This is a genomic window from Chroococcidiopsis sp. CCALA 051 (genome assembly GCF_003015105.1).
Classification (GTDB): Bacteria; Cyanobacteriota; Cyanobacteriia; order Cyanobacteriales; family Chroococcidiopsidaceae; genus Chroococcidiopsis; species Chroococcidiopsis thermalis.
In genome coordinates this window covers 1-40449 of sequence record NZ_PYCI01000054.1, presented here as the reverse complement: position 1 = coordinate 40449, position 40449 = coordinate 1, and the positions used below count along the sequence as shown (strand labels likewise).

Sequence of the window (40449 nt, the reverse complement as noted above, 5' to 3'; positions counted from 1 at the left end):
ATCTTTGCTTACTGCTATACCGATCCTCTCCTCGATCCGACACCCGATCTCGGTCAGTGGCAGGGTATGGATCGAGTTTATCAAGACTTAGGGCAGCGATCGCAGTTGCAGCAGTTGTTGAGTGACTGTCAGACAGCACCACCAAACTGTTTGTATATTCGTCGCTTGGACGATCTAGGCGATAGTATGGCAGAAATTGGCGATCGCTTGGTTCAATTACAGGCTCTGGGTGTAAAGGTAGCGATCGGTGAATCGTCTTTAGCAACCGATTTGGGGAGTGAATTAACGCTACAGACAGATTTAATTCAACTTCTACACACCATAGGACAACAGCAGCGCAGCCGTCGTCTGCGTCAAGGACACGCTCGCACTCGTCTCAATGCCTTGCCTCCTCCTGGTAAAGCTCCCTATGGTTATCGGCGTGGTAAAGAAAAATACGCGATCGACCGCACGACTGCTCCAGTTGTGAAAGATTTTTTTGAAAACTTTCTCCTGTTCGGTTCTTTGCGCGGAGCAGTACGGCATTTAGCACAAAAATATGGCAAAAAGATTTCCGTGACTACAGGACGACGTTGGCTGACGAATCCTGTTTATCGAGGCGATACGGCTTATCAAAACGGTGAGACGATCGCCAATACTCACGCACCAATTATTTCTCGGGAAGAGGCGGCTCAGATCGATCGGCTGTTGCGGCGTAACCGCCAGCTCCCGCCGAGAACTGCTAGCGCTCCTCGTTCCCTCGTCGGATTAGCGAATTGTAGCGAGTGCCAAGCGCCAATGACGGTTGTGAGCGTTACTGCTCGTCGTCAAAAGCGAGAATATCTCTACTTGCGCGCCTTACAATGTCCTCATCGCCCTAAATGTGGTGCTATTGCCTACGAACAGGTATTAGAACAAACAATTGCTGCTATTTGCCGCGATTTACCTAATGCAGTGGCTCAAATGAATTTTCCTCAATTGGATGCAGCAAAGCAGTCTTTACTCAACGCGATCGCCAATCGGGAAGAGATCCTAGCTCAACTTTCTCAGCTTACTAGTACAGGTATTTTGGATGAAGAGACTGCTAGTTTACGCGCCTACAAACTGCGCGCGGAAATTTCCCAGTTACAAGCTAAATTTGCGACTTTACCACCAGTTAATTTACGTTCCGTAGCTCAGGCTGTATCCATTCCTCAATTTTGGTTCGATTTATCTGAATCGGAGCGTCGCTTCTACTTTCGCGAATTCATCGACCAAATTCAGATTCTGCGGCAAGATACGACTTGGCAGGTGCGCTTAGTTTTTGTTTTTTAATATTAGGCTTCACTGCAATATTAGGTTTCGCTTCTCAGGCGCATTGCTAGTTCTGCAAACAAAGCCGATAATGTAATTCGATTAGCTTTGTCGCTCCGAATTTCCTGAGTTTCTCGCTCAACTGTTGCTAGAATTTCCGCATATTTCTTGCCTATATCCTCGTTCATATTTTTAGATTGGTCTAAAATCTGCTGGCGTAAATCTCGGGCAATTTTATTTGTTTGCTCGTCCAAATCAAAAAGCTTTCTCTCTAGATTTTCAACTTGGTTTTTATGTTCTTGGGTCAGTTCTTTTAAAGTTTCATCTCGACTGACTTGCTGTTTTTTAACGACTTCTGTGAGAGATTCAATCTCTTGTCTGATGTAGGCTTCCAAGCCATCCATGCGCTTTCTTGTATCTTCCCGCAGTTCTGTAAACTCTTTCAGCAGTCGTTCTTCAATCCGGTTAAATCTTTTATTATTTTCTCGAACTTGCGTCCCGAAGAGAATCTCTCGGATTTTATCTAAACTTCCACTACTCAAATTTTCTACTTGAGAATATTGAGAACCATTTGCTCCAGTTGAAATCGGTTCATTTTTTGGAGGTTCTCCATCCATATATTTAATCTCGTCCTCTGCCGATGCACTCATAATTGACTCCTTCTCTTTTCCTGAAAATGATTTATTTACATTTTCATTCTGGCGCGATCGTTGGCGATCGCAGTCCAAACTTGACTCAACTTTTCTAGTTTAGACGAGATTGTCTCTAAAATCTTTTCCTGAACCTTTTATGCTTTAGTGCTGGTGTATATACTTATAATTTACTAAAATTAATCGTAGCGCGAGTGCTTGAGGTTAATTAAAGTTTTTGGGAAAATTTAAACTTCTTTATACAACAAAATCTCGAAAAACCAAGAGAATATTAAAATCTTTTTACATCGATCGCCTTTGTCACAAAGAACTGTAACAAGATAGATCTTACTGAGTTTCATCGTTTCCAGTTTGGAGCCGCGTCACAACGTAACTATCGTGAGAAAATGTTAATTGCCTGCGATCGCAACTAACATGAGCAATACAATATTAAAATTCATAGTATAGATGTCTCGCCGATAAAGAGCGTGGGTATATTTACAGGAAATAGACCAAATAACTTGGGCGTGCGCGATGGTAAGCTAGCCCCATGTCCGAATACGCCTAACTGCGTCTCTAGTCAAAGTACAGATGCTAGCCATAAAGTGGAGCCGCTAAACTATACATCTGCTCCCGAGGTGGCGTTGACCCAACTCAAACAAGTTATCTCCAGTTTACCGAAAACAAATATTGTGACGGAAACTGACAGCTATATCTATGCTGAATTCACGAGTGCGATGATGGGTTTTGTCGATGATGTCGAGTTTTATTTAGATCGCGACGCACAAGTCTTCCACGTCCGTTCGGCTTCTCGATTGGGGAAATCCGATCTGGGCGTAAATCGCAAAAGAATCGAGACGATTCGAGCGCAGTTTCAAGAACTACAAGCACAAAATTCCGCTTAGTACAAGAAGAAAAGAAATAAAACTGATAACTGGTCACTGGTCACTGGTCACTGGTCACTGACAAAAAAATACCCTCCTACTGTGGCTTGAGGAGGGTTTGAATCTTTGCATGAGGAAGCAGACTGTTTGGTCTACTGAAAGATAGAATAGAAGGCTAATGTGACATAAATGTGACACAATTTTCAATTCGATCGCCTTCTCTGTCAATTGCTATATGTTTTTATGGGCGTACCTCTGTGCGCCCTTACTAATTTGTCTATCTCGCGAATTAATCTACAAAGTCTGAAGGCATCTCAGGTTGTGCCTTGTCATTTGAAGAGATTGGACGCTGACCATCCACATTCAACGTCTTGTCAACTTTAAAATCATTCGCAGCGATAGGGCGTTGACCGTCAATATTTACTGTCTCTTTAATGTCTAGATTGCTGGGATCGACTGGACGGCTGCCGTCTACATTCAATGTCTCTTGAGTTTGCAGATTACTAGCAGTAATGGGACGCTGACCATCCACATTCAGGGTATCGCGCACTTCATTGCGATCGGCAACAATCGGGCGTTGACCGTCAATATTTACCGTCTCTTTGACTTCTAGATCGCTAGGATCGACGGGACGATTACCATCTACATTAATCGATTTTCGGGTTTGCTTCTTGCGACTCATGTTTCTTTCCTATATCGATTCTTATGGGTGAATCATTGGGTGGGGGCGGGTTAATTAAGTTCCTGGTGTAGAAACAAATATTTTTGCTAAAGCCACTCCTACAGACTTAATACTTTTGCGCTCTTCAGTATTGCGCTTCTCTTCGCGCCTTTGCGTCTAACGCTACGCTTCACCTACGGCTGATGCGCGACACAAAATCTTTTCTTGACTTCTTCAACCACGATCCAAAATTTATCTTTTAACCACATCAAAAACATCTACTAAAAGTCCAATCATCAAAAATTAAAAATCCCCCACCCGTAGGTGAGGGATTTTCTCATTTAACTACACAACTAGGTAGAGGCATTAGCCAAACTTACCAGCCGTGGAGGCAATGAGGAACGCAGCATACGTGAGGATGTATCCAGCAGCGAAGTGACCCAAGCCAACAATCCGAGCTTGAACGATGGATAGAGCAACGGGCTTGTCTTTCCAGCGAATCAGGTTCGCTAGAGGAGTCCGCTCGTGCGCCCAGACCAAAGTTTCGATCAATTCTTGCCAGTAACCGCGCCAAGAGATCAGGAACATGAAACCAGTTGCCCAGATCAAGTGTCCGAGGAGGAACATCCAAGCCCAGACAGACAGGTTGTTCATGCCATATGGGTTATAGCCGTTGATTAGCTGAGCTGAATACAGCCACAGGTAATCGCGCAGCCAGCCCATCAAGTATGTCGAAGACTCGTTAAATTGAGCTACGTTGCCTTGCCAAATACCTAAGTGCTTCCAGTGCCAGTAGAACGTAACCCAACCAGCAGTGTTTAGTACCCAGAAAGCAGCCAGGTAGAAGGAGTCCCAAGCGGAGATGTCGCAAGTACCGCCACGACCAGGACCGTCGCAAGGGAAGGCATAACCGAAGTCTTTCTTATCGGGCATCAGTTTGGAACCACGGGCATCCAACGCGCCTTTAACCAGTACCAACACGGTTGTGTGGATCGCCAAAGCAAAAGCGTGGTGTACCAAGAAGTCGCCAGGACCGATGGTCAAGAATAGAGAGTTCGTGCCGTTATTGATTGCATCCAACCAGTTAGGCAGCCATGCAGCGCCAGCGGTGGAAGCAACGCTATCGGGATTCGATAGCAGGGTATCGAAGCCGTACAGTACTTTACCGTGAGCGCCCTGAATGAACTGCGCGAAAACTGGTTCGATCAGGATTTGCTTTTCAGGAGTACCGAAGGCTACTACAACGTCGTTGTGGACGTATAGACCCAAGGTGTGGAAGCCCAAGAAGAGAGACACCCAAGACAAGTGGGAGATAATCGCTTCTTTGTGCTTCAAGACGCGATCGAGAACGTTGCCTTTGTTTTGCTCTGGGTCGTAGTCGCGTACCCAGAAGATTGCAGCGTGGGCAAACGCACCCAACATCAACGCACAAGCAATGTACTGGTGATGGGTATACAGCGCTGCTTGTGTCGTGAAGTCCTGCCCGATGAATGCATAGGGAGGCATCGCGTACATGTGCTGCGCGACCAAGGATGTAATCGTTCCCAGTGCAGCCAGTGCCAAAGACAGCTGGAAGTGCAGGGAGTTGTTGATCGTGTCGTACAAGCCTTGGTGAGGCAGGTTGAACTGACCTTCAGTGCTAGCGCCGAAGAATTTCTTGGCGTTGAGCATTTCTTTGATGCTGTGACCGATACCGAAGTTGGTACGGTACATGTGTCCGGCGACGATGAATAATACAGCGATCGCCAGGTGGTGGTGTGCCATGTCCGTCAGCCACAAGGACTGGGTTTGGGGATGGAAACCACCTAAGAAAGTTAGAATTGCGGTTCCTGCGCCTTGACTCGTGCCAAATACGTGATTGGCAGTGTCAGGGTTAGCAGCATACGCGCCCCAGTTACCAGAGAAGAAGGGTTGTAGCCCATCTGGATGAGGTGGGGTGGTGAGGAAGTTACTCCAACCAACGTGCTGTCCGCGAGATTCGGGGATCGCAACGTGAACTAGGTGTCCAGTCCAAGCTAAGGAGCTAACGCCAAACAGACCAGCTAAGTGGTGGTTGAGGCGTGGCTCGGCGCTCTTGAACCAGGAAAGACTGGGGCGGAACTTGGGTTGCAGGTGCAGCCAGCCAGCGAACAGGAAGAGAGACGCTAGCAGCAGCAGGAAGACAGAACCCATGTAGAGGTCGTTATTTGTCCGCATCCCAATGGTGTACCACCAGTGGTAAACACCAGAGTAAGCAATGTTAACGGGATAGCTTGCACCACCTTGGGTGAAAGCATCAACTGCGGCTTTGCCGAATTGCGGGTCCCAAATTGCATGGGCAATGGGACGGACGTGTAGTGGGTCTTTAATCCACTGCTCGAAGTTGCCTTGCCAAGCGACGTGGAACAGCAGGCTAGATGCCCACAGGAAGATGATTGCCAAGTGACCGAAGTGAGTGGCGAAGAGTTTCTGATACAGATTCTCTTCAGTCATCCCGTCGTGGCTTTCAAAGTCGTGAGCGGTTGCGATGCCGTACCAAATCCGACGCGTTGTCGGGTCCTGGGCTAGGTCTTGGCTAAATTTAGGGAATTTTGTTGCCATAGGTTACGTGAATCCTCTGACCTATTGCCATCAGCAATCCATAAGAATTGCTGATGACTGAATGCTAACCTACTGAAAGTATTCGCGCCTCGAAGAACGCCCAGATCGTGACGATCGCACCCAAGAGGTAGTGGGCTACTCCCACAGCTCGACCTTGAATGATGCTCAAAGCGCGAGGCTGTACGGTGGGAGCAACTTTTAACTTGTTGTGCGCCCAAACGATCGATTCGATCAGTTCTTGCCAGTAGCCGCGACCGCTGAACAAGAACATTAAGCTAAATGCCCAGACAAAGTGAGCGCCTAAGAACAGCAGTCCGTAAGCGGACAGTGCCGAACCGTAGGACTGAATTACCTGAGCGGCTTGCGCCCACTGGAAGTCACGCAACCAACCGTTGATGGTAGTGGCGCTCAACGCCCAGTTGCCTGCCGTAATGTGATTGATCGTACCGTCTGGGTCTACCGTGCCCCACACATCCGATTGCATCTTCCAGCTGAAGTGGTAGACGGCGATCGAAATCGTGTTGAACATCCAGAACAACCCTAAGAATACGTGATCCCAACCAGAAACTTGGCAAGTACCACCGCGTCCTGGACCGTCGCAAGGGAAGCGGAAGCCCAAGTTAGCTTTGTCTGGGATCAAGCGAGAGTTACGGGCAAACAAGAAGCCCTTAAGCAGGATTAGTACAGTAACGTGGATTTGGAAAGCGTGGATGTGGTGGATCATGAAATCCGCCGTACCCAACGCGATCGGCATCATGGCGACTTTTCCACCTACAGCCAGCACGCCGCCACCGAAAGCATAGCTGACGGGTTCGAGGGCGTTAGGAGCGGTAGAACCAGGAGCCAAGGTGTGTAGGTTTTGTACCCACTGCGCGAATACGGGCTGAAGTTGAATCGCCGTATCCGAGAACATATCCTGGGGACGACCGAGCGCTTGCATCGTGTCGTTATGGATGTACAAGCCGAAGCTATGGAAGCCCAAGAACATGCACACCCAGTTGAGGTGAGAAATGATAGCGTCGCGGTGACGAAGGACTCGATCCAGAACGTTGTTCATGTTCGTGGCTGGATCGTAATCCCGCACCATGAAAATGGTGGCGTGAGCCGCACCACCGACGATACAGAAAGCGCCAATCCACATGTGGTGCGTGAAAATGGACAGCTGGGTGGCGTAGTCGGTTGCCAAGTACGGATACGGAGGCATCGCGTACATGTGATGCGCCACGATAATCGTCAGCGAACCCAGCATGGCTAAGTTGGTTCCCAACTGAGCGTGCCAGGAAGTGGTCATGTTTTCAAACAGACCTCTATGACCGTCTCCGGTGAAGGGTCCTTTGTGATTTTCCAGAATTTCCTTCAAGCTGTGACCGATGCCCCAGTTCGTCCGGTACATGTGTCCGGCAATGATGAACAATACGGCGATCGCCAAGTGGTGATGCGCTTGGTCTGTCAACCACAGTCCACCAGTAACGGGATTAAGCCCGCCCTTGAAGGTGAGGAAGTCAGCATACGCACCCCAGTTCAACGTCCAGAAGGGCGTTAAGCCTTGAGCAAAACTGGGATACAACTCAGTCATCAAATTGGAGTTGAGGATAAATTCTTGCGGTAAAGGAATATCCTTTGGCGCTACCCCAGCATCCAACAGCTTGTTAATTGGCAAAGATACGTGGATCTGGTGTCCCGCCCATGCCAAGCTACCTAGACCTAACAATCCTGCTAGGTGGTGGTTCAGCATTGACTCGACATTCTGGAACCATTCCAACTTAGGAGCGCGTTTGTGGTAGTGGAACCAACCAGCAAACAGCATTAGCGCCGCCATGACTAAACCGCCAATGGCAGTGCAATAGAGTTGGAACGTGTTCGTGATGCCAGCACCACGCCAAATTTGGAAAAACCCAGATGTAATCTGAATGCCGTGGAAGCCACCACCGACATCAGCATTTAAAATGTCTTGACCAACAACAGACCAGACGACCTGAGCGCTAGGCTTCACGCCCAGCGGATCGGCTAGCCAAGCTTCATAGTTTGAAAAACGAGCGCCATGAAAATACATCCCGCTCAACCAGATGAAGATCACCGCTAAGTGACCGAAGTGAGCGGCGAAGATTTTACGGGAAATATCTTCTAGGTCGCTGGTATGCGTATCGAAATCGTGTGCGAGGGCGTGCAGGTTCCAAATCCAGGTTGTGGTTTTGGGACCTCTAGACAAGGTGCGATCGAAGTGTCCTGGTTTTGACCACAACTCAAATGAAGTTGGAACCGGATCGTTATCGACGACAACTCTTGCTTTCTTTTCCTCTCGCTCCGGAGGACTGATCGTCATTTAGACTCTCCTCTCTTGACAAGGAAACAGGAGTGGTTTAATTCACAAATCGATTTTCTTTGAAGAAGCCAACCATTTTGTCTGCTTTATGACATCCATCAGGTAGACAAGAAGACCGATCGTGAAACTGCTTTCTGATGAATTATAAAATCTCGGTTGTCTTCATCTTAGGCGTTTGTTAACAATAATTCAAAATTGCTCAACATTAAGCAGGTTCAGGTGTCTAACTTTCCACGACTGTGAAAAAAGTCAAGGGGTTATTTATATAATTTACAAAGCTAAATAATTTGCAACACTTATGAAGAAAGGAGCCGGAAGTCAGGAGTCAGGAGCTAGGAGTTATATCTTGAGACAGAAGTTTCTGAGTAACTATAGTTGTAAAGAATGTATAAGTCACATGTGACCGTTAATACCCTCGGATCGCTAAAAATTAGCCATGATAAGGAAACAATAAGAAATTCTGATTTCTGACTCAGCAACTCCTGTACGGGCGGGTTCACCCGAAATACTTGTCGGAGTCAGAGAGATCTGGTGAACCCGCCCCTACGACTTCTGGCTCCTGACTCCTTCTCGGTCATCTGGCACAATCTGTAAATCATTTCAGGCGATCGACCCCAAACCCTTAAAATTTAGATTGAGGGTGATAGTAAATTTCGAGTATGAGGAGCATTCGGGGTGGTGGCGATCGCAAAACTACGAAAAATGGCTAAGGCTGCGATCGCAGTTCTAGTCGCAGCATGTTTGAGCTTAGGTTTGGTAAGTTGTGGCAGTTCGGATACTTTACGTGCCGCTACTCCCCCAAACGCCCGTAGCCCCGTCCAACTTGCAGGTAACATTACCGAAGTCGCCCCGCCGGAAGCTATTCTGCAACTGCGTCAAGCCTTGGAAGTTCGCCAGCCGCAAGTGAAAATCTTGTCTCCCCAGCCCGATGAGGTGCTGCAAGACGATACGGTATCAGCCCGCTTTCAAGTTCAAGACCTACCCATTTTTCAAAATTCAGATTTAGGCTTAGGACCCCATCTTCACGTTATTCTCGATAACCAGCCCTACGAAGCCGTCTACGACGTGCAAAAACCTTTTGTTCTATCCAACCTATCCCCAGGGACTCACACCCTGCGCGTCTTCGCTTCTCGCCCTTGGCACGAAAGTTTTAAGAACGAGGGTGCATACGCCCAAACTACATTTCACGTTTTTACCAAAACCGACGATAACAACCCTAACTCTAGCCAGCCATTATTAACCTACAGTCGTCCTAAAGGTAGCTACGGGGCAGAACCAATCCTACTCGACTTTTACCTTACCAATGCCCCTCTACACCTCGCTGCCCAAGCCGATCCTCAAGACGAAGTTCCCGACTGGCGTATCCGTTGTACGATTAACGGCAAGAGTTTTATCATCGATCGCTGGGAACCGATTTATCTTTCGGGTTTTAACAAGGGTAAGAACTGGGTACAACTCGAATTTCTCGACGAACAAGGCAACCCAGTCAAAAATGTTTTTAATAACACCGTCCGCGTCATTTCTTACGATCCGCAAGGTAAAGATACTCTCTCGAAGTTGGTAAGGGGCGAATTATCTGCCGCCGCCGCCCGTGGTATTGTCGATCCTGACTATAAGGGTGAAGTAGAAGCAGCGCCTGCACCCTTACCACCAGCGATAGAAGAGACTACTCCACCGCAACCAGAAGAAGAAATACCAACCGAAACGAAAGAAAAGCCTGCCGAAACAAAGATTGAAACTCCAGAAACTGAAACTAAAGAACCAACCCCGATACCTCCAGCCAAGGCAGAAGAACCAAAGGGATTTTTCAATCGCTTCCGCCGTCCTGCTGCTACACCATCCCCAACTGTACCGGAAGTCAAAGAATCTCCTGCACCGGAGTTAACTCCACCTGCTGTAGAACCACAGCCAGAAATTTCGCCGGAAGTAGAACCTGCTGTAGAACCAGAAGAGAAACCCGAAGCAGCACCAAAAAAACTAGAGGAAGAACAACCGAAAGGATTTTTCAACCGCTTCCGCCGTTCTCCAGTTGTCGCACCATCTCCAACACCAGAAGTAGAAGCACCTGCACCAGAATTAACGACTCCTGAAGCAACGGAACCATTACCAGAAATTGCCCCAGAAGTACCAGCAGTAGAAATTACGCCACCAGTCGCACCGACTCCAGCGACTCCCGACTCCCCAGTACGGGCGCACAGCAGTGCGCCCCTACCGACTCCCGACTCTCAACGTTTTGGTGGTTATTTCAATCGTTTTCGTCGTCCACCAACTGCTACACCATCGCCTACTTTACCCAAAGTCGAAGAATCTCCCACACAAAAATTAAATCCTCCTGAAGAGGAAACAACTACTCAAGAAACTGCACCAGAAATCACAAAACCAGTAGAACCAATACCAATTACACCAGAACCAACAACACCAGAAACACCAAATACACAAATTCCAATTGGTAAAAAATTTGAGGGATATTTCAATCGTTTTCGCCGTCCTCAAGTCATGCCATCTCCTAGCGTGTCACCTGCTTTACCGGAGATTACAGAACCAAGCGAACAACCAATTCCCGAATCAGAAAATTCAGGCGATGCGGAGTTGGTTCCGTCTGTTGGTGTACCTGAAAGTATGGGCGATCGCAATTAGCAATAGAATGAAAATTTCTCAAAGCTACATTATTGAAACACAAAGATGTAGGCTCAGATGTGTTTCTCTAGAAGATATTCCACACACATTTTCTGCTACTCAATATCAGGGTTTCAATGATGGTATGTTGTGGGAACCACCTACAAAGGAAGAAGAATTAATTGAGCCATATCAACGCAGCATTATATCTTGGGAAAATGGCGAAGCATACACCTTTACTATAGAGTCTAAAGATAGCAAAAATTTTAGATCTCTTGAGGGCGCACGGCTGTGCGCCCCTACTATTAATATCTCTTTTTTGGTTTAGCTAGTAAACGAGCCGCGATCGCACCCCCAATAAATCCAAATAAATGCCCTTGCCAGGAAATACCGTACTGTATCGGTAAGACTCCCCAAATCATCCCGCCGTAAAGGAAGCCCACAACAAGAGAAAATAAGATCGCTGCAAAACTCCGTTCAAAATAGCCTCGTAGGAGTAAAAACCCAAAATAACCAAAAATAACTCCACTCGCGCCAACGTGAATTGAATAAGGCGAACCAGTCAGCCATACACCCAATCCGCTGACGAACATGGTAATGATGCTGACGACAAAAAAATCGCTGGTTTCCCGCAACATCACTAACCAGCCTAGAGTTAGAAAGGGAATTGTATTCGCAATCAAATGCCCCAATCCACCGTGTAAAAAAGGGGCTAAGAAAATGCCCCGCAAGCCGATAAAACTGTGGGGACGAATACCAAAAGCGTCTAATCTACCTCTAAAAAAGAAGATATCTATAAATTCGGTAATCCACATCAGGGCGGCGAGTCCACCCAATACTAAAATTTGGGTTTGAATTTCCCGCGCGATCGCTCCAGATTCTTGTTTACTCATAGTTCATAGTTACGAAGTTGGTAGCAGCCTACCCCACACTCAAAACTTCTTAGCTCAAGCATAATTTGCACTGACTCAGACAGCGAATACAACAATATCTGTGGCTGTGCTTGTATTTTAAAATGAGTTCAGAAAGTTTAGGTACGATTGCGCGAAGAAAACTCTGTTTTCTCGAATCGTTGCCGCAGTTCATAAATCCCCAGCAGTACGATCGCCACAATCAAAGGTAAAAAGTAGTAAATACCTCGATATGCTAATAACGCCCCAAATAGTTCGGCTGATGGAATTTGCGCTGATAGCGACAGCAAGAGTACCGTTTCAAACACGCCTAATCCACCCGGGACATTGCTAATAACTCCTGCCAACTGTCCTAAGATGTAGATCCCGAAAAAACTTGGATACGATAGGGGAGCGTTAGCTAATAGCAAAACGTAAAGAACGCCCCCTGCAATTGCCCAGTCGAGGATCGCGATCGCTGTTTGAAATAGTGAAAGCTTACCAGGAAGGCGCGGAATTCCCCACTTGCCGAGTTTCATCGGCTTGTGACTCCAAGTATTCCACAATAAATATCCTGCAACTAAAAATAAAAATATCGTACCAAGCGGAAATAAAGAGTTTGAGGGAATGCGGAGTAAAGAGGGGACAGATACAGGTTCGCCGATCAACACCAAGCCAGCTACCGCAAAAAAACCCAACCAAAAGCTAACGTGACAGAAAGTAATCACTTTCGCAATTTCTAGAGTCGATAGCCCCCAAGCCGAATAAAATCGGTAGCGGATCGCGCTGCCAGTTAAGAGTTCTAATCCGGCAGTATTGGTAATTGCCTGACTAATAATCGCCGTCAGTGCCACTTTCCGAAAAGGTATGGAACGGCGAATGTATCGCATTGCTAAAGCATCATACCCCGTCAGCATCAAGTAGTTCAGCGCAGTGCAAATCAGTGCAAGGACTATGTAACTTTTGGGAATTTCTGCCAAGCTGCGAAAAATATCTCGATAGTCGAACTCTCGCAATTGAGTTGCGATCGCCCACAACGATACTCCAAATAAGAGTAAACCTAAAATCGGAGAGCCAAACTGAGATAAGCGTTTGAGGTTCATTTAGCAATCTTAATAAATTTTACGAAAAAGCTAAATTTGTATTATCTTCCCGTAATACGTTGCCAGAAGTCATGAATCTAACGTAGTAGATGTGCTGTCAATTATTAATTCTGAGTTAATTGTTATTAAATATACAAAAAAAATAAATACTACTGACTCGCAAGCGGTAACAATCAAAACTGTCACAGCAACAATAGGTAGAAGCCGCAAATTAGACATCACCTCACGTCCCAATTTTGCTTAGCTGCCTAAAAAGGGTCAGGAGTTATGCACAAGAAAGTCTGAGATCTCGATCCCCCCTGGTTCCCCCCTTAAAAAGGGGGGACTTTAAGCCCCCTTTTTAAGGGGGTTTGGGGGATCGACTGCGTAAGTCCTGAAGGGTGTTGGAGGATCTCCAAACGAAGCCGATCTGTCAAGCCAAATTTTTGATGAAATTTTGGGAATACTAGAGTCCAGGCATTGCCATGAATCGATAGAGGAGTGTTTTTATGACCCTGTTCGTTAATAACTTACCGCACCAAGTAGCACAAACAGATATTTTAGACCTCTTTGGCAATTATGGTTCTATCAAACATATTTTTTATCCGACTCACTGGAGTACAGGTGAAGGGTTAGGATTTGCCTTCGTTCAAATGACTGCAAAACCTCAAGAAGAAATAGCAAAATTTCAGCTTCACGGTGCTGAGTGGATGGGTAATGCTTTGCAAATTCGAGAAGTGAGTTCGGATTAAGTTTGACTGACAATCTGACATAACTCTTATTAAAAGATCGGTTCTAGAGCAAGAGGTTATAGAGAAATTTTTGTCTGCTTGGATTCAGAGCTGTATATCGAATATTTAATTAAAAAATCGGGATAGTTTAGCTAATTTCCTATCCCGATTTATTCTAGATATTATACTTTAGCTACGCTTTTACTAACAATTTATACAGCGCTACGACGGTTGATTGCATTCCAAATAAATATAGCAATAATTGCACCAAGAACTGCTAAAGCTATACCAGGAATACTAAAAGTTGTGGCTGCCAACTGTAAAGTTCCCGTACTGAGGAAAGTTCCCAAAGTACCACCTATAAATGCACCAATAATACCTAGTAAGAGCGTACCTAAGATACCACCGCCTTGGCGACCGGGATAGATAGCTTTGGCGATCGCACCAGCAATTAAACCTAAGACTATCCAAGCTAGAATATTCACTGCTCAAACTCCTTTGAATAATTTATTTCAATACTTTTATGGTATTGATATATACTAAAAAGTCGATCTATCGCACGGAAGAAATTTGAGAATCGCAAGATATATTCGGTTTATACGACAATGAAGGTGAAAACTATTTAAGTAAAAAATTAAACCAGACTGTGGATCTCAAACAACGCTTGCAGAATCACTTAACGGAAATAGTCCGCGATCGCGATCCTTTCCTATCAACAGCAGGACATTTCTTCGTCCGCCAATATATTCATGCAGAACTCAGTCAATGGGGCAAGGTAGACATTCATGAATTTCAAATTAGAGGACAAACTTTTCAAAACTTAATTCTCAATCTTCCTGGCTTGCAACAAAGTAGTCAGAGAAAATCTCCACCAATTTTAATTGGCGCGCATTACGACACCGTTCCCGGTACGCCTGGGGCAGACGATAATGCTACAGGTGTATCGGTACTACTAGAATTGGCAAAATCTTTGGCTACCCAACCAGCCAAACATCCCATTCAACTCGTAGCATTTGATTTAGAAGAATACGGATTTACCGGAAAAGACGGTATCGCTGTAGGTTCGGGTGCGTCTGCATATGCCGATTTATTACGCCAGCAGCAGCAACCGCTACGCCTAATGATTTCCCTTGAAATGTTGGGTTATAGCGATGCTACACCTGGATCGCAACGATACCCAAGTCCATTAGAGCGTTTTTACCCTAATCGCGGTGATTTCATTGCTTTAATCGGTAATTTATCGATTGTTCCTGACTTAATTCATCTCAGCCGAAATATACGCCAAGTAGGAGTTCCTAGCGAGTGGCTACCAGTTCCCAACCGAGGTAGGATTGTTCCCCAAACGCGATTAAGCGATCATGCGCCCTTTTGGGATCGAGGATATCGAGCGATGATGGTTACAGATACAGCGATGTTACGCAACCCTCACTATCACAAACCGAGCGATCGCATTGAAACCTTAAATTTAGATTTTCTCACGGGTGTTTGTCAGGGATTGATTCAGGGCATCAGGCAACTTTAATTTAGTTGCTGAATATGCACGTTATTGCTTCTAATGCAACTATTTTTAGATTAATTATTTGAGCTATACCTCGCATTTGGCAACTACAAGTCACAGCTACGCTGATAAAACCAAACGAGCGCAGGTTCTAAAACATTGGATTTTCTAGGGTTTGCACAAGCGAAATTAGATTTCGTAGCCGCTTCTATTCGCTCAGGCTTGGTGCTTAACTAACAATTTAAGAAAAAATTAAAAAAGCTAAAAAATAGTTGTGTTTTTACTAAGTTTAGCTTAAGGTTACATTAAGTTTATGTATTAAATAGTACATCATTATCGATGTAGAACACTATGCAGCTAGCAAGACAACTTGAAGCAGCTAGTTAGTTTTGCCAGGTAGCAAGCAGTGCCAGCAATACAGTCAGTCACAAATTTATTGGGGCTACTATGGCATATATACTGCTTGTTTTTGAATTTATTAATTCTATTAAAAATATTAACTTTATCAAGGTTTTCCCCTAACGTTAAGTAGCAAAAAGCAGAGGTAATTTAGTGAAATTAAATATTCATCACTGGTCAATAAAGCTAGTCTGTTTATTATTTGCAACAGATATATTATTTATTGTAATTCATCTAATTTTTGCTTACTTTGATATTTCAAATCCCGATCTTTCTATCGAGAAAGATCGTGGATATGCAGAAATATTTCAATATATAAAAGAATATTGGATTGCTCTTATATTAGCATTCTTAGCCTTACGATGGCGTTCATTTCTCTACCTGAGTTGGTCTTTACTCTTCTTGTACTTATTGATTGACGACTCTTTTCAAGCTCATGAAACGTTATCAAAATATATTTGCATAGAAGGTACGCACTTAGGATACTTTAGCTGCTCTATGCCTAGCCTACTAGAACCAATAGTCTCTGCTATTGTGGGGATATTTTTTCTTATTTGTATTTCAATTTCTTATTATTATAGCAATCGGGTGTCTAGAAAAATATCTAAAACTCTCATCGTGATGTTATTTAGTCTTGCTTTTTTTGGAGTTCTTTTAGATATTATTCATGGATTGGTCAGAATTCATTTATTACATTTTTTACTTGCTTGTCTAGAAGATGGTGGTGAAATGATCGTTATGAGTTCAATTGCTAGTTTTGTCTTTCTACTACCCGAACGTCTAGAGTTAGAAAATAGATCGCTAGAAGTTACAGCTAAAAATCATCGTAGAGTACTAAGTAAAAAACTCATTGATTGAAAATTCATAAAATTTATTTCAAGAGAAAGGCGATCGCGCCATGCATCTGTACCCTAGCTACTGCTAACTTACAAATAGCCCTTGCATTGAGGAATGAGTGATGACGGTAGCCGATCGCGCGATAGGACGTTGGCAATTTTGGATCGATCGCGGTGGTACGTTTACCGATATCGTGGCGCAGCATCCTGACGGACGAACGATCGTTCACAAACTCCTGTCGGAAAATCCAGAACGCTATACCGATGCAGCAATCCAAGGTATACGGGAAATTCTGGGCGTTCCTGCCAACGCACCCCTACCAGCAGCAAAAATTGGCGTGGTGAAGATGGGAACTACTGTCGCGACAAATGCACTGTTAGAACGTAAAGGCGATCGCACTGTCTTAGTCGTGACAAAAGGCTTTCGAGATGCCTTACGCATCGGCTATCAAAATCGCCCCAACATCTTTGCACGGCAAATCGTTTTACCAGAAATGCTGTACGAACGAGTCGTTGAAGTAGAAGAACGCTACAGCGCCCAAGGCGAAGAACTCATTTCTGTTAATCCAGCCTATACTTTAGAACTGCAAGCAGCTTACGATGCCGGAATTCGTTCCTGCGCGATCGTCTTCATGCACGGCTACCGCTATCCTCACCACGAACAACAAGTTGCAGCCGTAGCCCGAAAAATCGGTTTCACTCAGATTTCAGTCTCCCACGAAGTCAGCCCCTTGATGAAACTCGTCAGTCGAGGTGACACTACCGTAGTTGATGCCTATTTATCTCCCATTTTGCGTAGATACGTGGATCGGGTGGCGAGTCAGTTGGGAGGGAGCAGAGGAAAGAGAGCTGAGGAGGCTGAGGAGGCTGAGGGAGTTGAGGGAGCAAAAAACAATTATCAACCAACTACCAACTACCAATTACCAATTACCAATTACCAATTACCAATTACCGACTCACCCAAATTAATGTTCATGCAATCCAATGGTGGGTTAGCAGATGCCCAAAGGTTTCAGGGGAAAGATAGCATTCTCTCGGGACCAGCGGGAGGGATTGTCGGGGCAGTACAGACAAGTTTGATGGCAGGGTTTAATAAGATTATCAGCTTCGATATGGGTGGAACTTCTACAGATGTTGCCCACTACGCAGGCGAATACGAACGGGCGTTAGAAACAGAAGTGGCAGGAGTGCGACTGCGAACGCCGATGATGGCAATACATACGGTGGCGGCGGGTGGCGGTTCGATCGCCCAATTTGACGGGGCGCGCTATCGTGTGGGACCCGAATCAGCTGGGGCAACCCCAGGACCCGCTTGTTATCGTCAAGGAGGACCGCTGACGGTAACGGACTGCAACATCATGGTAGGCAAGTTGCAGCCAGACTTGTTTCCCAAGGTATTTGGATCGCGTGGAGATTTGCCCTTAGATGCAGAAGTCGTGCAACGCAAGTTTAGCCAACTAGCGGCAGACATTGGGGATGGGCGATCGCCCGAACGAGTCGCAACGGGATTTTTAGCGATCGCTGTGGAAAAAATGGCGAATGCAATTAAGAAAATCTCTCTTCAGCGCGGTTATGACGTGTCGGAATACACTCTCTGCTGTTTTGGCGGCGCAGGCGGACAACATGCTTGTTTAATTGCCGATGCTTTAGGAATGCAGCAGATTTTGATCCATCCCTATGCTGGGGTGCTGTCGGCTTACGGTATGGGTTTAGCAGACGAACGGGCGTTGCGGGAACGTGCCGTGGAGAGGGTTTTAGATGTAGGGTTAGTAGCTGAATTAGAGGAGATTTTAACCCAGTTAGAGTTAGAAACAAAAGCAGAACTAGATCTTACAGATAGGGATCTCCGCGTTACCAATAGGGTTGAGGTGATGCGGCGAGTACATTTGCGCTACGAGGGGACAGATTCGCCTTTGGTAGTCCGATATGAAGATATAGCAGGAATGCGACAGCAGTTTGAGGTAGCGCACCGTCAACTGTACGGGTTTATTGCTGCCGATCGGCAATTAATTGTCGAGGCTGTAGCTGTGGAGGCGATCTTAAAAACAGAGGTGGCTACAGAACCAATTATGACCCGGCGCACCGACGCACCTCCCGTGCCAGTGAAGACAGTACAAATGTATACAGCCGATGCGTGGCACGACACACCTGTATACAGAAGAGAAGACTTACAACCAGGAGATTGTATTTTCAGTCCGGCGATTGTGGCGGAAGCCACGGGGACGAATATCGTCGAACCTGGCTGGCAAGCCGAAGTGACACAGAGAAATCATTTGGTGTTGAGAAGGGAGCAGGGAGTCAGAGACAAAATTCAAAATTCAAAATTCAAAATTCAAAATTGGGACAAGGGAGACAAGGAGGACAAGGGAGCAACTACCAACTACCAATTACCAATTACCAATTACCAACTACCAGATCCCGTCATGTTGGAAATTTTCAATAATTTATTTCGGGCGATCGCGGAACAGATGGGTATAACGTTACAAAATACGAGTTCTTCGGTCAATATCAAAGAAAGGTTGGATTTTTCCTGCGCCATTTTCGATTCTCGCGGACAGTTGGTGGCAAACGCGCCTCATATCCCAGTTCACTTGGGTTCCATGAGTGAAAGCGTGACGGCGTTGATTGCCCAGAAAGGTAGTAGCTTGCAACCTGATGATGTTTACGTATCGAATAATCCTTACAATGGTGGGACTCACCTGCCCGATATTACCGTAATTACTCCCGTCTGGGCGGGTTTTGAACCAGGATTGACAGTTGAGGCTGACAATTTATCTGCTAAACCCGCCCCTACACCCATCTTCTACGTCGCTTCCAGGGGACACCATGCCGATATTGGCGGGATTACTCCTGGTTCGATGCCACCCAATAGCACGACTGTGGAACAGGAAGGGGTATTAATTGATAATTTTCTGCTGGTATCTCAAGGAGAGTTTCGCGAACCGGAGTTAATGCAACTCCTGTGTGATGGCGCGTATCCCGTCCGCAACCCGATGCAAAATCTTGCCGATCTCAAAGCCCAAATTGCTGCAAACGAACGCGGCGTGCAAGAACTCCACAAAATGGTAGAACACTACAGCCTGGAAACAGTCCAAGCCTACATGGGTTTTGTCCAAAATAATGCTGCCGAGTCGGTGCGAAAAGTTATAGAAGGACTCAAAAGTGGAGAGTTCGCTTACCAACTCGACAATGGTAGTGTCATTCAAGTGGCGATCGCGATCGATAAATCTACCCGTAGCGCTCGAATCGATTTTACTGGCACTTCTCCCCAACTAGAAACCAATTTTAATGCTCCGGCTGCGGTGTGCCAAGCTGCGGTGCTGTATGTCTTCCGCACTTTGGTAGATGACGATATTCCTCTGAATGCTGGGTGTCTCGAACCTTTGGAAACGATCGTTCCTGAAGGTTGTATGTTGAATCCTCGCTATCCGGCGGCGGTGGTGGCGGGAAATGTCGAGACTTCCCAAGCGATTACCGATGCTTTATATGGTGCTTTAGGTGTGATGGCAGCGGCACAAAGTACGATGAATAATTTTACTTTTGGTAGCGATCGCCATCAATATTACGAGACGATCTGCGGTGGTTCGGGTGCGGGTGCAGATTTTGACGGTACGGATGCGGTGCATACTCACATGACAAATTCCCGCCTTACCGATCCTGAAGTCTTAGAATGGCGATTTCCAGTCTTGTTAGATAGTTTTAGCATTCGTCCTCACAGTGGTGGTGAAGGCTTGCATCGCGGTGGTAATGGTGTCATTCGTTGTCTTCAGTTTCGCGAACCAATGACTGCTGCTATTCTCTCTGGACGTAGGGTTGTACCTCCCTTTGGCTTGCAGGGTGGTAAGCCTGGGAAAGTAGGGAGAAATTATATTCAACGCCAAGATGGTACGGTGGAGGAATTAGGTAGTACGGCGATCGCGCAGATGCAGCCTGGAGATATTTTTGTCATTGAAACCCCAGGTGGTGGTGGCTTTGGTGTTTCTGATAGCAGTTTTCAATTGAGGAAAACACACGTTCTGTAGGGGCGCACAGCTGTGCGCCCCTACAAATGTCACCCATGCGAGCGAGAATTCTATGAGAGTCTTTTGGCGATCGCAAAAATCCCCTAAATACCCCCACCACGCTATCTAAATCTCAACCACTGACAAAAGTAAGATTTAAAGTCAAATTTACATAATTCGTAATCTGTAAATAGATTGATGGCTGCTTGCTTAATCGTCAAGATAATTAAACATTAATAGGTAAAAAAATTAAGTAGTTACAATCTTTTACTCATGTCTGAAGAATTTAAGCAAGGCGATAAAGTCGAGTGGAAAACCTCTCAAGGTAAAACCACTGGTGAAGTAGAAAAGAAACTTACTTCTCCTACAGAAATTAAAGGACATCACGTTGCTGCATCGAAAGACAATCCTGAGTATCTGGTAAAAAGCGAAAAAACAGGGAAAGAAGCAGCTCACAAACCAGATGCTTTGGACAAAGTAGAGGAGTAGAATTAAGTTATGAGTCAAGATGTCAATTCTGCGATCGCCGAATTTCAGCAAGTCGTCAATATGACTCCTAAAGAGCTTGAAGCTTGGTTAGAAACTGAGGAGTCACAAGCGGTAGGACAAAAAAAGGATGATGACGAGTCAACCGGACATAAATCTGGACGACGAATCGTTGAGTTATTGCAAAAAAAAGAGGATGAATATACTGAAGACGAGATTTCTCATATGAAGAAAGTCATCAGTTACGTCCACCGTCATAGCGCCCAAAAGCCATCGCACGATATTGAGAATTCGCGCTGGTATTATTCCCTAAAAAACTGGGGTCACGATCCGCTGAAGAAGTAAATCATTCGGTAGGGTGCGTTAACAATAACACACCCTATTGTTAATCGATCCAGAAGTGCTATATATAGCTCGACAATTAAAAAATTATTTAAGCATTTGCAGACAAGAAAGGAATATTTTCAGCCAAAGCATCCTTCACGATTGTTCCTTGTTTGCTTGCCCAATATTGACTCAAAAAATGAATTTGTCTCAAACCGACAACTAAATTCAAGCCAGGTACAAATATCCACCAAACAGTTAGCGGTTCTTTCATTCCTGCTTCTCGATACAGCGCATTCACAGTTTTATACAGCTTGAACTGCACGATATAAATCCAAACCACCCCCAGCAGTGAAAACCAGCCGAACCAACCTGGTACGTCAGGATCGTAAATCCGTAACAATTGGGGAACGACAACCCCTAGTACAAAAGGTGCTAAGCACAGTGTCCCAGACCAGCCATAACCGTTGTAGCGGCGTAATTCTTCTTGGATAATCCATTTATACCAGCCGTAATACAGCATCAGACTAGCAACAGACAGTAAAATGACACGCCAAAGAGGACGGGGTTTACCTATGAATCGGTCAGACATATGAAAGGAGAAGCTTTTCTTTACATTACTTCATAATAAATCGAATGAAGCTATCTCGCACTCTACGAAGCACGACGCACGAAAGGTAAAAGGTCTGATAAGATGTCTTCGGCAAAATGCTCTTGAGGATAATGCCCCGCTTTTTCAAGTTTGACAATCTCTGCTTGGGATAGGTTGCTGGCAAATTTCTGGGCGATTTCGACAGGAAGCCAAGGATCGTTGACACCCCAGACAATTAAAAGTGGTTTCTTCCAGTCTTGAAAACCATCAGCAATTTCTGTCATAGACGGGGACATTTTCAGATTGCGTACCGTCGTCATCAGCGATCGCCCCGCTTTTGAACTTTTCAAAAAAGGCTTGCGAAATATGTCTAAATCTGCATCCGAAATCTGGTAACGGCTACCACCTTCGAGGGTACGATCCACCAATAAAGGATCTTGCGTCGCCATGTCTCCCGCAAAAGGTAGTCCCCACTGTTGCATCTGCCAAGGTAGTTTAGCAGCCGTAGTCAAGGGAGTATTGAGAATAGCAATATTTTCGACGCGATCGCTATGGCGTAAGGCATACTGCAAGCCTATCGAACCCAAAAATCCTTGCACGACCAAACAAAAGCGATCGATCTCCAAAGCTTGAATAAAGTCATCTAATGCCTTGACAAAAGCATCGGGAGTGTAATTAAAATCCCGCCCTTGGGGTTTTGCTGACGAACCAAAGCCAATCAAATCGGGAGCGATCGCCCTTGTTCCCTGACTCCCCAAAGCAGGCATCACGTGTCGCCAACCGTAGCTATGGGAAGGTAGACCATGTAACAGCACCACTGGCAGCAGATCGCTCATTCCAATCGGAGCAACCTCGCGGTAAAACCATTCTAGGGAACCAACATTAATTTGATGTTCTGTAATAGACACGATACTTTATTGGTAATGGGTAATGGGTAATGGGTAATGGTTGATAGCAACCAACAACCAACAACCAACAACCAACAACCACTCTTAACCAGAAGATAATATCATTTTGCGGATCGCTTGTGCGGTAGCGGGTGCGAGTAAAACACCGTTGCGATAGTGTCCTGTCGCTAAGAGGATATTGCTAAATCCTGACAGGTAGTCAATTATGGGGGCGGAACGACCTTCAGGACGGGGACGCAAACCAGACCAGGTTGTGATAATATTGGCTGTCGCCAGAGCGGGACAAAAAGCGATCGCCTGTTGCATGACTGCCTCTAACAAGGCTGGTGCTGCCTCGATTTCTCGTCCAATAGTAGGAAATTCTACCGTTGCTCCTACCCAATATTCTGTTGCTTGTTGACCCCCATTTAAGGGAACGATATGCACGTCGTTACCCGTGATGACGGGTTGAAAATCTGTGTTACCCAGAGGGCGATCGAGCTTGAGGTGAATAGCTTGACCTAGTACGGGTACGATGTCAAATTTTAGCGGGGGTGAAGTTTCTGTTGGCAGAGATGGTAACGAGCCTAAGCCAGCCGATACAACTAGCCAATCAACATTCAAATGCGATCGCTCTCCAGAAATTGTTATTTGTCTGATGCGGCGATCGTCGGGCAAACCACCTTTAGCATAACTAGAACTGAAATTAGATTCCTCTATCTGCGTTCCAAAGTAAAATTTGACACCGTTGCGTTTTGCTCCTGCAACTAGAGCTAAAGTTAAACTCACCGGATCGACTTGCCGATCTTGGGGCGAGTAAATTGCCCAAGTCGAGGGATTGCAGTTAATTTGCGGACAATAAGACTTGACTTTTGCCCCATCCCAAATTTCTAAAGCTAAGCCTTGAGAGGCGCGAGTAGCGACGAGTTTCTCCCAAGAACCGAGTTCTGCTGCCACGCACAACATCAAAATTCCCTGCCGATTAAAGGGGATGTGATGCCCTGTGAGTGCTTCTAATTCTGGAATGAGGGTTTCATAGCGTTGGATACTTGCCTGTCGCAACTGCCACGCCCTACCCTTAGTTTTATGGCTGATGACACCCATCAAAACGCCCAAAGCCGCTTTTGTTGCTGCTTGCGCTGGCAATTGGCGATCGAGGACAGCAACCTGTAACCCTGGAACTTGGCTCAGTTCGTAGGCGATCGCTGCCCCCACTACACCGCACCCGATAATTACTACTTGAGTCATGTTTGAGCGGTTAGGAGTAAGGGATAAGAGAAATTTTGGGTTTTAGATTTGGAATTATAGATTGTAATTCCCCCTTGTCTTCCTTGTCTCCCTTGTCTCCCTTGTCCCCGACTCCCGACTCCTTACTCTGCTGTTTGGGGAAGTAACTGAAGAAAGTTGTCGATGTCTGCTATGGCTTCTCTGGCGTTGAGCAAGACTTTTTTCGCATCGCCTTGTTGAGCAGCTTGATCGACCGCTACTAGGTCGTTAAAGAAGTTTCGCGTAATCTGCTTTGCTTTAGATTGATCTTGCGGCAGCAGATTGCGCGTCATGTAGTTCATAGTCAATCGCAGTTCTCCTAAAGGTCCGTGGACGAAATTACCGACATCGATCCAATCTTTTCTTTGTACTAAAGACGGGATTTCTCTGCTGGCGCGATCGCGCAAGCTTTGGATATCGGGAATGTACTGCTGGATCTGCTGAATTTGAGCCGAGCTGTAGGTCGGGGGTACTGTGGCAGTGCTGGGACTACTACAGCCGATGAGAAATGTTGCCAAAATTACCAAAATAAGGGATAAGAACGATCGATGGCGCAACATAGAATCAATTGCTTGTAACTGCTACTAATCAGTGTCATTTTAGATCGCTAATGGTAACAATCAATCCTAGCTATGGGAGTGAATTCAAAGATTTTAGATTTAAGGCAGAAGGCGAGGGGTGAGAGGTAAGAGGTGAGAGGCGGTAAATCCGAGCTAGAGGGGCATTGATTTAGTTGTAGTCCCAGCCCTACCATGCAGCGCCAAGCATCTGACGTGTCATCTTTGCTAGTTCTCGTATCGGCATTCAGTTGCGCTTGGCTCCAGGGTCGTCAATGCCAGTAAGGTGAGGGGCGTGAATTTTAATTTACCGGAGAGGTCAACTGGTAAAAAATAATTGGAATTTATGTCAATTCTTCTTTTTAAGAAAGTCGTGTTGAGTACAGCAAAAAGCTTTTTGTGCCGAGAACAAAAAAAATTGCGATCGCAGTATATCTATTCCTTTTGATGAATATCATAGACTCAACTATTATTTTTTTGTACTTACCATAAAATAGCTCTATAGTAAGTATGAGTTTTTTGTACCCATAATTTGATAAATTTCCTAATCGTTGGGTCTGTTGTTTGATAAATTTTTTGCAAGTTAGTTTATTTTAAATTTGCAGATTTTCACGTCAAAACGAAATTAGGTCGTGCGACTACAAACGCAGCAAACATAGAGGTTTACTATGCTGATTTTTCCTGTTTTATCAGGTATAAATCAGCAAATAATTTTAATTGAGGTACGGTGATGACTCGAAAAAATGGATTTGTTGGACGGCGCAATTTGCTCAAATTGATGGGTGTAGGAGGAGCTAGTGTAGCTGCGACTACTGTTGTTAGTAGCTCGTGGGGCGCACAACCTGCTGTGGCACAACAAACAGACACTCAAGAAAAACCAAAGTCCGTTAGTCCAGATGATGCTCTCAAGAGATTAGTGGAGGGCAACCAACGGTTTATAAAAGAGAAGCGGCAGACTCCTAACCAATCGCGATTGCGCATACGAGAGGTTGCCGTAGCTCAATATCCTTTTGCTTCTATTTTGGGATGTGCTGATTCGCGAGTTCCAGCAGAAATTGTCTTCGATCAAGGACTAGGAGATTTGTTTGTAGTTCGGCTTGCTGGTAATGTTGTCAGTCCTACAGCTACAGGTAGCCTAGAATTTGCTACATCGGTGCTAGGTTCTCAACTGATTATAGTTTTAGGACATGAAAGATGTGGTGCAGTACAAGCAGCACTCAAAAGCGACCTACTTCCTGGTAGAATTGGTACTTTTGTTGAGGATATCAAACCAGCATTAAATGGGATAAAAGCTCAATCAAACGATCCAGTGAATGATGCTGTTGTGGCTAATATTCGGTATCAAGTTGACCTACTGCGGCAGAGTTCTTCAATACTATCTCAACTGGTTCAAGATGGGAAATTAAAAATCGTAGGTGGTCGTTATGACCTAGATACTGGAGCAGTTACTCTAGTAACTTAAATTTTGGCGAGGGGCGATCGCCTACTGAATTTTTATCATACACTTCTACAGCGGCAGCGCTAGAGATGTTTATTCAGCAATGGCGATCGCTCTCAGTCACATCATTTATGGGAAATTTCCTGAAGGTCAAGCTTTAACTGTATATTTGGCAACGATCGCTCTACGAATATTTGCTCTACAAATGTGAGAAAGCTGTTTACTGTTCGTGAATTATTTAAGATAGCTATAATATACTAGGTTTTAAATGTTGCTTTGAAATAGCTGTAATTACAACTAATCGCTGTTAAATTGAGTTAGATATTATATATAACCAGGGGTATAACTCCTAACATTTATATTGTTACTATGTAGAAATATTAAAAAAAGCTTAAATTGCGTATACTGCGAAAATAATTATGATAGAAAATTACGCATTGCTATACATTAAAACTTTATGATTCATCCAGACACAGAGTTACGTCTTGTTAATGAAATTATTGGTTACGGTGTATTTGCTACTAAATTTATTCCTCAAGGAACGATAGTGTGGGTATTGGATGAATTAGATCAGCAATTCGACGAGGGATATATATTGTCTCTAGACCGACTTCAACAAGAGCACGTATTCAAATATTCTTTTCGAGGAAGAGACGGTAACTATATACTATGTTGGGACATTGGTAGATATATCAATCATAGTTTTTATGCCAACTGTATTTCTACAGCTTATGACTTTGAAATAGCTCCTAGAGACATTTATCCTGGTGAAGAATTAACCGATCACTATGCTTGTTTTAATTTAGACAAACCTTTTGAATGCCTTCCAGAGCCAGGTATCACCAAAACTAAAGTTATGCCTGATGATTTTTTGTTACTATATCCAGAATGGGATAGACAAGTTGCTGAAGTCATGCCCTATTTCAATTGCGTCGAACAGCCATTAAGAAAGTTTATTTCAAGTAAATTTGTAGACAAAGTGAATGCCGTTGCTGCTGGAAAAGAACGGCTTGATTCCGTACTTGATACCTACTACGACCGTCAACATAGACTAATAACTGCATAGAATATATCCAGTTCATTAAGTCATTGTTGTGTTTTCTATGCTACAAAAAAATCTCAAAATCCTACTTTACAGTAGTAATATTTGGTACTTAGGCGAAGGAATGTTTGCTCCGATTTTTGGTTTATTCACTCAAAAAATTGGAGGTAATATTCTTGATATTAGCGGAATTTGGGCTACATATCTAGTTGCTACGGGAATTTTTACCATCCTAGTTGGAAGGCTATCAGACCGCAATATAAGCAAAGCCAAACTCATGATAATTGGCTATGCTTTAAATGCCATTTTCACATTTTGCTATCTATTCGTATCTTCTCAACTAAGTTTGTTTGTCGTTCAGGTAGGGTTGGGAATAGCTTCTGCTTTAGCAACTCCTACCTGGAATGCTTTATATGCACAATATGAAGATCGAGGAAAGGCAGGGCAAATTTGGGGCTTGGCTGACGGACAATCAAAAGTCATGACTGGTCTTGCTGTAGTGCTTGGGGGAGTGATTGTTAATTGGTTGTCTTTCAATACTTTATTTATCACAATGGGAACGATTCAAGTTATTGCTACCTTATATTCCATTCAACTGTTAAAGCAACAGGGACGTGCAGCAACAACTACTGATAAAAAGCATTTGCTAAGAAAACATCAAATAAAGTCAAGCGATTGACAAAAGCAAAAGATGGTAAATTGCTAGATCGCTAAAAATCAAACCACACGCCATAAATTGCCCAAATTGCCATTGCTCGCAAATAATAGCTTGCCCGAAAAGTACCAACAGATGTAATTGCTTCTGGAGTACGGAATTGCAAACCATTTTCATAAATTTGATTGACAACTGTTTCTGTTAATTGCAGTGCCTCAGCTTTCATTCCCATTTGCAAGAGAAAAGCCGCCAATCCAAAATTAATTCCCGTCCATACTTCTAATGGATGGGTAGCATTAGGATTTTCAGGAGAACCATTCAGTTTTAAACCATTCGCCGCCCCAAATTTTCCCTGATGAAATTTCAAAAAGCAAGCATCGTATATAGTTTTGAGTGCAGATAAAGCACATTCTTGCGGTACAATGTCAGGTAGTTTTAATAAACGAGCGTAAAATTGTCCGCAGAGTTGATCTGCCATTACGACATCAGAACCGCTATTGCTATCCAAGCGATAATATTGTCCGTTCCAAAGTTTTTCTTGGTAGATAGGACGCGATCGCGATAACCAAGATTGATAAGTGTCGATCGTTTCTTGTAGAGAGGTTACATGTAGAGACGTTACATGTAACCTCTCTACATTGTTGAGTAAAATTTTACCAATGGCGATCGCCGCTTCTAAAGCCGCCAACCACAATCCCCCACAATAAGCACTAACACCCTGCAACTTCCAATCATCAAAAGTTTGATCTGGCGCACCAGAATTTTCAGGAATTCCATCGCCATCTTTATCGAAAGTTTTCAAATAGTTGAGGGCTTGAACGATCGCCTCCCAACATGATGCTAAAAACTCTACATCAGTTGCACCTGTCAGTAAATAGTCTCGATATACCTGCAAGACAAAATCGCTGGGTAAATCCTTCCACAAATTGCAATCTTGATATGCCGTGTAATTTGTCTTTTCCCAAACGTGTTCGTTGGGTGCGCCTAAATCGTGAGGTGTTGCACCAGCAACTTTACGCGGCGCGAGGGGCATTTCTGCCCCGATGGTAAGGTAATATCCAATGAGGCGACGATGATTGTCACTAGCAGGAATAGCCCGTGCAAAAGCACGCATCACAGCCTTTTCTAACTCTGGAAATAATACTAATAACGCAAACGAACCGTAAAGCCGCACGTCAAGGCTTTCGTACCAGCGATAATCAATACATTCTAAAATGGCAAACTGACCGATCGGATCGCGCTCTGTCGCCGCACTCCACAGCGTCCCACCACTGGTAAGATCGTAAAGTTCGTTAAACAATGCCATTTTGAACCAATCGGGCAGATCGGTTTTATCTAAAATTGGTTGCTGCCAAGCTTGAATTTGAGATTGCCAAGACTGGTATGCTTGTAAGGCTGTACGCGCGATCGCCCAAGCATTTTTACCCGTGCGATCGAAAAAATCTGTATGGCGACGATAATATTTGACCCCAGCAGCAAATTCCGTAACGGGAAAATCCCAAGTTAAGACAAAGGGAATCGTGCGAGTTTCTCCTGGTTGAAGTGTAAAACGAATGGCGATCGCACCTGCAATTTGTTCTCCCTCTATAGCTGGTGTCTCATCTTGTAGGTTAGGTAAAGTGCCAGATTCAGCAAAGCTTTTCCAGATATCTTCCCCCGTACCGACAGGATTCCAACGGGTATGATGAAAGACTTCTACACCTGGCTGTTTTGCCGTAGCAATACACCACTGCCCGTCTCCTTCCTCTACATCCTCACCGCTATCTCGCCCTAATACGCATCCCACATACTCGGATTCCACCAACCGATTAAAATTTCCCTGACTTTCTCCCCAGCGCGATTTATATTCATACACTGGGCTACCATCATCTCTAATTTTTACTTCTGAAGATTTACTGGCATTGGTAAACCACCCCGTCATATTCTGCCAGGACAGCATAATACTCAGAGTCATAGGGGCATTAGTAGGATTATGGGCAGTCCAGACAAATACACCCACTGGATAGCTGCTTTCTTGATAGTTATTTGCCCAAATTGGCGAAAACTGTTCGCAGGTTAACTGAGATTGAAACACACCCTCATACACAAACCAGCTACGAGGATACAACGCATGATACGTTCCCGCGTGGGCGCACAGCTGTGCGCCCCTACACGGATACCACTGCCAATTCTGCAATCCATCTTCAGGTGCTTCCGTACACAAAGCGTAAGCCTGACGAGATGCACTCCGTTCAGACACGCTTTCAAACACGCTAAACTGACAAGCAGGCATCGGCTGAAAAATATGCTCGCCGCCGTCCACCTGCCACACGTTAAAATCACCCCTAGAAGACCGACCGATACAACCCGCACCAAAGCCCCCTAAAGGCATACCGTGCCAGGGACCATCATCTAAATTACTTGCGGTACGAACAGTATAGGGCTTATCCCAGCCCAGACCGATAGGGCGCTGCCAGGTACAGTTAGGAATGTTCATCATTAAGGTGCTGAATTGCATCCCATAGATTTTACTCTTGGATTTGGTAATTGGTCATTGGTAATCTAAGATCTTGCAGTTGTTGCAACGTCCGCCTGGGATTCAAATCCCAGTCTCATAGCTTAAGTCAGATAAATCCGACTGTAACTAGTTTTTAGTCTACTTCAGTAGACTTGTGCTATTAGCCCAGAAATTAATTTCTGGGCGGGTCTGGACACAAGTTGAGATTGCTGCAAAATCTCAGTAATTGGTAATTGGTAGTTGTAAATTTTAACTTTTAACTTTTGACTTTTGACTTTTTACAATCCTGCATACCATTCATAGCCTTGGTCTTCCCAGTAGCCTTTGACGGGTAGGAGGCGATCGCTGAGGATGATGTTAGTTACCCATTTGCTTTGCTTGTAACCTAGTTTGATTGGCGAGGCGAGACGTAAAGGCGCACCGTTATCTATTGGTAAAGGTTGTCCGTTTTTTTGATACGCCATCAGCGTTTGTGGGTGCAGACACGAAGCTAAATCCCAACTTTCATAGTAGCCATCGGCAGATTTAAAATAAACGTATTTTGCCTCGGGTTTGGGTTGGGCAAGATTAATAATATCTCGCAATCGGACTCCACCCCATTGCACGATCGCCGCCCATCCTTCCACGCAGACGTGACGAATTACCATTGAGGCAAGGGGCATTTGCTGAATGTCTGTCATGCTGAGACTGAGGAATTTATCGACCGCACCATCGACAACCAGACGAAATTTGGTTGGATCGATTTTGGGAGTAAAGTTAAATGAGTTAACAATTAATGCTTCTGGTTCGATCGCGCTGACTGGAAATTCCGGTGCAAGTTTTTCAGGATTAAAGATTAAAGTTTCAACCTTTTGATTCAATGGTTCGGAAACTTTACCAACTATATCTTCAAATAAAGGCGTGCCACATCCACCTAATAATAAACTAACGCTGGAAAGCCCAGAAATCTTCAGAAAGTGACGGCGTAGTAGCTTCTGGCGGGGAATTTGAATCTGATTCATATTATTATAGATAAGCTTACCAAAACATCGATTCTAAAAGGCGATCGCCACCGACTTTTCGTCCCAGCAATGCGTGAATTGTGGCAAAGATAACTACTATTGGTACTGTAGCAAAGTGAACGATTCGCAATGCTTGCCAATCGCCAAAACAATCGACAATCCAGGGGAATTGAGCGGGTTTGTACATACCCAAGCCGCTAAATATGGCAAGTAATAAAATGGGAACGATCGCCGTGTAAGCGATTCGATGCCATGCATAAGCGCGACGCTTTTGGTTTTGACTCAATTTCAATGCTTTGATGTCTTTATCGCTGACAAATCGATGTTTCCAACGGCGGGTAACGAGGATATAAACCCCATAAAACACCAAGTTGAGCGAAAACAGCCACATTGCAGCAAAGTGCCAGTGTCTACCACCAGCCAGCCATCCTCCAAGGGTGAAAATTGGCGGGATATGCCAACCTGCACGTCCACCAAATACGGGGTTAGCATTGTAGATTTGCAGTCCGCTGGTCAGCATAATGAATAAACTAACAATATTTACCCAATGAAAAATTTTGGCGGCGATCGCTTGTCTTGGGAGTCGAGACGGAAATTTCATATCAGTTATCAGTTAGAGCCTTTTTCAATTGGATGAAATACAAGATCTGTAGGGGCGCACAGCTGTGCGCCCCTACGAATGTATCGCATCATAATGAGAATCGCGATATCAGTTATCAGGCAACCACCAACTACCAACCACCAACTACCAAAATTATGACCCTTTATTTACTAACAGATTTTATTAGCTCAGGTTGCGTTGCTGATGATTCACCTGTTAGTTATTGGTATGAAGGTTATTGTCCTCAGACGGGTAAATTATTGACACTACCCCGCACCCCTTTTGTAGAAGCGATCGCAATTGGTTTGATGCAACAGCTTGCTACTGAGGCGCGGTATTCCCATGAGGGGAAAATGTATGGCGTGTTGCTCGTCGAGACTGCTGCTGGGGAACGGCGAGTGCTGAAAGCATTTTCTGGGCTGTTGCATGGTTGTAGCACGGTTGCAGGTTGGGTGGGAGCGATCGAGGGCAAAGAGCTGGCTTTAGAAGAAGCCCGTACCCTGGATATGTTAGCAGCAATGAAACAAGAGCTAATTGCCTTGCAACAAATCCCAGAGCAACAAAAGTATGCAACGTTAGTGCAGGATTTTGAAACGCGCTGGCAGCAACTGACAATCCTACATCGCGATCGCAAGCAACAGCGACAATTTCAGCGCCAGGTATTTCAAGATACCCTCGCAGGCGTTGCTTTAGTAGAGGCGCTAGCACAACTAGACGAACAAAGTCGTCAGGATGGGATCGATCGCAAGCTGTTTAAGCGCCAACGAGATGCTTTGTTACAACCGCTTCAAGAGGCGATCGCGCAAGCAGATAAGAGAATGTACGAGTTGAAACAACAGCGGAAAAGTTTATCGAGGCAGCTGCAAGCACTGATGCACGCTAGCTACAAATTGAGTAATTTTGCTGGGGAATCTCTGCCACTACAGCAGTTGGCGGGTTCGCTGCCAACCGGGACTGGTACGTGTTGTGCGCCAAAATTATTGCATTACGCAGCAACTCACAATCTCAAGCCACTGGCAATGGCGGAGTTTTGGTGGGGATCGCCTTCGACTAATGGCGAAAAAGTTCAGGGAGAGTTCTATGGAGCCTGTACGGAACGCTGTCAGCCGTTGATGGGGTTTTTATTGTCAGGTTTACAGCAGAGATCCCCCCAACCCCCCTTAATAAAGGGTGCTAAGAACGATTTTGTTTCCCCCTTAAAAAGGGGGATTAAGGGGGATCTCCAAAATCTGTGCATCCAAACTAAGAAATCTATTCTTTATGAAGACGAGTGGCTGATTGCTGTGAATAAACCGCCAGGACTGCTCTCCGTTCCCGGTCGTTGTAGCGATCGCTATGATAGCGTCGTGTCTCGTTTACGTCACTTACTGCCCGATGGCATGGCGATCGCAGCTCCACATCGCCTCGATCTAGAAACGTCAGGTATTTTGCTACTGACTCGCGATCGCGCCTCTTATCGTCATCTGAGCCAGCAATTTCAACAGCGGCGAGTGCGTAAAGTTTATGAAGCGGTACTTGCCGGATGCGTGATGCAAGCAAGCGGTACGATTCAACTTCCGCTTTGGGGAGATCCCAGCGATCGCCCTTATCAGAAAATTGATGCACGGGGAAAACCTAGCTTAACGGAATTCCAAGTCATCACAAAATTGGAGAATTCCACGCGAATTCAGTTTTTTCCGTTAACAGGACGAACGCATCAGCTTAGGGTTCATGCTGCCGATCCTAGAGGTTTAGGAATACCCATTTTGGGCGATCGATTGTACGGTTGTCGCGCCCAAGTAGAGCGTTTATGCTTACACGCGAGAGAACTTTGTTTCGAGCATCCCCACTTAGGGAAAAGTATTTCTCTACAAGTAGAGACTCCGTTTTGATAGTTATCAGTGATGAGTGGTGTGTGGTGCGTGGAGGGTGAAAATACCTGCCGTCATCAACTAATGACCAATTATTCATTACGACTCACTTTTAAATTCTTCCGCTGTATTGTGCCGTACACTAGCAAAACTGCAAGTACGATCGCTGCTACTACTGCGGTTATTGAAATGACAGGATTATTGAGAGATAAATGACGAACTGCGATCGCCACATACGCCCAAACAAATACCAGCGTAAAGGCGATATCTGCCCGTTGAAGGGCAACTACAGAGGCGATCGCTGCACCAATAAGTAGCATAATGACAGTCCATCCTAGAGAGCTTATGCCCCAACCATCCCAATTAGAAATATACAGAGCAGAGGCAATATTAACAATCGTTGCTACAGAGATCCAACCTAAATAAATACTAAATGGTACATGTACCAGCCATTTGAATTCTCGCGATACTCGTTTGCCAATTTCTAATTGCAAGTAAGCTCCAATTAAGGAAATTAGAATTGCTAGCATTGCTATTACTGAAAGCCAAAATAGCTGTAGCGTGAAGAGATATACCCAAGCAATTTGAGCTAGACAAGCAATAATTAGTAAGACATCAACTCGATGCAGAGTTGAATTTTGGCGCTGTGCTGGAAGAAACTGATAAACGCCATAGGCAATTAATCCGAGATAAATTAATCCCCAAATAGCAAAGGCATAATTTGCTGGCGTAATTTGCACGCCTTGAAGGATGGTATTGGCAATTTCACCAATATTTAATCCTCGAACTGGAAAGAAATTTGACAAGACGTTAACGCTGAGAGTCGCCAAGATAGCAAATAGTGTTGCCAAAGGCAGTACAATTTCTTTACCAGAACCTTGTGTGGATGCTTTCATAAATTTTTTCTCAAGCTGCGATCGCAGATGCACGCTCTTATATTGGCTCTCTTATACTGACTTTATATTTGGAAAAGATTGCCCCTCTACGGTTGGATCGCTCGATCCTGCTACGGGTTGAATATTGTAGTGCGTACTATTAGCTGCTATGTTAGCCACTATTTCTGCAACTACATCTGGTTGGGCAGATGAGACAAGCGTAGAAGGATAAACCGCTTTTCCCCACTTTGGATGGACGATCGCGGCACACTGACCGCTACGATCGATTGTATAGCCCAGGGTAGCGCCAACAACTTTCACATCGCTCAACCGCACTTGACCGGGAGGAGAAGTCATAGGGAAACCAGTGCGCGGGTCGAACATATCTGCTAAGTATCCCATTGTTCCCAGTTGGGCAATGATTTGGCTGCCAAATTCTAGAAATTGTTGCCGAAATTCGTTCTTATAGATTTCTGTCTCAACTGTCCGTTCCAAGAAAGCAAATTGACACAGTTGTAAAACTACAACCACAGATAAAACTGGCAACGACCAACTCGGTAAAAGCCGATTTAAATGAGTGCGAATGAATCTAGGAGCTGGGTGAACTGAGTATTGCAGCATTTAATCAATTAATATGCTTGCTGAATATCTTCTAGAGCTTTTTGTAAATCTGGTGCGTGCAACCAACCAACAAAGCCTGCATACAAACATTCTCCGGTAGGAGAGGCAACAAAGACACAATCAATCCCAAATAAGTTCTTGCAAGTGCGAATAGTAGCACCATTTGGCAGTGCGATCGCAATTTGGGCTTTACTAAAATCGCGGCGATGACCGTCTGTCATGCCTGGTACTGCTTGCAACCGTTGTACGATATCGTCATAGACGATCGCCTCACCAACATTAGCATCCATCCAAAAGTCTTGAATGATGGTGGCAACCGTAGGATAATTTCGCAAGACGGCATGAGCTAGCCCTGGCAAGCAGATAAACCGAGCATTTTGAAACTTTGTCGATTCTACTGGAACCGTGCCATCGCTACCGCCATCAATATCGCCAGCAATAACTAATGTGGGAATTATAGAGGCGATCGCGGCTGCAATTGGCTTACGATTTTTTCCCAGATCGCCAGCAATCCCAATTCCCCAATTTAAAGGATCGATCGCCCGTGCCACATCTGCACCACCGACTGGCGATGCAATCAAAACTAGCGAGTGAATTCTAGCCCACCATTCAGGATGCTTATGCAATACCTCTAACCAGATCAAACCACCCATCGAATGACCGATAATCTTCAGCGGTACGTCTGGATATTTGGCAATCTGTTCGCTAGCCAGCTTTTCCACTGCCTGAATCAAAGGCTCAATTCTCACCCAAGTTTGAACGTAACCCAGACTCGGCGCAAACACTGGAATTGTATCTGTGACCAACCGACGCGCCAGTAGCATCATGGCACGGTTATCATCTGCCCAGCCGTGCTGCACGAATAAAAGAAATGCCGGATCTACCAATCAGTCATACTCCCACACTACCCAAGGCTTGCTGAATAATTACAGCCTCCATCTCTGCTAGTTTAGCTCCCGCGATCGCGAGATTGTAGGGAAAAGGACGGGGACGAGGAATATAATCTCGCGGTTGCGTCGGACGATGACGCAGAACGGCGTTAACGATCGTGCATGGTTCGGAATCTAGATTTATTGCACCGTGCAGCACGCCTGGGGGAATTTTAACAACTTGAGGCAGGCGATCGCTCAATGGAGTGTAGCGATACTGCTTATTTTCTAAAGTCACGAGGGCTAAACGCCCTCTAACAACTAAAATCTGGTCTGTCTGAGATTTGTGAACGAAGAGATCGTCAATCGTGTGCGGCGGAATCTGTACCAACATTGTCTCGTGGCTGGACTGGGGAGTATAAAACTGAGCCATTCCCCCTTGAATTGAAGCTAGCGGATAGATCTCAATACCCCGATGAGCAGCCATACCAAACCCGTTTAGACTAAGTGGTTCGCTCCTAATCTAACCCAGTTTTCTGTAAAAAAGTGTTGCGCTAGCAACAGAATGTAACCAAATGTGGTATTGAAACTGTAGAGACGTTACGTGTAACGTCTCTACAATTCTCCCGAATCCTGTACGGGCGGGTTTTGAACCGAGATTTACGGTTGAGGTTGTCAATCTAGTTGCTAAACCCGCCCCTACGAATCCCGATTAACTTAAAGAAAACGTCAAACTCTCAGGGTGGGCGGGATCGCCTTGCATTGCCACCCCTCTCCGATTTGCTTGCAGATGGCGCAGAATTTTATAAATTGCCTCAATTTGGTCTGTGGCTGCGGCTTTCTCGGCAATTTGTGCCAGAGATAAAGGAGTTTTAGCCTCTTGCAGGACTTGCAAGACTTGTTTTTGCAAATCTAACACCACGGCGGCTGCTTTTTTCCCTGCTTCCACGCCTGGTTGGTGGTAGGCGTTAATATTGACTAGCGAACCATATAAACCTACAGCTCGTTCGTAAAGGGCAATTAATGCGCCTACTGTGTGGGGGTTAACTTGGGGAATGGTAATGGTAATGGAATCGCGCTGTTTTTCATACAAGGCTTGGCGAGTTCCTTGGAGGAAGCCAGAGAGATAATCTCCAGCAGTTGCGCCTGGATCGATGTCTGGTGAGGAACCCGAACGGTCTTCCAAGACTTCGATAAAGGTAGCAAAGAAGTTGGGTACGCCTTCGCGCAATTGCTGGACGTAGGCATGTTGGTCGGTCGAACCTTTGTTACCATAGACGGCGATTCCTTGGTGGACGATGTTACCGTCGAGGTCTTTTTCTTTACCCAGAGATTCCATCACCAATTGCTGCAAGTAACGGGAAAATAGTAAGAGGCTGTCTTTATAGGGCAGCACCACCATATCTTTTTCACCGCGTCCGTTCCCAGAGTAATACCAACCGAGGGCAAGCAAGGCGGCGGGATTGGTTTTGAGATCGGCAACGCGGGTTGCTGCATCCATTTCTTTTGCGCCAGCCAGCATCGCGCGGATGTCGATACCCTGCAAAGCGGCTGGTAGCAAGCCGACGGCGGATAGTTCTGAAGTGCGTCCCCCCACCCAGTCAAACATGGGGAAAGTGGCTAGCCAGCCTTCTGATTTTGCTTGCCGATCGAGTTTGCTATCGGGAGTCGTGATGGCGATCGCGTGTTTGGTAAAGTCTAAATTGTGACCTGCATAGGCTGCTTTGAGTTCAATCGTGCCGTTACGCGGTTCTGGCGTGCCTCCAGATTTGGAAATGACGATAACTAAAGTGCTGGTGAGACGATTTCTCACCCGCGTTAACACGCGATCGATCCCCGCCGGATCGGTGTTATCAATGAAGTGAATCGCCAGGGGAGGAAAATCGGGGGCTAAAGCTTCAGCAACAAATTCGGGACCGAGTGCCGAGCCGCCAATGCCGATGGAAATAATATCAGTGTAGCGGGGTGCTTGGGGTGGATGAACTGCCCCGCTATGAATTTTTTTGGCAAAGGTTTCAATTTGGTCTACAGATTCAACAATCTCTTGTTTAATTTCTGGAGTTGGAGCCAGATCGGGATCGCGCAGCCAGTAATGTCCTACCATCCGATTTTCGTCAGGATTGGCGATCGCCCCTGCTTCTAAAGCCGCCATATCTGCAAATGCTTTCTCTAACTTGGGCTGCAACCCCTCTACAAATGCATCGTCAAAGCGCATCCGACTGATATCTACGTAAAATCCGAGTCCGGCGTGATAATAGAGCCAGTCTTGATAGCGTTGCCAAAGTGCCGCAGCATCCATAACAATTCTCTACTTACTGTTTGCGCTGATAACAAGTCTTAGTTTAAAGGAAGCTGTTGCTTGCGTTTTGCAGTCTTATATAGTTTTTAGTGTTGACTAGAGGACGGGCTTGCCGTGTATCCCTTTAGTTTGATTTCTCGTAGCTGTTACAGAAAACAGTCTCGGTGAGATAAAGATGCGATCGCTACTGACTTCTATCCTTGTTGGGTTAAAATCTTTTAGCACAAAAGCATACATTCCCTAGTGTGGCGACGGGTTTAGCAACGCTTATGTTAGATTTAAACGCCCTGATGAACGATCCAACAATTATCGGTTGGGTTGCCTATATCTTGTTTCTGACAGTTTCTACAGCAATTTTTGCCCTGTTCAGCTTGGGATTAAACTTGCAGTGGGGTTTAACGGGGTTAATTAACTTTGGTCTGGTTGCTTTCATGACTTTGGGAGCATACACGACTGTATTGTTAAGCATGTATGGCGTACCCCTAATCGTAGCAACGCTAGCTGGAGCTTTGGTAGCGGCTCTACTAGGGTGGTTAATTGGTTTATCAACACTAAGGTTGCGGGAAGACTACTTAGCAATTGTCACGATTGGGGTATCGGAACTCATTCGCTTGGTGGTCAACAATCAAGATTTACCAACTCCTAATACTCCCACACCTGGGGCTTTTGGATTGCAGGGATATCCTCTACCCTTAACAGATTTTAACCCCGACACGGTGATGAAATGGATAATGGTAGGGCTACTCACATTAGTTGTGGTTGCGTGTTACTGGAAACTTTGGAAATGGGCGATCGGAAGTCAAAAGTCAAAAGTTAAAAGTCAAAAGTCGTTTGTGACTCGTTATTTACCACTAGTCTTTCGGGCAATTGTCGGCATAGTGGCAACGCTGCTGATTTTTGTCCCCTATGCGGCGGGAGCTATTGGACTATACAACTTCACCAACTACGAAAAATCGGGATTGATGCTGATCTCGGTGTTGGTGCTAGCTTTTGTCGTATGGCGGTTAGAAGTGCTAGCGCGATCGCCCTGGGGAAGGGTATTAAAAGCAATTCGCGAAGATGAGGAAGTTGCCCGCGCTTTAGGAAAAAACGTCTTTTGGTATAAATTGCAAGCTTTAATGTTAGGCGGGGCGATCGCTGGGATTTCTGGTGCTTTGTATGCATGGCAGCAAACTTCAATTTATCCGAACGATTTCCAGCCGCAGACAACTTTCGATGCTTGGATTATGGTGATCTTAGGTGGTGCGGGTAACAATTTCGGTACGATCCTCGGCGCAGTTGTTTTCTTTGCTTACGACAGCGCCACCCGTTTTATCTTGCCCAAAATCGTACCCCTCGATGACGTGCGCTTGAGTGCGTTTCGGATTATGGTTATCGGCTTACTACTGATGATACTGATGATTTGGCGACCACAAGGAATATTAGGTAAGAAAGAAGAATTGACACTTGGAAAGTAGTCATTTGTCATTTGTCATTTGTCTAAGACCAACCAACAACCCATTACCCATTACCCATTACCAATCATTATCAATGGAATCCAAAGATCTACAATCCCAACCAATGCCACTATTATCAGCTAGCGGTCTTACCAAAAGTTTTGGCGGGATTAAGGCTGTAGATAATGCCGATTTAGAAGTAGCGAAAGGAAGTATTACAGGATTAATTGGTCCCAACGGTGCGGGTAAGACAACTCTATTTAACTTACTGTCAAATTTTATTCGCCCCGATCGCGGCTGGGTAATTTTTGACGGTGCGCCAGTCCAGCAATTGAGAACCTATCAAATTGCCCTACAGGGTATGGTACGCACGTTTCAAGTCGCGCGGACGCTTTCGCGGCTAACAGTACTAGAAAATATGATGCTGGGGGCGCAAAAGCAAGACGGAGAGAACTTTTGGCGGTTGCAATTTCAACCTTGGGCGATCGCCAAAGAACAGCAAATCCTGCGAGAACAAGCGATGACGCTACTAGAGTCGGTGGGGTTAGCGCATATGGCGCACGAGTATGCGGGGGCGCTATCGGGCGGACAGCGCAAGTTATTGGAAATGGCAAGGGCGTTAATGACGCAACCCAAGTTAATTTTGTTAGACGAACCTGCGGCGGGGGTAAATCCCAAGTTGATCGAACAAATTTGCGATCGCATTTTAACTTGGAACCGCGAAGGTATGACATTTTTGATTATCGAACAC

General features: G+C 45.2%; 35 protein-coding genes. 16 read left to right on the top strand and 19 right to left on the bottom strand.

Going from position 1 to position 40449, the window contains the following annotated elements; all coding sequences use genetic code 11:
• Positions 1-1293: recombinase family protein (locus C7Y66_RS15040; RefSeq protein WP_233222685.1), on the top strand; the 1293-nt coding region annotated here is incomplete at its 5' end.
• A gap of 20 nt (positions 1294-1313) precedes the next feature.
• Here the strand turns inward: C7Y66_RS15040 and C7Y66_RS15035 are convergent.
• A complete protein-coding gene (locus tag C7Y66_RS15035; protein WP_106546216.1) occupies positions 1314-1922 on the bottom strand; it encodes a hypothetical protein in 609 nt (202 codons plus the stop codon).
• 467 nt (positions 1923-2389) lie between these two features.
• Here C7Y66_RS15035 and C7Y66_RS15030 point away from each other — a divergent pair, with 467 nt between their 5' ends.
• On the top strand, positions 2390-2806 hold the full coding sequence (locus C7Y66_RS15030) for a DUF1499 domain-containing protein (RefSeq protein WP_106546215.1): 417 nt from the start codon (positions 2390-2392) through the stop codon (positions 2804-2806).
• Positions 2807-3074: 268 nt separating this feature from the next.
• On the opposite strand, the gene C7Y66_RS15025 is transcribed toward C7Y66_RS15030, so the two are convergent.
• The 3 genes from C7Y66_RS15025 to psaA all read right to left on the bottom strand — a co-directional run bounded on the left by C7Y66_RS15025 (position 3075) and on the right by psaA (position 8349).
• On the bottom strand, positions 3075-3467 hold the full coding sequence (locus C7Y66_RS15025; protein WP_106546214.1) for a hypothetical protein: 393 nt from the start codon (positions 3465-3467) through the stop codon (positions 3075-3077).
• A 345-nt stretch (positions 3468-3812) separates the two neighbouring features.
• A complete protein-coding gene (gene psaB, locus C7Y66_RS15020) occupies positions 3813-6026 on the bottom strand; it encodes a photosystem I core protein PsaB (RefSeq protein ID WP_015156942.1) in 2214 nt (737 codons plus the stop codon).
• 64 nt (positions 6027-6090) lie between these two features.
• Positions 6091-8349, bottom strand: coding sequence for a photosystem I core protein PsaA (gene psaA, locus C7Y66_RS15015; protein ID WP_015156941.1), 2259 nt, complete (start codon positions 8347-8349; stop codon positions 6091-6093).
• 675 nt (positions 8350-9024) lie between these two features.
• Here psaA and C7Y66_RS15010 point away from each other — a divergent pair.
• Together C7Y66_RS15010 and C7Y66_RS15005 are read left to right on the top strand one after the other, a co-directional pair.
• Positions 9025-10986, top strand: a complete 1962-nt coding sequence (locus C7Y66_RS15010; RefSeq protein WP_106546213.1) for a hypothetical protein — start codon at positions 9025-9027, stop codon at positions 10984-10986.
• A gap of 7 nt (positions 10987-10993) precedes the next feature.
• Positions 10994-11293, top strand: coding sequence for a hypothetical protein (locus C7Y66_RS15005; protein WP_106546212.1), 300 nt, complete (start codon positions 10994-10996; stop codon positions 11291-11293).
• On the opposite strand, the gene C7Y66_RS15000 is transcribed toward C7Y66_RS15005, so the two are convergent.
• Together C7Y66_RS15000 and C7Y66_RS14995 are read right to left on the bottom strand one after the other, a co-directional pair.
• Positions 11271-11858, bottom strand: a complete 588-nt coding sequence (locus C7Y66_RS15000; protein ID WP_015156938.1) for a rhomboid family intramembrane serine protease — start codon at positions 11856-11858, stop codon at positions 11271-11273. The genes C7Y66_RS15005 and C7Y66_RS15000 overlap by 23 nt on opposite strands.
• A gap of 137 nt (positions 11859-11995) precedes the next feature.
• Positions 11996-12958, bottom strand: a complete 963-nt coding sequence (locus C7Y66_RS14995; protein WP_106546211.1) for a lysylphosphatidylglycerol synthase domain-containing protein — start codon at positions 12956-12958, stop codon at positions 11996-11998.
• 488 nt (positions 12959-13446) lie between these two features.
• Between C7Y66_RS14995 and C7Y66_RS14990 the strand changes: the two genes are divergently transcribed.
• The gene (locus C7Y66_RS14990) at positions 13447-13689 is read left to right on the top strand and encodes an RNA-binding protein (protein ID WP_015156936.1); all 243 of its coding nucleotides are present in this window, start codon (positions 13447-13449) and stop codon (positions 13687-13689) included.
• Positions 13690-13880: 191 nt separating this feature from the next.
• Here the strand turns inward: C7Y66_RS14990 and C7Y66_RS14985 are convergent, their stop codons facing one another.
• Entirely contained in the window at positions 13881-14153 is a 273-nt protein-coding gene (locus C7Y66_RS14985; RefSeq protein ID WP_106546210.1) for a GlsB/YeaQ/YmgE family stress response membrane protein, read from the bottom strand.
• A gap of 161 nt (positions 14154-14314) precedes the next feature.
• On the opposite strand from C7Y66_RS14985, the gene C7Y66_RS14980 reads away from it, so the two are divergent.
• The 5 genes from C7Y66_RS14980 (at position 14315) to C7Y66_RS14960 (ending at position 21233) form a co-directional block, all read left to right on the top strand.
• Complete coding sequence (locus C7Y66_RS14980) at positions 14315-15190, top strand: M28 family peptidase (protein WP_106546209.1); 876 nt, start codon at positions 14315-14317, stop codon at positions 15188-15190.
• Between the two features lie 528 nt (positions 15191-15718).
• Positions 15719-16423 carry a hypothetical protein gene (locus C7Y66_RS14975; RefSeq protein WP_106546208.1) on the top strand — a complete coding sequence of 235 codons (705 nt, stop codon included), beginning with the start codon at positions 15719-15721 and terminating at the stop codon, positions 16421-16423.
• 100 nt (positions 16424-16523) lie between these two features.
• Complete coding sequence (locus C7Y66_RS14970; protein ID WP_106546207.1) at positions 16524-20423, top strand: hydantoinase B/oxoprolinase family protein; 3900 nt, start codon at positions 16524-16526, stop codon at positions 20421-20423.
• Positions 20424-20675: 252 nt separating this feature from the next.
• Positions 20676-20891: a DUF2945 domain-containing protein gene (locus C7Y66_RS14965; protein ID WP_106546206.1), complete on the top strand. Its 216-nt coding sequence runs from the start codon at positions 20676-20678 to the stop codon at positions 20889-20891.
• A gap of 9 nt (positions 20892-20900) precedes the next feature.
• Positions 20901-21233, top strand: a complete 333-nt coding sequence (locus C7Y66_RS14960; protein ID WP_106546205.1) for a DUF3140 domain-containing protein — start codon at positions 20901-20903, stop codon at positions 21231-21233.
• Between the two features lie 88 nt (positions 21234-21321).
• Here the strand turns inward: C7Y66_RS14960 and C7Y66_RS14955 are convergent, their stop codons facing one another.
• The 4 genes from C7Y66_RS14955 to psbQ all read right to left on the bottom strand — a co-directional run bounded on the left by C7Y66_RS14955 (position 21322) and on the right by psbQ (position 24517).
• Positions 21322-21804 (bottom strand): hypothetical protein, encoded by a 483-nt coding sequence (locus C7Y66_RS14955; protein WP_015156930.1) that lies wholly within the window; start codon positions 21802-21804, stop codon positions 21322-21324.
• A gap of 62 nt (positions 21805-21866) precedes the next feature.
• Positions 21867-22712 (bottom strand): alpha/beta fold hydrolase, encoded by an 846-nt coding sequence (locus C7Y66_RS14950; RefSeq protein WP_106546204.1) that lies wholly within the window; start codon positions 22710-22712, stop codon positions 21867-21869.
• Positions 22713-22796: 84 nt separating this feature from the next.
• The gene (locus C7Y66_RS14945; protein WP_106546203.1) at positions 22797-23939 is read right to left on the bottom strand and encodes an FAD-binding oxidoreductase; all 1143 of its coding nucleotides are present in this window, start codon (positions 23937-23939) and stop codon (positions 22797-22799) included.
• Between the two features lie 122 nt (positions 23940-24061).
• Positions 24062-24517, bottom strand: coding sequence for a photosystem II protein PsbQ (psbQ, locus tag C7Y66_RS14940; protein ID WP_015156927.1), 456 nt, complete (start codon positions 24515-24517; stop codon positions 24062-24064).
• A 727-nt stretch (positions 24518-25244) separates the two neighbouring features.
• On the opposite strand from psbQ, the gene C7Y66_RS14935 reads away from it, so the two are divergent.
• The 3 genes from C7Y66_RS14935 (at position 25245) to C7Y66_RS14925 (ending at position 27673) form a co-directional block, all read left to right on the top strand.
• Positions 25245-25976 carry a carbonic anhydrase gene (locus C7Y66_RS14935; RefSeq protein WP_106218120.1) on the top strand — a complete coding sequence of 244 codons (732 nt, stop codon included), beginning with the start codon at positions 25245-25247 and terminating at the stop codon, positions 25974-25976.
• A 433-nt stretch (positions 25977-26409) separates the two neighbouring features.
• Positions 26410-27018 carry an SET domain-containing protein gene (locus C7Y66_RS14930; protein WP_106546202.1) on the top strand — a complete coding sequence of 203 codons (609 nt, stop codon included), beginning with the start codon at positions 26410-26412 and terminating at the stop codon, positions 27016-27018.
• Between the two features lie 37 nt (positions 27019-27055).
• On the top strand, positions 27056-27673 hold the full coding sequence (locus C7Y66_RS14925; protein WP_106218121.1) for an MFS transporter: 618 nt from the start codon (positions 27056-27058) through the stop codon (positions 27671-27673).
• A 31-nt stretch (positions 27674-27704) separates the two neighbouring features.
• Here the strand turns inward: C7Y66_RS14925 and C7Y66_RS14920 are convergent, their stop codons facing one another.
• The 3 genes from C7Y66_RS14920 to C7Y66_RS14910 all read right to left on the bottom strand — a co-directional run bounded on the left by C7Y66_RS14920 (position 27705) and on the right by C7Y66_RS14910 (position 31748).
• Entirely contained in the window at positions 27705-30146 is a 2442-nt protein-coding gene (locus tag C7Y66_RS14920; RefSeq protein WP_199197445.1) for a GH116 family glycosyl hydrolase, read from the bottom strand.
• Positions 30147-30424: 278 nt separating this feature from the next.
• Positions 30425-31147: a molybdopterin-dependent oxidoreductase gene (locus C7Y66_RS14915; RefSeq protein WP_106546201.1), complete on the bottom strand. Its 723-nt coding sequence runs from the start codon at positions 31145-31147 to the stop codon at positions 30425-30427.
• A gap of 16 nt (positions 31148-31163) precedes the next feature.
• The gene (locus tag C7Y66_RS14910; protein WP_106546200.1) at positions 31164-31748 is read right to left on the bottom strand and encodes a cytochrome b/b6 domain-containing protein; all 585 of its coding nucleotides are present in this window, start codon (positions 31746-31748) and stop codon (positions 31164-31166) included.
• Between the two features lie 152 nt (positions 31749-31900).
• Between C7Y66_RS14910 and C7Y66_RS14905 the strand changes: the two genes are divergently transcribed.
• Positions 31901-33619 carry an RluA family pseudouridine synthase gene (locus C7Y66_RS14905; RefSeq protein ID WP_106546219.1) on the top strand — a complete coding sequence of 573 codons (1719 nt, stop codon included), beginning with the start codon at positions 31901-31903 and terminating at the stop codon, positions 33617-33619.
• Between the two features lie 71 nt (positions 33620-33690).
• On the opposite strand, the gene C7Y66_RS14900 is transcribed toward C7Y66_RS14905, so the two are convergent.
• The 5 genes from C7Y66_RS14900 to C7Y66_RS14880 all read right to left on the bottom strand — a co-directional run bounded on the left by C7Y66_RS14900 (position 33691) and on the right by C7Y66_RS14880 (position 38262).
• Positions 33691-34494 carry a TspO/MBR family protein gene (locus tag C7Y66_RS14900; protein ID WP_106546199.1) on the bottom strand — a complete coding sequence of 268 codons (804 nt, stop codon included), beginning with the start codon at positions 34492-34494 and terminating at the stop codon, positions 33691-33693.
• 51 nt (positions 34495-34545) lie between these two features.
• The gene (locus tag C7Y66_RS14895; protein WP_106546198.1) at positions 34546-35094 is read right to left on the bottom strand and encodes a methylmalonic aciduria and homocystinuria type D protein; all 549 of its coding nucleotides are present in this window, start codon (positions 35092-35094) and stop codon (positions 34546-34548) included.
• 8 nt (positions 35095-35102) lie between these two features.
• A complete protein-coding gene (locus C7Y66_RS14890; RefSeq protein WP_106546197.1) occupies positions 35103-35981 on the bottom strand; it encodes an alpha/beta hydrolase in 879 nt (292 codons plus the stop codon).
• Between the two features lie 4 nt (positions 35982-35985).
• On the bottom strand, positions 35986-36450 hold the full coding sequence (locus C7Y66_RS14885) for a cupin (RefSeq protein WP_015156916.1): 465 nt from the start codon (positions 36448-36450) through the stop codon (positions 35986-35988).
• A gap of 225 nt (positions 36451-36675) precedes the next feature.
• Positions 36676-38262 (bottom strand): glucose-6-phosphate isomerase, encoded by a 1587-nt coding sequence (locus C7Y66_RS14880; protein WP_106546196.1) that lies wholly within the window; start codon positions 38260-38262, stop codon positions 36676-36678.
• A gap of 269 nt (positions 38263-38531) precedes the next feature.
• Between C7Y66_RS14880 and C7Y66_RS14875 the strand changes: the two genes are divergently transcribed.
• Together C7Y66_RS14875 and C7Y66_RS14870 are read left to right on the top strand one after the other, a co-directional pair.
• Complete coding sequence (locus C7Y66_RS14875) at positions 38532-39719, top strand: branched-chain amino acid ABC transporter permease (protein WP_015156914.1); 1188 nt, start codon at positions 38532-38534, stop codon at positions 39717-39719.
• Between the two features lie 73 nt (positions 39720-39792).
• On the top strand, positions 39793-40449 hold a 657-nt coding region (locus C7Y66_RS14870; RefSeq protein WP_106546218.1), incomplete at its 3' end, for an ABC transporter ATP-binding protein.

Excerpts from the sequence above, each read along its gene's own strand:
- C7Y66_RS15035 (WP_106546216.1), bottom strand. The coding sequence starts at position 1,922 with ATGAGTGCATCGGCAGAGGACGAGATTAAATATATGGATGGAGAACCT.
- C7Y66_RS15025 (WP_106546214.1), bottom strand. The coding sequence starts at position 3,467 with ATGAGTCGCAAGAAGCAAACCCGAAAATCGATTAATGTAGATGGTAAT.
- psaB (WP_015156942.1), bottom strand. The coding sequence starts at position 6,026 with ATGGCAACAAAATTCCCTAAATTTAGCCAAGACCTAGCCCAGGACCCG.
- psaA (WP_015156941.1), bottom strand. The coding sequence starts at position 8,349 with ATGACGATCAGTCCTCCGGAGCGAGAGGAAAAGAAAGCAAGAGTTGTC.
- C7Y66_RS15005 (WP_106546212.1), top strand. The coding sequence starts at position 10,994 with ATGAAAATTTCTCAAAGCTACATTATTGAAACACAAAGATGTAGGCTC.
- C7Y66_RS15000 (WP_015156938.1), bottom strand. The coding sequence starts at position 11,858 with ATGAGTAAACAAGAATCTGGAGCGATCGCGCGGGAAATTCAAACCCAA.
- C7Y66_RS14995 (WP_106546211.1), bottom strand. The coding sequence starts at position 12,958 with ATGAACCTCAAACGCTTATCTCAGTTTGGCTCTCCGATTTTAGGTTTA.
- C7Y66_RS14990 (WP_015156936.1), top strand. The coding sequence starts at position 13,447 with ATGACCCTGTTCGTTAATAACTTACCGCACCAAGTAGCACAAACAGAT.
- C7Y66_RS14970 (WP_106546207.1), top strand. The coding sequence starts at position 16,524 with ATGACGGTAGCCGATCGCGCGATAGGACGTTGGCAATTTTGGATCGAT.
- C7Y66_RS14965 (WP_106546206.1), top strand. The coding sequence starts at position 20,676 with ATGTCTGAAGAATTTAAGCAAGGCGATAAAGTCGAGTGGAAAACCTCT.
- C7Y66_RS14960 (WP_106546205.1), top strand. The coding sequence starts at position 20,901 with ATGAGTCAAGATGTCAATTCTGCGATCGCCGAATTTCAGCAAGTCGTC.
- C7Y66_RS14955 (WP_015156930.1), bottom strand. The coding sequence starts at position 21,804 with ATGTCTGACCGATTCATAGGTAAACCCCGTCCTCTTTGGCGTGTCATT.
- C7Y66_RS14945 (WP_106546203.1), bottom strand. The coding sequence starts at position 23,939 with ATGACTCAAGTAGTAATTATCGGGTGCGGTGTAGTGGGGGCAGCGATC.
- psbQ (WP_015156927.1), bottom strand. The coding sequence starts at position 24,517 with ATGTTGCGCCATCGATCGTTCTTATCCCTTATTTTGGTAATTTTGGCA.
- C7Y66_RS14935 (WP_106218120.1), top strand. The coding sequence starts at position 25,245 with ATGACTCGAAAAAATGGATTTGTTGGACGGCGCAATTTGCTCAAATTG.
- C7Y66_RS14930 (WP_106546202.1), top strand. The coding sequence starts at position 26,410 with ATGATTCATCCAGACACAGAGTTACGTCTTGTTAATGAAATTATTGGT.
- C7Y66_RS14925 (WP_106218121.1), top strand. The coding sequence starts at position 27,056 with ATGCTACAAAAAAATCTCAAAATCCTACTTTACAGTAGTAATATTTGG.
- C7Y66_RS14920 (WP_199197445.1), bottom strand. The coding sequence starts at position 30,146 with ATGCAATTCAGCACCTTAATGATGAACATTCCTAACTGTACCTGGCAG.
- C7Y66_RS14915 (WP_106546201.1), bottom strand. The coding sequence starts at position 31,147 with ATGAATCAGATTCAAATTCCCCGCCAGAAGCTACTACGCCGTCACTTT.
- C7Y66_RS14910 (WP_106546200.1), bottom strand. The coding sequence starts at position 31,748 with ATGAAATTTCCGTCTCGACTCCCAAGACAAGCGATCGCCGCCAAAATT.
- C7Y66_RS14900 (WP_106546199.1), bottom strand. The coding sequence starts at position 34,494 with ATGAAAGCATCCACACAAGGTTCTGGTAAAGAAATTGTACTGCCTTTG.
- C7Y66_RS14895 (WP_106546198.1), bottom strand. The coding sequence starts at position 35,094 with ATGCTGCAATACTCAGTTCACCCAGCTCCTAGATTCATTCGCACTCAT.
- C7Y66_RS14885 (WP_015156916.1), bottom strand. The coding sequence starts at position 36,450 with ATGGCTGCTCATCGGGGTATTGAGATCTATCCGCTAGCTTCAATTCAA.
- C7Y66_RS14880 (WP_106546196.1), bottom strand. The coding sequence starts at position 38,262 with ATGGATGCTGCGGCACTTTGGCAACGCTATCAAGACTGGCTCTATTAT.
- C7Y66_RS14875 (WP_015156914.1), top strand. The coding sequence starts at position 38,532 with ATGTTAGATTTAAACGCCCTGATGAACGATCCAACAATTATCGGTTGG.